44 protein-coding genes (1 of these 44 cut by a window edge) are annotated in these 43,791 nt (G+C 38.2%); 6 read left to right on the forward strand and 38 right to left on the reverse strand.

The annotated features are described in order from the left end of the window. The 6 genes from ACWODM_RS07840 to ACWODM_RS07865 all read right to left on the reverse strand — a co-directional run. On the reverse strand, window positions 1–168 hold the 5' portion of the coding sequence (locus ACWODM_RS07840; protein WP_455320823.1) for a flotillin family protein. 1,248 nt of this gene lie to the left of the window's left edge; the window shows 168 of its 1,416 coding nt (coding positions 1–168); its start codon is at window positions 166–168; its stop codon lies off the left edge, out of view. Window positions 169–185: 17 nt separating this feature from the next. After that, complete coding sequence (locus ACWODM_RS07845; protein ID WP_455320824.1) at window positions 186–602, reverse strand: hypothetical protein; 417 nt, start codon at window positions 600–602, stop codon at window positions 186–188. A gap of 157 nt (window positions 603–759) precedes the next feature. Then, complete coding sequence (trmFO, locus tag ACWODM_RS07850; RefSeq protein ID WP_455320825.1) at window positions 760–2,064, reverse strand: FADH(2)-oxidizing methylenetetrahydrofolate--tRNA-(uracil(54)-C(5))-methyltransferase TrmFO; 1,305 nt, start codon at window positions 2,062–2,064, stop codon at window positions 760–762. Window positions 2,065–2,108: 44 nt separating this feature from the next. Continuing rightward, the gene (topA, locus tag ACWODM_RS07855) at window positions 2,109–4,187 is read right to left on the reverse strand and encodes a type I DNA topoisomerase (protein ID WP_455320826.1); all 2,079 of its coding nucleotides are present in this window, start codon (window positions 4,185–4,187) and stop codon (window positions 2,109–2,111) included. A 278-nt stretch (window positions 4,188–4,465) separates the two neighbouring features. After that, entirely contained in the window at window positions 4,466–5,344 is an 879-nt protein-coding gene (gene dprA / locus ACWODM_RS07860) for a DNA-processing protein DprA (RefSeq protein ID WP_455320827.1), read from the reverse strand. A 265-nt stretch (window positions 5,345–5,609) separates the two neighbouring features. Beyond that, window positions 5,610–6,866, reverse strand: coding sequence for an IS110 family transposase (locus tag ACWODM_RS07865; RefSeq protein ID WP_455320828.1), 1,257 nt, complete (start codon window positions 6,864–6,866; stop codon window positions 5,610–5,612). A gap of 402 nt (window positions 6,867–7,268) precedes the next feature. Between ACWODM_RS07865 and ylqF the strand changes: the two genes are divergently transcribed. Beyond that, window positions 7,269–8,132 carry a ribosome biogenesis GTPase YlqF gene (ylqF, locus tag ACWODM_RS07870; RefSeq protein ID WP_455320829.1) on the forward strand — a complete coding sequence of 288 codons (864 nt, stop codon included), beginning with the start codon at window positions 7,269–7,271 and terminating at the stop codon, window positions 8,130–8,132. Continuing rightward, window positions 8,122–8,889: a ribonuclease HII gene (locus ACWODM_RS07875; RefSeq protein WP_455320830.1), complete on the forward strand. Its 768-nt coding sequence runs from the start codon at window positions 8,122–8,124 to the stop codon at window positions 8,887–8,889. The genes ylqF and ACWODM_RS07875 overlap by 11 nt, the downstream gene beginning before the upstream one ends. Before the next feature lie 41 nt (window positions 8,890–8,930). Here the strand turns inward: ACWODM_RS07875 and ACWODM_RS07880 are convergent, their stop codons facing one another. The 8 genes from ACWODM_RS07880 to ACWODM_RS07915 form a co-directional block, all read right to left on the reverse strand. Further along, window positions 8,931–10,514 (reverse strand): alpha-amylase family glycosyl hydrolase, encoded by a 1,584-nt coding sequence (locus ACWODM_RS07880; RefSeq protein ID WP_455320831.1) that lies wholly within the window; start codon window positions 10,512–10,514, stop codon window positions 8,931–8,933. A gap of 125 nt (window positions 10,515–10,639) precedes the next feature. Then, window positions 10,640–11,200, reverse strand: a complete 561-nt coding sequence (gene lepB, locus ACWODM_RS07885) for a signal peptidase I (RefSeq protein ID WP_455320832.1) — start codon at window positions 11,198–11,200, stop codon at window positions 10,640–10,642. Beyond that, window positions 11,200–12,624, reverse strand: coding sequence for a S41 family peptidase (locus ACWODM_RS07890; protein WP_455320833.1), 1,425 nt, complete (start codon window positions 12,622–12,624; stop codon window positions 11,200–11,202). The genes lepB and ACWODM_RS07890 overlap by 1 nt, the downstream gene beginning before the upstream one ends. Before the next feature lie 118 nt (window positions 12,625–12,742). Beyond that, window positions 12,743–12,964, reverse strand: coding sequence for a YozE family protein (locus ACWODM_RS07895; protein ID WP_455320834.1), 222 nt, complete (start codon window positions 12,962–12,964; stop codon window positions 12,743–12,745). 7 nt (window positions 12,965–12,971) lie between these two features. Then, entirely contained in the window at window positions 12,972–13,478 is a 507-nt protein-coding gene (msrA, locus tag ACWODM_RS07900; RefSeq protein ID WP_455320868.1) for a peptide-methionine (S)-S-oxide reductase MsrA, read from the reverse strand. Between the two features lie 7 nt (window positions 13,479–13,485). Beyond that, window positions 13,486–14,127, reverse strand: a complete 642-nt coding sequence (locus ACWODM_RS07905) for a YpmS family protein (RefSeq protein WP_455320835.1) — start codon at window positions 14,125–14,127, stop codon at window positions 13,486–13,488. A 1-nt stretch (window position 14,128) separates the two neighbouring features. Then, window positions 14,129–15,019 (reverse strand): SGNH/GDSL hydrolase family protein, encoded by an 891-nt coding sequence (locus ACWODM_RS07910; protein ID WP_455320836.1) that lies wholly within the window; start codon window positions 15,017–15,019, stop codon window positions 14,129–14,131. A gap of 337 nt (window positions 15,020–15,356) precedes the next feature. Then, entirely contained in the window at window positions 15,357–16,199 is an 843-nt protein-coding gene (locus ACWODM_RS07915) for a DegV family protein (protein ID WP_455320837.1), read from the reverse strand. A gap of 130 nt (window positions 16,200–16,329) precedes the next feature. Between ACWODM_RS07915 and trhA the strand changes: the two genes are divergently transcribed. After that, window positions 16,330–16,983, forward strand: coding sequence for a PAQR family membrane homeostasis protein TrhA (trhA, locus tag ACWODM_RS07920; protein ID WP_455320838.1), 654 nt, complete (start codon window positions 16,330–16,332; stop codon window positions 16,981–16,983). A gap of 87 nt (window positions 16,984–17,070) precedes the next feature. Here trhA and ACWODM_RS07925 read toward each other — a convergent pair whose 3' ends face one another. From ACWODM_RS07925 to ACWODM_RS07990, 14 genes are all read right to left on the reverse strand, one after another. Next, on the reverse strand, window positions 17,071–17,559 hold the full coding sequence (locus tag ACWODM_RS07925; protein WP_455320839.1) for a dihydrofolate reductase: 489 nt from the start codon (window positions 17,557–17,559) through the stop codon (window positions 17,071–17,073). 14 nt (window positions 17,560–17,573) lie between these two features. Next, on the reverse strand, window positions 17,574–18,521 hold the full coding sequence (locus tag ACWODM_RS07930) for a thymidylate synthase (RefSeq protein ID WP_455320840.1): 948 nt from the start codon (window positions 18,519–18,521) through the stop codon (window positions 17,574–17,576). A 15-nt stretch (window positions 18,522–18,536) separates the two neighbouring features. Next, complete coding sequence (locus ACWODM_RS07935) at window positions 18,537–20,417, reverse strand: ABC-F family ATP-binding cassette domain-containing protein (RefSeq protein ID WP_455320841.1); 1,881 nt, start codon at window positions 20,415–20,417, stop codon at window positions 18,537–18,539. An 87-nt stretch (window positions 20,418–20,504) separates the two neighbouring features. Continuing rightward, complete coding sequence (locus ACWODM_RS07940; RefSeq protein WP_455320842.1) at window positions 20,505–22,634, reverse strand: peptidoglycan D,D-transpeptidase FtsI family protein; 2,130 nt, start codon at window positions 22,632–22,634, stop codon at window positions 20,505–20,507. Window positions 22,635–23,007: 373 nt separating this feature from the next. Continuing rightward, window positions 23,008–24,060, reverse strand: coding sequence for an LCP family glycopolymer transferase (locus ACWODM_RS07945; RefSeq protein WP_455320843.1), 1,053 nt, complete (start codon window positions 24,058–24,060; stop codon window positions 23,008–23,010). 141 nt (window positions 24,061–24,201) lie between these two features. Further along, entirely contained in the window at window positions 24,202–25,011 is an 810-nt protein-coding gene (locus ACWODM_RS07950; protein ID WP_455320844.1) for an ABC transporter permease, read from the reverse strand. 39 nt (window positions 25,012–25,050) lie between these two features. Further along, window positions 25,051–26,100, reverse strand: a complete 1,050-nt coding sequence (locus tag ACWODM_RS07955; protein WP_455320845.1) for an ABC transporter ATP-binding protein — start codon at window positions 26,098–26,100, stop codon at window positions 25,051–25,053. 132 nt (window positions 26,101–26,232) lie between these two features. Then, on the reverse strand, window positions 26,233–26,637 hold the full coding sequence (gene tagD / locus ACWODM_RS07960; protein ID WP_455320846.1) for a glycerol-3-phosphate cytidylyltransferase: 405 nt from the start codon (window positions 26,635–26,637) through the stop codon (window positions 26,233–26,235). Between the two features lie 199 nt (window positions 26,638–26,836). Further along, window positions 26,837–27,343 carry a glycerophosphodiester phosphodiesterase gene (locus tag ACWODM_RS07965; RefSeq protein ID WP_455320847.1) on the reverse strand — a complete coding sequence of 169 codons (507 nt, stop codon included), beginning with the start codon at window positions 27,341–27,343 and terminating at the stop codon, window positions 26,837–26,839. Next, window positions 27,344–27,640, reverse strand: coding sequence for a glycerophosphodiester phosphodiesterase family protein (locus ACWODM_RS07970; protein WP_455320848.1), 297 nt, complete (start codon window positions 27,638–27,640; stop codon window positions 27,344–27,346). It abuts the gene before it with no gap. An 89-nt stretch (window positions 27,641–27,729) separates the two neighbouring features. Further along, window positions 27,730–27,930, reverse strand: coding sequence for a cold-shock protein (locus ACWODM_RS07975; RefSeq protein ID WP_455320849.1), 201 nt, complete (start codon window positions 27,928–27,930; stop codon window positions 27,730–27,732). A 75-nt stretch (window positions 27,931–28,005) separates the two neighbouring features. Further along, window positions 28,006–28,494: a GNAT family N-acetyltransferase gene (locus ACWODM_RS07980; RefSeq protein WP_455320850.1), complete on the reverse strand. Its 489-nt coding sequence runs from the start codon at window positions 28,492–28,494 to the stop codon at window positions 28,006–28,008. A gap of 99 nt (window positions 28,495–28,593) precedes the next feature. Further along, window positions 28,594–29,202 (reverse strand): superoxide dismutase, encoded by a 609-nt coding sequence (locus ACWODM_RS07985; protein WP_455320851.1) that lies wholly within the window; start codon window positions 29,200–29,202, stop codon window positions 28,594–28,596. Between the two features lie 80 nt (window positions 29,203–29,282). Then, window positions 29,283–29,723 (reverse strand): GtrA family protein, encoded by a 441-nt coding sequence (locus ACWODM_RS07990; RefSeq protein WP_455320852.1) that lies wholly within the window; start codon window positions 29,721–29,723, stop codon window positions 29,283–29,285. Window positions 29,724–29,837: 114 nt separating this feature from the next. On the opposite strand from ACWODM_RS07990, the gene ACWODM_RS07995 reads away from it, so the two are divergent. After that, window positions 29,838–30,638, forward strand: coding sequence for a DUF1189 domain-containing protein (locus ACWODM_RS07995; protein ID WP_455320853.1), 801 nt, complete (start codon window positions 29,838–29,840; stop codon window positions 30,636–30,638). Window positions 30,639–30,707: 69 nt separating this feature from the next. Next, entirely contained in the window at window positions 30,708–31,661 is a 954-nt protein-coding gene (locus ACWODM_RS08000) for a phosphoglycerate dehydrogenase (RefSeq protein WP_455320854.1), read from the forward strand. Window positions 31,662–31,707: 46 nt separating this feature from the next. Here ACWODM_RS08000 and ACWODM_RS08005 read toward each other — a convergent pair whose 3' ends face one another. The 9 genes from ACWODM_RS08005 to ACWODM_RS08045 form a co-directional block, all read right to left on the reverse strand. Beyond that, window positions 31,708–32,652 carry a glycosyltransferase family 2 protein gene (locus ACWODM_RS08005; RefSeq protein ID WP_455320855.1) on the reverse strand — a complete coding sequence of 315 codons (945 nt, stop codon included), beginning with the start codon at window positions 32,650–32,652 and terminating at the stop codon, window positions 31,708–31,710. 221 nt (window positions 32,653–32,873) lie between these two features. Next, a complete protein-coding gene (locus ACWODM_RS08010; protein WP_455320856.1) occupies window positions 32,874–33,170 on the reverse strand; it encodes a HesB/YadR/YfhF family protein in 297 nt (98 codons plus the stop codon). Between the two features lie 11 nt (window positions 33,171–33,181). Beyond that, a complete protein-coding gene (locus ACWODM_RS08015) occupies window positions 33,182–33,847 on the reverse strand; it encodes a potassium channel family protein (RefSeq protein WP_455320857.1) in 666 nt (221 codons plus the stop codon). A gap of 23 nt (window positions 33,848–33,870) precedes the next feature. Further along, window positions 33,871–34,500, reverse strand: a complete 630-nt coding sequence (locus ACWODM_RS08020; protein WP_455320858.1) for a response regulator — start codon at window positions 34,498–34,500, stop codon at window positions 33,871–33,873. Beyond that, entirely contained in the window at window positions 34,497–35,579 is a 1,083-nt protein-coding gene (locus ACWODM_RS08025; RefSeq protein ID WP_455320859.1) for a sensor histidine kinase, read from the reverse strand. The genes ACWODM_RS08020 and ACWODM_RS08025 overlap by 4 nt, the downstream gene beginning before the upstream one ends. After that, window positions 35,576–36,307, reverse strand: coding sequence for a cell wall-active antibiotics response protein LiaF (gene liaF, locus ACWODM_RS08030; protein WP_455320860.1), 732 nt, complete (start codon window positions 36,305–36,307; stop codon window positions 35,576–35,578). The genes ACWODM_RS08025 and liaF overlap by 4 nt, the downstream gene beginning before the upstream one ends. A gap of 133 nt (window positions 36,308–36,440) precedes the next feature. Continuing rightward, complete coding sequence (gene greA, locus ACWODM_RS08035; protein WP_455320861.1) at window positions 36,441–36,914, reverse strand: transcription elongation factor GreA; 474 nt, start codon at window positions 36,912–36,914, stop codon at window positions 36,441–36,443. A gap of 135 nt (window positions 36,915–37,049) precedes the next feature. Continuing rightward, window positions 37,050–38,192, reverse strand: a complete 1,143-nt coding sequence (mltG, locus tag ACWODM_RS08040) for an endolytic transglycosylase MltG (protein WP_455320862.1) — start codon at window positions 38,190–38,192, stop codon at window positions 37,050–37,052. Between the two features lie 213 nt (window positions 38,193–38,405). Next, window positions 38,406–40,700, reverse strand: a complete 2,295-nt coding sequence (locus ACWODM_RS08045; protein ID WP_455320863.1) for a CDP-glycerol glycerophosphotransferase family protein — start codon at window positions 40,698–40,700, stop codon at window positions 38,406–38,408. A gap of 226 nt (window positions 40,701–40,926) precedes the next feature. Between ACWODM_RS08045 and ACWODM_RS08050 the strand changes: the two genes are divergently transcribed. Then, a complete protein-coding gene (locus ACWODM_RS08050) occupies window positions 40,927–42,882 on the forward strand; it encodes a CDP-glycerol glycerophosphotransferase family protein (RefSeq protein WP_455320864.1) in 1,956 nt (651 codons plus the stop codon). 24 nt (window positions 42,883–42,906) lie between these two features. On the opposite strand, the gene ACWODM_RS08055 is transcribed toward ACWODM_RS08050, so the two are convergent. Further along, on the reverse strand, window positions 42,907–43,755 hold the full coding sequence (locus ACWODM_RS08055; RefSeq protein ID WP_455320865.1) for an acyltransferase family protein: 849 nt from the start codon (window positions 43,753–43,755) through the stop codon (window positions 42,907–42,909). Between the last annotated feature and the right edge of the window lie 36 nt (window positions 43,756–43,791).

A 43,791-nucleotide genomic window follows, 5' to 3' on the forward strand; every position in this document is an offset into this window, starting at 1 on the left:
AGTTCCACTATTTTTAAGAATTTTAATGCCTTCTTTTCCTAAAAACGAACCTGTAACAATCAATGCTTCATCGGGTTTTCCAATTCGGTATCTTACCATTAAGAAAATAAGAATTGCTATAAAAGCAACAATTCCCCAAAAAATCGGACTACCTAAAAATTCTAACACATCTACCACTCCTATTCTTAAAAATTATTGCTTTTGACAACTAAAGCAACACCTTGCGGATCGAAATCAATAATCAATACTCTTGTACCTGCCGGAAGCACCAAATCACTTTTTCGATCTTCCTCACGATAAAATTTTGCTGGATAAACAGAGATCGCTGTGCCGCTGCCAATCTCAATAACTTCTCCAACGAAGTCACCGCGAAGCCTTGTTGTCAGTTCTCCAAGTAAATAATCTTCTTTTCCCAATACATTGCTTTCATTTTTATCGGTCAATTGATTGTAAAGAAACATCAATGGAAAAAAAAGAGCCGCACTTAACAGATACAAAGCAAAAATAACCAACAGGAAGAAAATGATCCAAACAATCGCTTTGATGTACAGTGGCTGTGTCAAAATCAATCCATTTAAAAAATCGATGGTAGAAGTGATCATTGGCTTTTCTCCTCTCTTTGTTATCTTATAGTATAATGATATCGCATCAATTGTATGCCTTCAAGAAAAAATAAAAAGATACTACTTAAGACCTAGAAAACTATCGTTATCAAAAAATGACTGGATAGCTCAACTGCCCAGTCATTTCATTATACGCTTAATTCAATTCTGTTTTTTTATTTTCCAAGCTTTCCAAAGCACGATTGGCAATTGCTTCATAACGTGATTTCTTGTCTCTGATTCGTTCTGGTAATTCAGGGAACAAACCGAAATTCGCATTCATTGGCTGAAAATGTTTGCCTGACGCATGGGTAATATAATACGCCATACCTCCAATAGCCGTTTCTTGTGGGAAGGTGATAGGTTCTTTTTCTTTTGCCAGTCTAGCAGCATTGATTCCAGCTATTAATCCGCTAGCAGCACTTTCAACATAACCTTCAACTCCAGTCATTTGTCCTGCAAAGAACAAATCATCTCTTAAACGTGACTGATATGTTTGCTGAAGTAATTCCGGAGAGTTCATAAAGCTATTGCGGTGCATCACACCATAACGAACGATTTCAGCATTCTCCAAGCCTGGAATCATGCGGAAGACACGCTTTTGTTCGCCCCACTTCAAGTGTGTTTGGAAACCAACGATATTGTATAAGGTTGCCACAGCATTATCTTGGCGCAGCTGGATCACGGCATAAGGTCGTTTACCGGTTTTAGGATCTTCCAAGCCCACTGGTTTCATTGGACCAAACAGCATCGTTTTACGTCCACGGTTTGCCATAACTTCGATCGGCATACAGCCTTCAAAAAAGATTTCTTTTTCGAATTCTTTCAACTCAGCAACCTCAGCTGCCACCAATTCATCGTAAAAGGCATTGAATTCCTCTTCGGTCATCGGACAATTCAAATAGGCTGCTTCCCCTTTGTCATAACGAGATTTCAAATAGACCTTGTCCATATCGATCGTTGATTTATCAATGATCGGCGCTGCTGCATCATAAAAATAAAAACCGTCAGAACCATTGAAATCTTTGATTGCTTGCGCTAAAGGAGCTGTAGTCAGCGGTCCTGTCGCAATGATTGTGATCCCTTCTGGAATCTCTGTTACTTCTTCTGCGACCACTGTTACTAGCGGATGCTCCTTGACACGTTTAGTGATCAACTCAGAGAACGCATCTCTGTCTACAGCCAAAGCACCACCTGCCGGTACAGCCGTTTGATCGGCGGAAGTAATCACCACAGAATCCAAACGGCGCATTTCTTCTTTTAACACGCCCACAGCATTGGTCAGGTTGTTTCCTCTCAATGAGTTAGAACAAACCAATTCTGCAAAATTGCTTGTATGATGTGCTTCCGTTGATTTAACAGGGCGCATTTCATATAGATTGACCGGCACACCAGCCTGAGCAACCTGCCAAGCAGCCTCGCTTCCAGCTAAACCCGCACCAATGACATTTACTGATTTCATAACATTCTCCTTTAGAATCAAAAAGGACAGAAAGCTGTCCTTTTTTATTTTTGTACATTTTCCTCATAATCACCTTCTGGACAGATGACCTGTTTACCGCCTTTAACTTTCTTTTCAACCAGATAATGATCACATTTCGGACAATTACGTCCTACTGGTTTGTCCCATGAAGTAAATTCACATTCGGGGTAGCGGTCACAGCCATAGAAGAGACGATTCTTTTTCGATTTGCGTTCAACGACTTGTCCTTTATGACACACTGGACATTCCACACCGATTTCTTTTACGATCGGTTTGGTGTTGCGACACTCTGGAAAATTACTACACGCATAAAACTTACCATATCTACCCAGCTTGATCACCATTGGATGACCACAAAGTTCACAATCAAATCCCGCTGGTTCATCTTTAATCTGAATTTTTTCGATCTTTTCTTCCGCGTTTTCTAACTCTTTTTCAAACGGACGGTAGAAACGATCCACAACCTTGATCCAGTCTTCTTTCCCTTCTTCAACCTCATCCAGATTGTTTTCCATTTCAGCAGTGAAATGGACATCCACAATTTGTGAGAAGAAATCCTCAATCAATGTATTGACGATCTCACCTAATTCTGTTGGTTCAAAACGTTTCTGAGCCAATTTTACGTAGTAACGTCTTTGGATAGTCTCCAAAGTTGGGGCATAGGTAGACGGACGTCCCACACCATTTTCCTCCAGTGTACGGATCAGTGTTGCTTCACTAAAACGTGCTGGCGGTTGTGTAAAATGTTGTTTTGGTTCGATATCCACTGATTGGACGATCTCACCGACTTCTAATTCAGGAAGGATATTTTCTTTGTCTTCTTTGCCGTCATCACGACCTTCGACATAGACTTGCATAAATCCTTTGAACTTGATCTTAGAACCATTGGCAATAAACTGTACACCATTTTGGTCCAGCGTGACTTTCATGGTGTCTAAAACAGCTGGTGTCATTTGACTAGCAACAAAGCGAGACCAGATCAAACGGTACAACTTCAGCTGGTCTTTATCCAGAAATTTTTCCATTTCTTCCGGTGTACGCAAAGCACTGGTAGGTCGGATCGCCTCATGGGCATCCTGCGCGCCCTGTACATTTTTTAATTTTTTGCCACCATGTGCAGCAAATTCTTTGCCGTAAGTTGTTTCGATGAATTCTGTCACTTCTGTTTTAGCTGAATCTGAGATTCGTTTGGAGTCGGTACGCATGTAGGTGATCAAACCAACTGTTCCTTGACGACCAAGTGAGATCCCTTCATAAAGCTGTTGTGCGACCATCATCGTTTTGCGTGTACGGAAGTTCAGCTTACGAGCCGCTTCCTGTTGCAAACTACTGGTAGTAAATGGCGCTGCTGGATTGCGTTTGCGTTCTTTTTTCTCAACTTTTTTGACTTCAAACTCTTTGCCATCAATTCGCTGAGTGACTTCTTTGATACTTTCAGCATTTGGCAGTTTCTTTTTCTTGCCATCCAAACCCCAAAAAGCAGCTTTGAATTTTTTGCGGGCTTTTTTGAAGTTTCCATCGATACTCCAATATTCCTCTGGTTTAAAATCACGAATTTCTTTCTCACGATCAATAATGATCTTCAACGCGACTGATTGTACGCGACCTGCACTCAACCCTTTTTTAACTTTACGCCACAGAATTGGGCTAATCGAATATCCTACCAAGCGATCAAGTATCCGGCGGGCCTGTTGCGCATCCACAAGATCTAGGTCGATCGTACGAGGTTCTTTAAAGGCTGCTTTGACAGCATCCTTTGTAATTTCATTGAAGACCACTCGATTTTTTTCATTTAAGTCTAAACCTAACAAAAAGGCTAAATGCCAAGCGATTGCTTCCCCTTCTCTATCCGGGTCACTTGCGAGATAAACTTTTTCGGCTTTTTTAGCGGCTGAACGCAATCCTTTGATGACGTCTCCTTTACCGCGAATCGAGATGTAGTGAGGCTCATAATTGTTTTCTACGTCGATGCCCATTTTACTTTTAGGTAAATCGCGAATATGTCCAACACTGGCTACAACTTTGTAATTTCGCCCAAGATATTTCTCGATCGTTTTTGCTTTCGCTGGTGATTCCACAATCACCAAATACTTATAGGCCATACATGAATGGCTCCTTCCTAAAAATTTCCTACTATATAATATCTGAATATTGTCAGTAACAACAAATCGTAGCCTATCATATCTATTAGAAAATCTTTTGTCAAGAACAGTGGTTGAATCTATTTGAAAAAAAGTTAGAAATCTTCACATTTTATAGCTACTTTTACTTAGCTCTGTCCTGCAACGAGTAAACTGTAGTAAAGCTTCATTTGAAGCCTATTTGAAGCTTAAGATGACCGGATCCACTTGACTTCATCGCAGTTGAAAAGCAACCGCGATTAGAAAGAAGGTAATTCTTCAAGAATATCTTCCACCACACAAACACATTTGGCCCCGTCTTGAATCAATCGGTGACATCCATTAGACTGACCGCTGACAATTCCTCCAGGAATAGCAAATACTTCCTTGCCGTATTCCATCGCCAGTTGCGCTGTAATCAAAGAACCGCTTCTTTCTTTGGCTTCTATGACACAAGTTCCCTGACTCAATCCAGCAATGATCCGGTTTCTCATCGGAAAATGATGACGCTGAACCCTCGTTCCTTTCGGGTATTCGCTTAAAACTAAATGTTTTTTCTTCATTTCCTCAAATAAGGGTAGCACTTCCTGAGGATAACAAATATCCAAGCCACATCCTATGACTCCGATCGTAGAACCTCCTGAATAAATCGCTACCTCATGACTGCAGCGATCCACACCTTTTGCCAGTCCACTAACAATCACAAAATTTTTTTCAACGATCTTAGGTATAAACTGATGAAGGACTTTTGTAGCATAGGGAGTAGACTGCCTTGCTCCCACAAAAGAAAGCTGTGGATACTGAAGTAGATCCAGTTGACCACTGTAAAATAAAAACAATGGATAATGAATAAAATGCTTTAGCTGAGACGGATACTCTACTGACAACCAACTGACAAATTTTTGGTTAGCTGCTTGTTCAGCCAGCCACTGGTCGTCAATCTCCGACCAGCTTTTTTTAAAAGCTGCTTGGAATTGCCGAATCCCTGCAACTTTAATCAGTGTCTCTAAAGAAAAGCTTGTTGTTTGCAGCTGTTCAGCCAATAACCGAACTTTCCATTTTCCAGCAATACCGATTCCTTTACAGTAGGTCAGCTTAAAGATCAAACGTTCTATGTCACTTAATTTCCAAAAATCCAACGACATCTCCCCCTTATATCTTAATTTACGCAAAAAACGTTCTTTCTTTTCTTTACAAAAAACTTGAGTCCCTACTGGAAAACAGCTATGATTAAACATGCGTAGAAACGTTCATACTAGTTGAAGATGAGTCTAGTGGTAATAAGTCAAGATAAAATTTCAAAAGATTTTTCCTGATGATTTAGTTTTGAAGCGCACTGAACTAAACCCGACCAAAATTAATTTTTTTTCGGGTCGTTTCAAGGATTGCGTCAATAACGAAATGTTATTTATCTATCACGCTCCTTGGTGGCGTGTAGAGTTGGTGGTTGCGTAGTAGTACATCCACCAGACGCGTAAATTTTCTTGCAGTTAAGACGAGGGCTCGTTTGTGTTGATGTTTCGGTGTTTCTTTATATTTTTTCAAGTAAAATTCTTGAAATTCCGGTAAATAGCGTTTCACTGAGTTGGCAGCTTCAACTAAGTAGTAACGGAAATACCGATTCCCTTGTTTCGTTAAAGGGGTATTCTCCGATTGATAATTCCCAGATTGTTTGACTTTCCAGCTTAATCCAGCATATTTCGCAAGTTTGGTTTGGTCTTCAAATCTTTCGATTTGACCGATTTCAGCAATCATGCCCGCGGCATAAACTTTTCCAACACCAGGGATACTGGTTAAACATTGATACTCTGGAAGGACAACGACCAGTTGTTCAATCGCTTTATCCAAGTCTTTAATACTTGATTCTAGTGCACGTATTTCACGAACTAAGACACTCAGGACAATATCAATCGATTCTTGAGCAATATCTCCTAAGCGATAAGACATGGTAATGGCTCGTTGGATTGCTTTGGCTAATGCCTCTGGATTTTTAAACCGCCCCTTGCCTTTTTCTTGAAGTAAAGTGACGAAATCCTGTAAAGGCATTTCAGCTAGTTCGTCCAAGCTGTAGTCATCAGTCATTAAAGACATGACGGATGAGCTAAAAACAGACGTCGTCCCATCCAGTTCTTTTAATTCTCGTGTTAAGGTATTACATTTATACGCGAGATTTTCAAGAAAGTGTTGTTTTGTGCGGACGAGTTGTTTCACTAACTGATAACGAGTGCGCGTCAAACGTTGAAGAGCCATATACTTTTCTTCTTTGATTGGTGAAGTAGTAAACCGTTGGATTCTTAAGAAATCTGCGATTCTAAAGGCATCGTTACGATCGGTTTTATCTTCATCAAACATACGACTGAATTGCTTAATCCGAAAAGGATTTTCAATGGTTACTAACGTATTCATCGTTTGTAATTCTTTGTCTTGATTGAAAAACATAGCTGGATGGAAACTATACATGGAGGTTGACTCCATACCAATAATTACTTGATGAAAGTCGTAGGTTTCTTGAAAATCAATCACTTTTTCTTTGATAGCAGTCGCACCATTCATATCGTTGCCCAAAGTGATTTCTTCAAGAATAGTCAAATGATCATCATCTGATAAAAAACAAACATCTAATTTCTCAGAACTAACGTCTAAACCAACATAGAGATTCATGGAAGGACCTCCTTTCATTTTGTATTTGGAAAATTGCTTCGATACTGTGGGATTTCCCAGAAGCTCATTGTGTAACCACAACCTCGCCTAAGAGAATACAATGATTGCTTTCTGGAAGCTGCCTTCTGGTCTACTATCCAGAAGTCCAAAATACAATCGAAACAGCTAGTGTGTTGGTAGTGATAACAATGGCTCGGGCAACAGACTTATCGACGTAGACCAAGCTACAGGAGTGAGTAGCAAATTCCCGATGGATCCTTTCCATACATCCATTGTATCTGAGAAATTCAACAATATCGAAACATATTCCGCAAGGAATGTTGTTATATTTAAAATTTAAATGAAACACTTAGAAAGAAACAATTTATCTTTCTAAAATATATTTTACGAGGAGTGATAAGTATGGCAATTCAATGGTTTCCCGGCCATATGGCGAAAGCACGAAGAGAAGTAAGCGAAAAATTAAAATATGTCGACATCGTTTTTGAATTGGTCGATGGGCGTTTGCCTTTGTCTTCTCGGAATCCCATGTTGGATCAGATCCTGCAGCAAAAACCACGCTTAGTCTTGATCAATAAAGCGGATCTGGCTGATCCAATCCAAACAAAACAATGGGAAAAATATTTTACTGACAAAGGATTTCATGTCTTGGCTATCAATGCGCAAGACAATAAAGGGGTTAAAAATATCGTACCTAAAGCCAAAGAGGCATTGAAAGAAAAAATCGAACGCGACCGTAGAAGAGGATTAAAACCTCGCGCAATCCGCGCAATGGTCATCGGTATCCCCAATGTAGGAAAATCAACCTTGCTCAATCGTTTAGCTGGCAAAAAAATTGCTCAGACTGGAAACAAACCAGGGGTAACCAAAGGACAGCAATGGCTGCGGTATGGAACAGAACTAGAATTATTAGATACACCAGGAATTTTATGGCCTAAATTTGAAGATCAGGAGATTGGTAAAAAACTTGCATTGACAGGTGCGATCAAAGACCAGCTGTTGCATCTGGATGATATTGCAATCTTTGGGTTAGATTATTTTGCCCGCTACTATCCATCACAATTAAGCAAGCGTTATGGACTGAATGAACAAGAAATAGCATTCTTAGCTCCTGAAATGCTGATGAAAATCACTGAAAAACAAGGATTTCGAGATGATTATGCTCGAGGAAGTGAACGAGTGATCCATGATATTCGTCAAGGAAAACTAGGTCGTTATACTTTGGACCGCTATGAAGAAATTGGAGTGGTGTCAGATGAAACCTGAATCGATTGCTGTGATTAAAGACAAGCTGTTAAATGTTTCTTCCCTGAAAGATATCTATGTTATTTCATTACGCGAAGACAGCCGTCAAGGTGTCCAAAAACTTTTGATCCAGCTTGAAAAACGTTTGGAGAAAGAACGAAAAATCAAAGAAAAATATCAACAAATGCAAGAATTTGAACGTCACTGTCATGCTCAGGGTCGCTATCTGATCGCAGGTATTGATGAAGTTGGCCGTGGCCCTCTTGCTGGTCCTGTTGTCGCTGCTGCTGTTATTTTACCTAAAGATCATGAGATTCTTGGTCTAAATGACTCCAAACAATTATCCGACAAGAAACGCGTTGAACTAGCACGAGAAATCAAGATCCATGCTCTTTCGATCGGTATTGGCATCATATCTCCAGAAGAAATCGATCGAATCAATATTTATCAGGCGAGCAAACAGGCAATGATCCAGGCTGTCAATCAACTTTCTCCTCGACCAGAGCACTTATTGATTGATGCGATGCATCTGGACATAGATATCCCACAGGAAAAAATCATTAAAGGAGATGCCCGTTCAATCTCAATTGCAGCTGCCAGCATTATTGCAAAAGTCTATCGAGATCAAATGATGAAAGACTACCATAAAAGCTATCCGTATTATGGTTTTGATAAAAATGCGGGGTACGGAACAAAAGTGCATCTGGAGGGGTTGGCTGCACACGGCATCACGCCTATTCATCGTAAAACATTTGCGCCTATCAAAAATTATATTTAAAAACGCGCTGAAAGCAAAAAATGGCTTTCAGCGCGTTTTTTTCATTCTGATATAATTAGCGTAGTCATACCTGGAATCTTAACTGATTGTTTCTTTAATTTACCTTTTTCTCCTAAAACAGACAGTTGTTCAACGATAGTAAACTGCTTGTATTCATCCGGTAACTCTAGTTTGATTTCTTCTTCCGCCAAATTGTGCAGGACCAACACTTCCTGATCGTCATCCTTGTAGCTGAACAAAGCAATGCTGCGTTCAGCTGATGGAAGTAAAGTCACTTCACCACGTCCGATAACTGGATAATTGTTTTTCACTCTCAATATTTGCTGATACCAACGCAGAAGCGACTGTTCATCTTGTAATTGTTCTTCTACCGTTCCACCATCTGTTTCACTCATGACTGTAGCATTTTCAGGAGGATCTGGTTGTCCTTCTTCAGAAATAGTGAACATCATTGGCAACCGTTTATTTTCATCGATCCCACTTCCTGTCATGCCGATTTCCTCACCATAATAGATAAATGGATTGCCAGGTAATAACAAGTACGCATTTGCAGCCATTTTTTTCTGTTCCAACGTATCAAACATTTCCGCAGAGCGGTTATTGTCATGATTTGACAAAAACACCGCATCGATCGCTTCTGCATTTTTAACTTTTATTTTTTCGTCCCACATTGTGGCACGAACACCTAGAAGTTTGCCGTTTTGCCCTTTCACTGCTTCTGTAATCACTCCAGTACCGCTTCCCTGAGAGAAAGGAAAATCAAAGAAACTATCCAATCCACTGCCATAAAATTCTTCAATGATTGTTCCATCTTCCCACGCTTCCCCTACAAGATATGCGTCTTCTTTATACTCTTTAACCATATTTGTAAACCAGTGTAAAAATTCAACATTTTTCTGTACATCATTTTCAAAAAAATGACTAGTTGCATCTAAACGAAATCCAGCTATACCTTTATCTAGCCAAAAGTGGCTCATTTTTTCGATTTCATTGCGAACATCTGGATTATCTAGATTTAAGTCAGGCATCCCTGACCAAAACTGGCTTTCATAATACCAGCCATTACCTAATTTCGTATAGCCTGCTTGCGATACTTCAGAAAAATGATAATACTCCCGATAGTTTTGCTGTTCCTCAGTTGCATCTTCTCCAAAACTGGCTAATGCTGCTTGGAACCAAGGGTGTTCACTGGATGTATGATTGATCACCAAATCGATAATAACACCAATACCTCTTTGATCTGCTTCTTCGATCAATTGTTCAAAATCAGACATTGTTCCAAATACTGGATCAATATCATAGTAATCGACCACATCGTATTTATGATAACTGGGCGAAGGCATTACAGGTGTCAGCCAAATACCATTGACTTTCAAATCATCTGTAGAATCTGCCTTTCCTGTATTCAAATAATCCAGCTTCTCAGTGATTCCAGCTAAATCACCACTACCGTCACCATCACTATCATAAAAACTTCCCACAAAAATTTGATAAAAGTTGCGATACAGATCTGTATCTACTTGAGAAGTTTCACTATTTGCTGACGATGTATCTTTTGTATTCAACTGACATCCTGTCAAAGTCCATAAACTTAAAACAAGAAAACTATACAAACATTTTTTCACACGATCCCTCTTTTCTTTTTACTCAGAATAACATAAAGTGGAGCCCAGCGAAACCGGTTGCATAAAAATTGCATGCTTTTTCTATTGTTGCATGAAAAAATCTCCAGCCATAAAGCTGGAGATCTCTAAATAAGTTTGATATGAGAAAAAGGATAATAGACGACACATGCTTTCCCTAGGATGTCTTCTTTTGAAATGGCGCCGAATGAACGGCTGTCTTTAGACAATCTTCGGTTATCTCCCATCACAAAATAACTATCTTTTCCTAATTTTTCTACCCCCATTAATTCCTCAAAGGTAAAATCATAAGTAAATGGAATCATTGTATCCTCTTGTCCAGTGGCGAGAAAAGGTTCGTCAATTTTTTCACCGTTGACATACAATTGATCATCCTCATAATATAACGTATCACCAGGCAATCCAATCACGCGTTTGATGTAATTTGTTCCATCTGCCAATTGAAAAACGATAACATCAAAACGGTCAATCTCAGAAATTTTTTCTACTAAAACCATATCTCCCTGCTGCAAAGTTTCCTCCATCGAGTTTCCTTCCACGGGGACAGGGATCAGTAAAAACCCTCTAATCAATAATGCTATTCCACCTGCTAAAAAAGTATATTTGAGAATCATCCAAAAATATTCGATCAAGCTGTTTTTTTTGTCTTTTAGTTCATCTAGTTTCATCATTGATACTCTTTCATTAATGTTTCGACTGCTTTTTGATACATTTGATCGGTTTGACGAAGTTCCTCAGTGATTTTTATTTCGATCAAAGTTGCTGTTTCGTCATTTACTTGCCCAGTTACTTCTACTTCTTCTTTTGCCTGTAAATCTTTGACAGCTTCTTCTGTTATTTCATCAAAATGCTCACCTTCTGTATCATAACCTAATGCCTGAAGAAAAGCATTGAGATTTTTAACAGACGTTGATGCATCCCCACGTTTTAAAGTAATACCTCTTGGAAGCGGAGGCAGATACGCATACTCAGGAAAATCAACCGCTACAGTTGGTTCAAGACCTTTTTCATTGATCCAGTCACCATTGGGTGTCAACCATTTCTGAACAGTCATTTTCAACTCGCTTTGATCGCCAAAACCACTCACTGATTGAACCGTCCCCTTTCCAAAAGTCTGTGTTCCTATAATTGGAACATCAGCAGAATCTTTCAATGCGGCTGCAAAAATTTCAGAAGCAGAGGCACTGCCACCATCTACTAACACAACGACAGGCTCGGTCACTTTAAAACCACCGTCTAGTTCTTTAGAAGCTTTACTTTCTCCCGTGATCTGATCATTGGTTGAAAATTGAACAATCGTCTGACCATCTTCTAAAAACATGCTTGCCATGACTTCTACCTGATTCAGATAACCACCTGGATTTTGTCTGAGATCGATCACAAAGGAAGAGGCGCCGTCCTCTCTTAATTTTTCGATCGCTTCTCGCAATTCCTTGGCTGTGCTTTCGTTAAAGCTTGAGATTTGAATCTTTCCGACTTCCTGATTCTCATCCATCTCCGCATGCAAAGAAGCAATTGGGATTGTTCCTCGAGTGATTGCTATATCAAAGGTTTCTTCAGCCCTTTTGATCGTCAAGTTGACAACAGTTCCCTTCTCTCCACGAATCGTCTGTACGATCTCGGTCAATTCTCTTCCAAAGGTTTCATCTCCATCGACCTTTAAGATCTGATCGTGCAATCTCAAACCAGCTTTCTCAGCTGGACTGTCCTTCACTGGTGCCTGTGCAACTTCGGGCAGGCCATCGATCATTGTCAAGGTCGCTCCGATGCCTTCAAAGCTATCTGAAAGGGAACCAGAAAGTTCTTCTGCTTCCTCCTTACCTAAATAGGTCGTATAGGGATCATCCAAAGCCTCCGTCATTCCTTTGAGGGCCCCTTCGATCAAGGCGTCTTTATCTACATCTTCATAATAACTCTCTTGAAGTGTCTGATATAGTGCATGGACTTTGTCTAACTCATCATTGCCTGTCCCTTGTGATTCAGAAGCCAATCTAGGATTGCTTTGGCTAATATGGACTGCTCCACCAGAAATAATAGCGACACAAATCAATGAAACAATATATCTATGGAAAGGCACTTGTTTTTTCTCCATTGTTTCCCTCCAAACTAAATACTAGCCATTTTTCTTCTTTCTAGCATCATACCACAATCAAAAAGAAGATAGTGCAAAAGTCTGCTGAGACCTCTATCCTATCTTCCGGCTAGACTTTTTAACGATTGTTGTCTTGATATTTCTCCCAAATTCGATCAAAAAGATCCATGTTCTCTAAATAATCAACGTTCAACTCCAGATAACTGGAGACCTCTTCGTAATCATCTGTATGCTTCGGAAACTGGATATCATGGCTCGCATGAGTGGCAAATATCTGCTCCTCATCGATATGACTAGGTCCTTTAAGTGTCATCAAATAATGATAAAAACTTCTTCTCATTTTCAACTCACCAATTTTCTTTTAAGAACGCTGCTCTTCTAGCATGATTGCGCTCAAAGTTCGCAGGGTTCTTTTTGTAGTAGTCTTGATGATAACGCTCAGCAAGATAAAAGGTTTCTGCCGGTTCAATCGTCGTAACGATTGGTTTGTCAAAACGGCCTGATTCCTGAAGCGCTTGTTTGCTCTCTTCAGCGATTCTCTTTTGTTCCTCGCTAAAGTAATAAATCACTGGACGGTAGTTGTCACCACGGTCTTCAAACTGCCCAAATGCATCTGTGGGATCTGTTTGCTGCCAGTAGAGCTCTACTAAATCCTTGTATGAAATCAATTCTGGATCAAAAATTATTTCTATTGCTTCTGTATGACCGGTCGTATGGCTGCTAACCTGTTCATAAGTTGGATTCTCCACGTGTCCTCCCGTATAGCCGGACATTACAGAATGGATCCCCGGTAACTCATCAAAGGGTTGAATCATACACCAAAAACAACCTCCAGCAAAAATCGCTCGTTCCATCATTTTCTCACTCCTTCTCGGATTCAGGCAAATACAAGCTCACTTGAATCTCGTCATCGATCAAATTAATTTTATCGGCTTTGATAAATAAACCATTTTGCATGCGAAACTGATCTAAACGAATCATGACAGTTTCCTCCTTTGGATCGATCTCGATCCATTCTGGCAATGACTGATTGCGTTGAATCATTTTCATCACTTCATTGATCGGAACACCCAGCGTTCCAATCGATAAGCTCGTTGCTTTTAGTTGTACATTCCCATTATCCATCACATAAGGATCAAAATAAAGATAAAATGTCACTGGAAACCCTAAAATCTTAAATTCACCTGTTAAAAGTGCTTCATTCTCCAAAACAAAGTCATATTGAACATCCGAATCCTTCTGGTATTCATCCAAATAAAAAGCAATCAAGGCATTGATTTGTTCCTTATTACTGCGAATATTCAGGACAGGACTTCCTTCACGGTTTACTAGTGCTGGAATTTCAGCTTGGACCAGCTCTCTTTTTTCTGTGATTCGAGTGAATAAGAAAATACCACTACCAATCACAATTGCAATCAGGGCAAAAAAAGCAACTTTCCATTTATTCAGTTGGGCAAAGGAAAAGCGTTTGGACGCTTTTTTTGTCGTCTCTTTTTCTTCCATTCTATTCATTCTCCTTTGGCAACCATTCTTTTTGTGTACGAGCAATGGTCGTTTTCACTTCATTGGCCATCAGTTGATACCCAATAGTGTTTGGATGAAATTTATCCTTGTCGTAAAGTAGGTTGTTTTTCACTATATTTAGATCATTACTTTCCTCATTAGAAGATGTCGTCTCTTCTTCTGAAGCAACAATCGCTGGTTGACCCAGTCCTCTTGAGATTACTTCATTGATTGGAACAAAGTAGATGTGCTCCATTTGGTCAATGACTTCTTTAGTGCCATCATTCCAGTTATCAACGATTGTTTCCATATCGGTGATCTCCGGAAAGTTCACATAAAAAGGATTATACACTCCAAGTACATAAATCGGTGCTTTGGGATTCAAGTCTTGAATGTCTGTCAAAATCTCGGTCAGGTTTTTCTGATATTTTTTCAAAGGTTTTTTAAAAGACTCTACAGATAAACCAAACAAATTGCTACGAATCACTTTCATCAAGTCGTTTCCGCCCACTGTCAAGGTAATGATATCGGCTTTTTGCATATTGTTTTGGATTTCATTTCCTTCTTCCAACCTTTTTAAAATCTGGTCACTTCTTTCTCCAGCAACACCGTAATTTTCTACCTCTACACTCGTTAGAGAAAATTCTTCCTGCAGGGAATTGGAAACTAGCGAGACAAATCCTCCTCGATTCGTTGCGTCCCCAACACCTTCTGTCAAGGAATCACCCAGAGCGGCATAACGGATAGATTCTTTGTTTTTGTTTGTGCTTGTTTCTGAAACAATCTCTAAACGAGGGGATGCTTTTGGAAAACTTTGATGAAGAATCAAAAAAGTCAAGAAAGCGAGCAAGGCAATACCAAACAAAGTGCCTAGTATTTTTTCAAGCTTCATATTACTTCCCCCTCCTAATTTTTCGTTTACATGCTATTCTATCAGAAAAAAGAAAAAAAACATACTGAGCTTTCCTGAAACTTATTTTTTACTTAAGCTAGTTTTTATGTGGTTCAGTAAAAAAAATAAAAGCAACGAAATTTCTATCTTTTTGTTCGAAAATCTGCCTGAGCCAAAAGATCTCTTTAAAGACTTTTTGGAAAGCTCCTGGCTGTTCGGTAACACGAGAAGGATTCCTAAAGAGACCAACTGTGAGTTTCACTCCTACAAATTCCATTAGGCAGTTCAAACAAAAACTGGATGCTTGAAGAAATCCTCAACATCCAGTCCTATTAGCTTATTCTGAATAGTACATGATCGCAAAAGCACCTTCACCAGTGTGTGTAGCAATGATCGGTGTCGTATGGAGCACACAAATTTCCATCTTAGGAAAGATCTCCTGTAACTCTGCCTTGAACTTCTCCGACTGTTCTATACCGCCTGCATAGGAAATACCTATTTTTTGGATCGTCGGATTATTTTTCAATTCTGTTTTTAACTCTTGGAACCATTTATTAAAAGTCTTTGGCCCCCGTCCTTTGACCACTGGCAACAGTTCTGCATTTTTCAGCTCCATGATTACACGCATGTTGAGAATGCTGGATAGCATTCCCTTTGCTCGACTGATCCGTCCACCCTTCACCAAGTTTTCCAAGGTAGAAAGACCAATGAACAGCTTCGTATTTTTTAAAAGATTTTCTACTACTGGCAGAACCTCGTCCAAACTTTTGCCTTCCCGTGCTAGTTCTGCTGCTCGAATCACAGCAAAGGACAACGCCTGGTCTGTCATATCTGAATCGATCACAGTCACACTACTTTTAGAAAGGTTACTCGCTTGTCTAGCAGCCTCGACTGTCCCGCTCAATGCCTTTGTCATATGAATAGATAAAATCTCACTGCCATCTTTTCCAAGTTCATCATAAAGTGCGGCAAATTCACCAATTGGTGGCTGACTGGTCTTTGGTAGTTCCTTTGATTCAGCCATCATTTCCATAAATTTTTCACCAGTCAGATCATCCGTATCTGGATAAACCATACCGTCGATCATTACAGACAATGGAACGACATGTATATTCAAGCGATCTCTCACACTTTTTTTCATTGTACAAGATGAATCAGTAACTATCTTAAGATTTCCCATTCTTCTATCACTCTCTCTTTAACACTGGTCCTATTTCGTGTTAGAATAACACTGAACCATTTCTTATATTTAAGTATAACAGAGAGAAATTGATTTTTCATCTATTTCCAAACGAAAAGAGGAGCACTTAATGGAAACTTCCAAATTTACTAGAAAATATCTAATTGTCAATGAGGTACTAAATGCTGTGACCCATGGGCTCGGCTGCGGATTGAGTATTGCAGGGCTAGTGATTTTGTTGGTCAAGGGCGCTCGTCTTGGCTCAGCCATGCATGTCGTTTCATACGCTATCTACGGTTCAACAATGATTTTACTTTTTTTATTTTCTACCTTGTTCCATAGCCTGATTTTCACTCGGGCAAAAAAGGTTTTCCAAGTGTTTGACCATGCCTCGATCTTTCTACTGATTGCCGGAAGTTACACCCCTTTTTGTTTACTTAGCATTCGAGGCTGGATGGGATGGACTCTCTTTGTAAGTATCTGGTTGCTTGCCATCAGTGGTGTCATTTATAAATCAGTGACCCTCCATCGAAAAGAAACGGTATCAAAAATCTCCACCCTTATTTATATCGTCATGGGTTGGTTATGCGTATTAGCTTTCAAGCCTTTGATAGATTCTCTCGGTGTTTGGGGAACAGGGCTTTTAGCAGGCGGCGGTGTTTCCTATACAGTAGGAGCCTTGTTCTACGGATTGAAAGACGTTCGCTTCATGCATGTCGTCTGGCATCTATTCGTAATGTTAGGTGCAGGTCTGATGTACTTCTCCGTCTTGCTCTATACGTGAGCACCTGTAGCAAAATCAAATAAAAACAAAGATCCAAACGATCACAATAGCTCACTTGCGAGCCTTTGTGATTGTTTGGATCTTTCTCTATTTACGAAGATAGTTTTCAAAACGGTAAGGATGGCGATTTTTTTCATCAATGATTCCTTCATCAGTCTCTGAAAGCATCCATTGCTCCCAATCAACTTCTGGGAAATAGGTATCTCCTTCAAAGGACTCCTCGATCACTGTTCGATACAACTGCTGACAATAAGGCAAAAAATCCTGATAGATCATCGCTCCTCCAGTAATAAATACTGGTGTCGCTTGTTGTTCGGCATAAGCCAGCACGTCTTCTATCGTATGCAAAACTAAGATACCTTCGCTTTGGTAAGCCTTGTCTCGAGTCAATACGATCGTCTGACGGTTAGGAAGCGGTCTTTTTCCCATACCTTCAAAGGTCTTTCTTCCCATCACGATTGTCTGTCCGACTGTCGTCTCTTTGAAGAATTTTAGATCTGCTGGTAGGTACCATGGCAGACGTCCGTCTTTACCGATCAAACCTGTTTTGTCTTGCGCCCAAATGGCTGTCAACATTTCGTTTTCCTCCTCTATACTGCGATCGGTGCTTTGATTGTTGGATGAGGATCATACCCCTCCAAGCCGATATCTTCCATTTCAAAATCAAAAATCGATTGCTTCTCATGATTTAAGACCAATTTTGGTGCTGGTCGAACGTCACGGGACAACTGTTCCTCCATTTGCTCAAAATGGTTGTTGTATAAGTGAGCATCCCCCAAAGTATGGACAAAATCGCCTACCTGTAAACCAGTTTCATGAGCAATCAAATGCGTCAGCAACGCATAACTAGCAATATTAAATGGAACCCCCAAAAAAACATCCGCGCTTCTCTGATAAAGCTGACAGCTCAACTTGCCGTCATTTACATAAAATTGAAACATTGTATGACAAGGAGGCAAGGCCATGGTCGGCACGTCTTCAGGATTCCAAGCTGAAACAATCAATCGACGAGAATCAGGTGTTGTTTTGATCATCTCGATGATTTCCTGAATCTGATCAATAAAACCACCTTTTGCTTTTTCCCAGTGACGCCATTGATACCCATACACTTTACCAAGATCACCGTGTTGCTCTGCAAAAGCTTCGTCTTCAACGATCTGCTGGCAGAATTTGTTAAGCTCTTCTTGATACACCTCATTGAAGTCTGAATCTACCAGACAACGACGGCCAAAATCTGTCATGTCCGGTCCTTGGTAATCCTCACTTTGGACATAGCGTTCAAACGCCCATTCATCCCAAATATGATTCTTATGTTGGAGTAAGTAACGAATATTGGTGTCCCCTTTTAAAAACCACAACAATTCACTTTTGATCAATCCAAAAGGAACTCTTTTTGTCGTTAATAACGGAAATCCCTGACTTAAATCAAAACGCATTTGATGTCCAAAGATACTCTTAGTTCCGGTTCCAGTACGGTCCCCTTTCTGATTTCCTTCTTCCAAAATCAGTCTTCCTAAATCAAGGTACGCTTGTTCCATTTATTCGTTTCCTCCTTAACCTTCTGCAAATTCACTCAAGTATTCCCAACGCTCAAGCTTTTCATCTAATGCTTCTTCGGCTTGGCTGACTTCTTTTTGCAATTCTTGTAATTTTGTAAAGTTGTCTCCCTGATGATTCATTTCTTCAGTAAGAACGGTGATTTTTTCTTCCAGTTCAGCGATCTCCTCTTCAATCGTTTCCCACTCTTTTTTCTCCATGTAACTTAGCTTTTTCTTTTCTTTCTTTTCCGGTTGCTTTTCTGTCACTTTTTCTTTGATCACTGTTGGCTCTTTTGACTGCTGTGACAGATAATCATTGATCGAACCAAAGTAACTGTCAATGCTTCCTTGACCTTTAAAGATCAACAGCTTTTCAGCAGCTTTGTCCAAGAAATAGCGGTCATGGGAAACCGTAATAACTGCTCCCGGAAAAGAATGCAGATAATCTTCCAAAACAGTCAGTGTATCAATATCTAGATCGTTGGTCGGTTCATCTAACAATAAAACATTGGGTTGCCCGATTAACAGCTTCAACAAAAACAGCCGACGTTTCTCACCACCAGAAAGTTTACCGATCTTTGTTCCATGCATAAAACGTGGAAATAAGAAACGTTCCAGCATCTCAGCTACACTAATCTGAGAACCATCACTGCGACGAACTTCTTCAGCAGCCTCTTGTAAATAGGCGATCATTCGCTGCTCAGGATCCATCTCTTCATTCTGCTGTGTATAATAGGCCAAGCGGACAGTTTCCCCAGTGATCAATTCGCCACTCTCCAATTCCAAACGACCAGACAGCAGATTAAGCAAGGTCGATTTTCCAGCACCATTTTCTCCAGTGATCCCCAACCGTTCTCGTGATTGAATCAGAAGATCAAAGTGATCCAAAATGCACTGACCCTCAATGAAATAGACACCTTCTTTTATTTCAAGGACTTTTTTTCCTAAGCGCTTGGTCGCAATATCGATCTCTACTTCTCCACTACTTTGCACTTGGTGAAGATTTTCTTTCAAATCTTCAAAACGACCAATTCTGGCTTGTTGTTTAGTCGTTCTTGCTTTTACACCCGCACGCATCCATTCTAGTTCCTGCTTATAAAGTTGTTTGCGTTTTTGTTCCTGCTCATTTTCGACACGTTCTCTTTCTGCACGTTGCAAAACATAAGCTTCGTAATTCCCTTGATATTCGTGGAGCTTTCCAAAGGACAATTCAAAAATGCGATTGGTGACACGATCCAGAAAATATCGGTCATGGGTAACCATAAGAAGGGCGCCACGATAGTGCTTGAGATATCCTTCCAGCCACTGGATTGCTTGATAGTCCAAGTGGTTGGTCGGTTCATCTAAAAGCAGTAGATCCGGTTCGTCGATCAGTATTTGTGCAAGTCCTACTCTTTTTTGCTGCCCGCCCGATAACTCAGCCATCGGTTTGTCCAGCTGATCGATCCCCAGCTTCTGCAAAATGATTTTGGCATTCGTGTCGGTCAGCCAGGCATCTTTTTCATTCATTGCTTCTTCTGCCAATGTATATTCTTTTTGTACAGATGGATCTTCTCCATTTATTTCTAATTGAAACAACGCTTGTTCATAGCGTTTGACTGTTCTCAGCTGCTCGCTTTCTCCTTGAAAGACGGTTTCTAGAACGGTTTGCTGCGGATCGAAATTTGCTGCTTGAGACAAATAACCAATCCGATAATCACTCGGATAAAAAACTGTCTGCTTGTCTCCATCTCCGCCTTCGTTCCCAGACAGGATCGACAGTAAACTCGTTTTTCCCGTACCATTGACACCGATCAATCCGATACGGTCTCGTTCGTGAATCAAAAAGGAAATCTGATCAAAAAGCGTCTTCTCTCCATAGGTTTTTGTCAGCTCGCTTATCTTTAATTCCTTCACAGGATCTCCTCCATTTCCTTTCGCTATTGTAACACAAAAATACCGTTGCCAACATCTTCTTTCAAGTTGGTCAACGGTATTTATTTTTTAACGATCTGCCATAAAAGTATCATAGTAGGCGTTCATGATTTGACGTGTCAACTCGGTGTTTGGCGACACGCGATGCCCTGTAGAGATTTGAGGAACTACCACAGCCAAAGCAATCTCCGGATCTGAATAAGGACCATAGGAAACCAAATTACGACTGTCTACGTCGATCGCCTTGCCGTCGTCATAGACTACCCCTTCAGCGGTACCCGTTTTTGCAGCCAAGTCGATTTTGGTATTTTGTAAAGCCCGTCCAGTAGTGAAGGCGTCACTACCATGAACAACATCATAGAATCCCTGTTGAATAATATTCATATTTTCTTCAGAAATATTGACTTCATTCAATACATTTGGACCGAATTCTTCCTTCAATTCACCAAGATTTCCATGATCATCATTGCCATAGATCCCTTCAACCAGGTGAGGCTGAACTCGCTTTCCATCATTAGCGATCGTCGCCACATATTGAGCTAGCTGCATCGCTGTATACGTATCAAACTGCCCAAAAGTCAAATCGAGGATCTTGGCAGCATCAAAGTTTTCATCGGACAACTCAGAAACATCCGGTCGTAATCCGGTCGCTTCATCCGGCAAATCAATGCCGGTTTTTACTCCCATACCGTAAGAGGCATAGGCATCGCGAATTTGTTGATAAACCTCTGCTTGTCTCGTTACACTTGGCATATTCAACGCCTTGCCATCATAATCGATGCCTAACATTTTCAATCCAACTTGAATCATGTAGGAGTTGGAAGAGATTTCCAAAGATTTGGTTGCTGTTAGATTGCGATTATTATAGCCTTGTCTATTGAAAATCGAAGCTTTCGGATTTGACCCCTGCAAGTAGATTGGTTGATCATACAACTCTTGATTTCCTTGAAGGACGCCACTCTCCCAGCCAGCTGTTAAGGTTCCAGCCTTCATCACTGAGCCCGGCTCAAAAGCATGTTGATACGTACCGATAACATTATCTGAAAGCTCATTAGTCTCAATGTCATGATAGTAGCCTGACATGGCGATAATGGCACCAGTCTTGGGATTCATCGCTACGACATATACTCCCGGAGAATATTCGGCTGCTCCGACATCAATCAAGTTTTGATAAACGTTTTTGACGATATCATCAACTTTTTGTTGAAACTCCGAATCGATCGTCAAGACTAGATTGTCGCCCTTTTCACCAGAAAAGACCTCTTTTTGGCTTTCGATGTTTCCGTTTTGATTGACGGTGATCTCTTGCTCTGATTTAACTCCTTGCAAGATCTCCTCGTACTGTTTCTCTAAAAAACTTGTTCCGATACGGTCATTGTAAGCATAGCCCTTATCCAAATATTCTTGCGCATTATCAGCTTGGAGACCATCTTTAGATACTCGACCAATCAATGTTTGGATAGCATTTACATCTGTTACGACGTTTCTGTCCCAGTCCATGCCTGTGGATATGCCTGGAAGCTCCTTGCCTCGCTCTGATACGACAGCTAATTCTCGGTCCGTTACCCCTTCGTTTTTAACGAAGACGGTCGTCAGCTGCTGCGCACTATTCAATCGTTTGAATAAAGTAGCAGCCTTCAAATCTTCTTGATCAAAAGCAATCTGTTCATCTGTCACTTTTTCAACTAAATACGCATACTCCTGAGAGCTGCCTGCCTGTTTTTCTTCATCTGTCAGCAATTCTTGCGCTGCTGCTAAATGGTCTGGGTCAGCTAACCAATAATCTTTCAAATCTCGTTCAGTCAATTTTTCATCAACTTCAATCTCGATCAAATCATTCAGTCGTTGCGCTGTTTGTAAAAGATCTTTGGCAGCCATCTGATATCCACGCGTAAAGGTGATCGCAGCATTAGAAACATTTTCCACTAGTGGCTCACCGTTTGTGTCGTAAATCTGTCCACGGGGAGTACTTCCTTGGATCTTGAATACAGAGGCTGCTTTTAATTGCTGCTCGAATTGTTGGTTGTCGATGATCTGCAACGAACCTAATTGAGCGATCAGTGTTACAAACAAACCAAAGATGACAAAAAATAAAAGATTCAATCGAAAAGGGACATGAGATTTTCGGTTATGTTTATCTGTTGGAGCCGTTGGTTCGGCTTGATTTTTTTTAGGGAGAAACTTTTTGAGTTTTTGCATGTTGACATTCCTTCCATATACTAGAACTACTGTCTTATTTTACCAAAAAAATCAAATTAAAACAGGAAAAAAGACGAAATAAAGAAATCCTTATAAAACCTCTTGTTGCAATTGACCCTTAGCTTTACATAGTACCACTTCACATTCGAGAAAATTTCCTGCGAAACATTGAAGGTATTTTATTACTAGTCCTCTTGAACAATGCTCATCTCTTAAAATACGCAATTGTTTCACATTTATTTTTTACATCTTTACAAAAAATACACAAAACATGATTTAACAACATTTACAAAAGGAACTTTCTTACATCTCTCGTGAAACATTTTTTTTGACATTTTTTTGTGGAAAACTAAAAAACGATCCGAAGATCGTTTTAATAGTCGTCATCCGGATCAGTATCCCCGGAAACATATACTTCTTGTGTATTCGAATCATCATAAAATTGATTACCTATGAATCCATTGTATGAATATTCGTATTGTGGATCAATTTCAAGTGTTTCACTCGTCGGCATTTCCAGTTGTTCCTTTAACAAATTCTGAACATCCAACAGTTCGTTGATACCTAAAATCTGATAATAGATTTCATTGATCAATTGGCCATTTCCTTCCAACTGTTCCTGTTCGATATTATTAAAGGCTGGATAATAATTGGTTGCGATATCCAACATTTGATCCCAGGTCAAATCCGTCTTAGAATTTTTTTCAACTGCTTTCAGGATGTTTTGATAATTGCTGACACCGTCAACACTCAATACTTTTTCGATCACTTTTGTGACGACTTCACGTTGGCGTCTTTGACGACCAATATCTCCGTCGGGATCATCTTTTCTCATTCTAGCATAAGCTAGACCGGTCTTACCATCTAAAGTAATTTGTCCGAAGGGAACGTGGACACCTTCCAAAGTGAAATCGATCTGATTGTCTACATCAATGCCGTCCACGGCATCAATCAGGTCACTTAGTCCCTGCATGTTCAAGATAACGTAGTGATCGATCGGTATGTCCAGTAGCTTCTCGACAGCATCCATTGACAGCTCCACACCACCAAAGGCATAGGCATGGTTCAACTTGTCGAATGTTCCGCCATCCAGCATATCTGCCATGATGTCGCGATCCAAACTAACGATGGTTGACTGTTGCTTCTTAGGATTGACTGTTACAACCATCATACTGTCAGAACGACCTTGACCGGTTCTTCCAAGTGCTCCTACATCTGTACCTAATAATAAAATGGAGAAAGGTTCGCGGTCTTCAATACTCACAGCAACCTCTCTTTTTTTCGTTTCTCTATTTGCCAATTGATTGATATTGTTTACTACATCATTGACTTCATCTAAAGCTTTCATTCCGTAAAAGGTCAAACCGATTACGGCAACTGCAGCCAAACTCAATATACCGATGATGATTTTTTGGTATAAACGCATTTTGCACCTCATCCTATCTTATCCTAAGAGTAATCGTTTAAATTTTGCCACAACTTTGTATCTGTATCAACATCACGAAGGCTTTATTACAGAAACTTAACACTACTGAAATCTAAATGAAAAGAGATGGTTGCCCATCTCTTAAATGTAATCTACAAATTTTGCTCTAAATTTCATGTGAAGGTGACTTCCCAAAATCAACAGGATTAGCACAATTCCCCAAAAAATCAGACCATATGTCGTCTTTTCCCAAAACCATGCTCGATTTAAGAAAGAATCACGGAAACCTTCGATAATATAATACACAGGATTCAGTTGCAATATTTTAACCAGCCACACCGGCAAACTACGATTTTGAATGTCCCAGATTGGACCAGAAACATAGAACAACAGTCGCAAAACGGACTGTAAAAAAATGTGATAGTCCCGAATCAAGACAGTGATCGTTGCATTCAATAAACCGAAAGCAAATAAAAAGGCGATCATACAGATAAAATAATAAATATATTGTAGCCAATACAATGTAGGGGTAACACCGAAAGCTAAGACCGTTCCGATAACGATGGCTACCATTGGAAAATATGAAGACAGATTACTAACGATATTGATCGTTGGCAATACACTAACAGGAAACTTCATTTTAGCAACCATGCCTACTTGGCGATGGATACTGTTAGAAGCACCTAAAATAGAGGAGTTGATATAAAACCAGGCAGTGATACCGATCAACATCCATACGATAAATGGGACACCAGAGATCTCTCTGCCTTGATTGACACCAATCCCAAATACTAAATAATAGATCCCTATTTGAATAGCAGGATTCAAGATCTGCCAAGCTAATCCTAAGTAATGACTTTGATAAGTAGCTTTGTCTTCATAACTAGACATGCGGAAGATCATTCCGACATGCTGGAACTGTTCTTTAATCACAGCAACAATTTCTTTCACAAAACTCTTCCTTTTCTATCTGAATTGATAAATCAATTCTTATTTAAACACTTGAGTAATCACTTCTACAGGATTCTGAATAGCATAAGTGATTGAACGCCCACTAAAAGAGACCAACGAACAAAACATCGTAGCCACGACAGCTCCTGTCAATAGAAGTTTTGTCGGTACGGTCATTTTTTCTCCAAGAGGTGTACGGTTCAGATTTTTGGCAACTTCCTTCTCAGAAAGGTTTTGAGCCTGCAGCTCTGAATCTGCAGCAACTTCATTTCCTAAGTTTTCCAAAGAAAATGATTTTTGTGCTTCTTTTTGGTCATCTTGGTATCTTTTTTGGTCTTTTTTAGATTGCTTTTTAAACCAGCTGATAAAGTCACGGTATTCTTTCATGACTTCAGCGGTTGGACCAAACATTCTCAAACTACCATAATGCATCCAAATCGTTTTGTCACAGAGCTTCTCCACTTGACCCAAGGCATGACTAACAAAGAAAATCGTCTTGCCTTGTTTTTTAAATTCAAGAATCTTGTCCACACATTTTTGGTAGAAGGTCTCATCTCCCACGGACAAGGCTTCATCGATAACTAAAATATCTGGATTGTTATGAACGGCAATCGCAAAACCCAAACGAGAACGCATCCCGCTAGAATAACTTTTTACTGGCTGATTGATAAAATCTCCCAAATCAGCAAAGGCAATGATCTCATCCAGTTTTTCATCGATTTCTTTATTGGTCATACCAGACATCAGAGCTTTCAATCGAATATTTTCTAACCCAGTAAGCTGAAACTTCAAACCAGCACCGATCGAGATAATAGACGTTTCACCATTGACATCCATTGTACCAGAGGTCGGCGGAATGATACCGCTGATCACATTTGACAAGGTAGATTTCCCTGAACCATTGATTCCAATGATCCCAATCGATTCGCCAGCTTTTACTTCAAAGCTAACACCCTTCAAAGCCCAGAAATGTGGTACATTGCGCTGATAAAATTTAAATAGCGCTTTTACTTTGTCTGATTTCTTTTTATAAAGATCATACTCTTTAGTCACCAAAGTACTTCTTACTTTCACTTGATTGTTTTCCAAATTTATTCATCCATTCTTAAAACGCTTTTCAATTACAAAAAATCATAGTTATAATACCATATTTTTTTGTAGGAAACATTCCTATTAGAAAAATTTAAACGAAACACTAAAAAAGTCGAGTAGCTCCTCGACTTATTCTTCGTTCAATTGTAAATCTTTTTTGATTTGTGTGGTAGAAATTTCCGGCGTACGGGATAGATAGACGACTTCCGCATCTGTTTCTTCTTGAACAAAATCAAATTTACCTGTCCAGTCATCTCCCATAACAAAGGTGTCGATATGATATTCTTTGACGTCAGAAACTTTTTGATCCCAGCCATTTTCAGGAATGACTAGATCTACATAACGAATCGCTTCCAGCAAATGTTTGCGTTTTTCATAAGAGAAATAGCATTTCTTTTGCTTCTCATTCCAGTTAAACTCATCTGTTGACAAAGCAACGATCAAATAATCGCCCTGTTCCTTTGCCCGACGCAATAAGTTGATATGTCCGTAATGTAGTAAATCGAAAGTTCCATAGGTAATTACTCGTTTCATACTATAACCTCATTCGTTTTTTAATATATTGAAGATAACAAAAAAAGAAAAAAATAGCAACAAAAGAAAGAGTTTTCTGCACTAGGCACTCTTTTAAACGTCAGTATTATAGTCGATTTTAATAGCTTTACTCAGAATTTAAGTACGCTTATATCGAGTTCCGATAATAGATGGATACTCGAAAAAAGGAACTATGTGCTTACCGATTTTCTTTTTCCAATATAAATGCCTTAGCTGTATAATCTGTAAAATAACTATCTACACCCAAATGAATCGCTTCTTTTATTTCGTCAGTGCTATTTAACGTCCATACATTGAATTTTTTATGTTGTTCCTGAACTTTTTTTACATTTTCTTTATTCATCAATTTCTTATTCACCGAAACAATATCTACTTCATCATAATCAATACTTTTGTCTAGTTCATCTTGTTCTTTTACTAATAATAGTTTGGGCATCTGAGGAAATATTTCTTCTAATTCCTTTAACGTTTGAATATCCGAAGCCTGTACAATCGTACTTTCATCCAAATTGTTTTCTATAATAATTTTTTCAAACAACTCAGTTTGAAGTGAATTTTCTTTTAGCTCAATAACATAGGTGACTGATTTGTCATACTTATCGAAGACTTCTTGTAATCCAAGTATCGGACTACCATCTTCTGTTTTTAAATTTCGGATCTCATCATCTGACATCTCTGAAAACAATCAGTCCACACCTGTTATTTTTTTTGCAGACAAATCATGAGATACAAACAACGTCCCCTCTTTTGAAGTAACAAGATCTTGTTCTATATATTTTGATCCATATAGAATTGCCAAATCATAAGCTGCAAATGTATGTTCTATTTCTTCACCAGAAGCACCACGATGGGAAAATACATGCTTACTCAAGGGATGCGAATGACTATAGAATCTAGTTATTGTAAAAAAAGAAAGCATCGCTACCACTAGAAACATGCTTATCCATACAAATTTTCTTCTTTTCCTTTTTCGATAATGCATAAATCTCTCCATCCTAACTTCATTCATCAAAAAAGACTTGAATCTACTCCAAGTCTTCTTCCTACTGAAATTTTTTTCAATCGATCGAACTACAGTTTCGTTACTTCTGCAGCTTGTGGACCACGAGCGCCTTCAACGATTGTGAATTCTACTTCTTGTCCTTCTTCTAAAGATTTAAAACCGTCGCCTTGGATCGCTGAAAAGTGAACAAATACATCGTCGCCACCTTCAACTGTCAGAAAGCCAAAGCCTTTTTCATTGTTGAACCATTTCACTGTACCTTTTTCCATATAGATAAAGCCTCCAAAATATTAAAATAACGAATTTTTTCCGTTGATACTATTATAACAAAATAGAAAACGTTATCAACTGTTTTTTTCAAATATATAATCGACCATCTGATAGCCTTCACCGATATCGGCAATATCTTCTCGCATCAATTTAAACCCGCGTTTTTGATAGACATCAATCGCCTGCTTATTTCCCTGATTGACTCTTAAATACTGTTTTAAAGCCAAATTCTTACTCAATTGATCGTACCAGTCAAAAACTTCTCGCATCAAGCCTTTTCCACGATAGCTTTCGGAGATATAAATTTTGCTCAGATACAGATGATCCTTTTTCACTTCATAGGCTGTATATCCGACGAGCTCTTCTTGATAATACAATGAATAATAACAGGTACCTTGCTCGATTTCCTGACGAATATTCTCTTTTCCTTGATAATTTTCTAGCATATAGGCTACTTGCTGTTCACCGATAATTGGTGTAAAAACCTCTTGCCAAATCTTTACGACTACTTCATGCAGTGCATCGATTTCTTCCTCACTTGTCACATTTTTTCTCTCCAACATCTCTACCACTCCTTGTATCACTAAGTATAGAAGTCCTTTTTCAAATTGTCACGAAAAAAAAGCCAGATAGATCGACTATCTGACTTTCAAAAAATCAACTTATTTTGCTGCGTTGTACCATTCGTTTGCTTTTTCCCAGTTGACTAATTTCCAGAATGCATCGATATAGTCTGGACGAACGTTTTTGTAGTTCAAGTAGTAAGCGTGCTCCCAAACGTCTAAACCAACGATCGGAGTACGACCATCCATTAATGGTGAATCTTGGTTAGGAGTAGAAGTTACTTCTAAAATCCCATTATTCAAAGCTAACCAAGCCCAACCAGAACCAAAACGTCCAGTTGCTGCTGTTTTGAATTCTGCTTTAAATTCTTCAAAGCTACCGAATTTTTCATCGATCGCTGCTTTTAATTCTCCAACAGGTTCGCCGCCAGCATTAGGAGCCATGATTTCCCAGAATAAAGTATGGTTTGCATGTCCACCACCATTATTACGTACTGCTGTACGAATGTCTTCAGGAACCGCTGCTAAATCAGAAATTAATTCTTCTACAGATTTACTTGCTAGTTCAGGATGCTTGTCAACTGCTGCATTCAAGTTTGTCACATACGTGTTATGATGTTTGTCATGATGTAAGTGCATTGTCTCAGTGTCAATGTGTGGTTCTAATGCATCATAAGCATATGGTAATTCTGGTAATTGGTAAGTCATAAAAAGATTCCTCCTAAATGTTATTTATATTGTAAGAGTATCAGAGAAAACGATTTTCTTCAAAAAATTTGCTTCGTTTTTTATTTATTTTTATTTCCTTTGGTAAAAATCAAGAATTTACTGAACACATAATTGGCGACCACAACTAGAATCTGTGTAAGAACTTTCGCTACCATGCCATCGATTTTCAATAGATCGATCATCAAAAACATGCTTCCCATATCCAAAACCAAGGAAACCAGACGATAAAAAATAAATCTCAAAAATTCTGTCCACCATTCAGAAGCTGTACTAGAGCTGGAATGAAAGACCCATTTTTTATTCGTGACAAAAGCAAACAATACAGCTCCCAACCAGGAAATCACTGTCGCTACCATGTAATGAAAGTTCAAAATATCCAGACAAATCAAATGAATAACAATATTAACGATCGTTGTACACACGCCAAAAAACAGGTAAGTAAACACTTCCCATAGCTTTCTTTTTTCGAGTTCGTTTCGAAATTTCTGTAATAAATTCATGCTTTTACTCCTTTAGAATTCAAATCTAGCGCTTTTCTTATTTTGTTTCTAATTGTCTTCTGCTACAATAGGACTTAGCATTAAAATTTATTTACAATATGAAGGGATTTTATCATGTCATTGATGCAATTAGCAAAATATTCTTTTTTTAATTTTAGTCAATTAAAAGAAGCAAGAAAAGTCGGGCTGGGAAAAATCATCGGCTATTTGATCTTATTGAGCTTTCTTTCAACCATTCCCCTTGTCACACACGTTTTTCAAGGTATGCAAGAGATTCGGACCGATGGCCAAACGATCGCAGAAAAAATTCCTCCTTTCAGCATTCAAAACGGGAGACTGACAACTGAATCTCCAGGAGAAGGCTTTATCTATCAAACAGACTCTATTATTTTTACATTTGATCCAGAAGGTCATCGAACTGCTGAAGATATTTCCAATGATTTGGTGGGAAATTTATTCAGTATCGGACTGCTCCCTGAATCCATTGTCCTTGCTCTACCAGCAAATGAGTTGACTACTTCACTGTTAGGCAGCAGTCAATTAGAATTCTCTTATCAGGAAAACGGATTGGATCAGTTAGATGACAGTGTAGTACGGGAAATGCTTTCTTACAACCAGATGCCTTGGTGGATTTATTTAATTGTTTTTATCGTTGCACTGTATCCCTCTTTTATCAGTGTGATTTTTACACTGTTAATCGGTTCTCTTTTCGCTAATATCTATTGTCGCTTCTTAAGGATCCACTATTCCTTTTTGGACAACTTAAAAATTCTTGCATTATGTATTACCCTACCTGTTTGCATGACTACACTGATTCAGTTCTTTACTTTTTCATTTGATGCAAGCACCTTCATCTTAATGGCGAGCATTTTTATTTTTCCTCAAACAGTAAAAAAAGATCAAATGAAGGAATGACATTTCCGTAATTGGGAATGTCTTTTTTTTGAAAAATTTGCTAGACTAAAGGAAAAGGGGGTTCAATCTATGACAAAATATATCTTAGCAACGAGACCTTTTCGAGCAGAATTTATTCAGCAAATGAAAGAGATCTCTCCCAACCATCACTTTGTTACTGCTGATGAGATCGACAGTAATTTTGACTGGAACAAAGTTGAAATCACGATCGGTTGGTCCAACGATTGGGAAAAGAAGCTGCTGATCGCCGGCTCTTCTTTAAAATGGGTTCAATCGATTTCAGCAGGAGTCGACACCCTACCATTGGAAAAATTTGAAACCTACGGCGTTCGTTTGTCCAATGCAAGAGGAATTCACGCCCAATCGATCACAGATCATTTGCTAGCCATCTTATTTATGAAAAGTCGTGGAATCTTTGAGGCCATGCAAAATCAGCAAGAAGCACTGTGGCAGCCGGATGTAGCAATCAATAATTTACAAGATCTGCGCATTCTTATTGTGGGAACTGGAAAAATTGGTCAATGCTTAGCCAAATCTCTTGATTTTTTCCAATGCTCCTCGATTGGGATTAATACTAACGGTCGGAAAATCGACTATTTCTCCGAAACCTATGCTTTGGTAGAGTTGGCACATCAAGCACAAAAAGCTGATGTAGTCATCAATATACTGCCACTGACAGAGGATACTTATCATCTCTACAATAAAAATTTATTTGATGTGATGAAAAAATCTGCCACCTTCATCAATGTTGGTCGTGGGGCCAGTGTCGATACCGAAGCACTCTACCAGTCACTGGTCGATGAAAAACTAGGCTTTGCTGCACTAGATGTTTTCGAAGATGAGCCGCTTCCAAAGGATTATCCATTATGGACATTGAAAAATGTACTGATCACGCCACATCTTTCGGGCTATACGCCCCATTTCCAAAAAGCATTTATGCAGATTTTCATAGACAACTTTGAAGCATTTGCTGAAAAAGGATCATTGACAAAAAACATCGTCAATATCAAATCAGGTTACTAAAAAATGCCTAAAGAAAGCTGATTTATCGGCTTTCTTTAGGTCTTTTTTATAATTTTTTATCTAATAAATCTTTTTCAGTTTCTTTTATGATATAGATCGGTCGATTTTTTGTCTCCAAGAAAATCTTGCCAATGTACTTTCCGATGATCCCTAGACACAAAAGCTGCAAACCACCTACAAATAGAATAACTGAGACCAGTGAAGGCCAGCCACTCGTTGGATCTCCAAAAATCAGTGCCCTCAAGACAATGAAAATCAAAGCAATTCCAGCTCCAACACAAGAAAAAGCACCTACAAAAGAGGCAATCGTCAATGGTGCATCTGAAAAGTTGATCAACCCATCGATTGAATACTTAAACAGGCTCCAAAAAGACCAAGTCGTTTCTCCAGCTACCCGTTCTCGATTTTCATAAGATAGATACTCTGTCTTAAAACCAACCCAACTAAAAATTCCTTTAGAAAAGCGATTGTACTCAGTTACATCCAAAATTGCATCAACCATTTGACGAGTCATTAGTCGAAAATCTCGGGCGCCATCAATCATTTCTGTATCCCCATACTTATTGATCACCTTATAAAAAAGACGAGCAAAAAAACTACGTACTGGCGGCTCACCTTGTCTATCGGATCTTCTAGTACCTACACAGTCAATATCTGAGTTCTCAATCATCTGGATCATTTTGGGCAGTAATTCTGGAGGATCTTGAAGGTCAGCATCCATCACCGTCACAAGATCTCCTTTTGCTGCCTGAAGCCCTGCATAAAGTGCAGCTTCTTTGCCAAAATTTCTTGAAAATGAAATAAATCTCACCTTTTTTGGTAATTGATGATGAAACTCTTTCAGCACAGTCAACGTAGCATCAGTGGAACCATCGTTGACAAAAATATATTCAATCGAGTGTGTAATTTCTCGAGATCTTTGCTCAACCGCCTTTAAGAAAAAAGGGAGTGATTCCTCTTCATTATAGCAAGGCACAACAATTGATAACATCTTCAATTCTCCCTTCTGATGCTCCTCTTCATAACAAAAGTTGACTTCTCTCCATATAGAAACAAATGACTTCTTTCATGATGAGTCAAATCAATATGAAGTAACTTTTTTCAATATTCACTATGAATGATAACCTTCTGATTCTTAAAATTATAGCATAAAAATGAAACTGAAAAAGCAAAAAAGCTAAATTGCAGGAACGCAATCAGCTTTCTAAATGTTTATTTAACTTCGGAGAACAAGTATTTTGGTTCGTTCAATTTTTCATCGTAATCAACAACCATTTCCAGTCCCTTGAAAAACCAATCGTCACTCTCTTCAGCAAAAAATAAAATTCCGTCGATTTCTTCTTTGAATAGTGGATTTTCTGGTCGATCAACAGACATGCCTACAGAAAACCCATCATGTACTTGTGTATTTCCATAAATTTTTCCAAAAAAGCGAATGCCCATTTCTGGTTGAATCTTTACTTCTTGCTTAAACCAGTCCAATGCTTTTGCCGTAACCGTCACTTTCATCCTATACACCTCTAGTCGTTTAGTTTTTCATCAAGCATATCTACTTCGTCGGTATTCCCAATCACCAGTAGATTATCATTTTCTCTAACTATTTCGCTTGCCGACGGTGAAACTACGACTTTTCCTTCTCCACGACGGATCGCTACTACAGTTAGACCAAACTTCTGACGAAAATTCAATTCAAGCAATGACTTGTTGAAAAAACGCGGATTGTTTACTCGAATCTCAGCCAAAGAAAACTCATCTGACAGTTCAATAAAGTCCAAGATATTCTTAGAAACAAGATTATGAGCAATTCTGACACCCATATCCCGTTCAGGATGGACCACACGATCCGCACCGATTTTTTCTAAGACACGAGCATGGTATTCGTTTTGAGCTTTCGCTAAAACTTTAGGTACCCCCATTTCTTTTACCATCAAGGTAACCAAAATACTTGCCTGAATGTCTTCACCTATCGCCACGATCACATGGTCAAAATTTCGAATTCCTAATGATCTTAACATCATCTCATCTTGGGCATTCCCCACAACTGCATGCGTTGCGATATTCATGTATTCATTCACACGGTCTTCATTGTTATCAATTGCTAGAACCTCTTGACCTGATTCTATCAAAGTTCGGCAAATACTCCCACCAAAACGACCTAATCCAATGATTGCATAATTTTGTCTCATGTTCTTTTTCTCCTTTAAGGAACCTACTTCACTAATTTATGCTTGAAGGCATAAATCGCTGCTTGTGTTCGATCGTCCACTTCCAACTTCGATAAGATATTAGACACATGTGTTTTTACTGTTTTCAAAGTAATAAAGAGCTCGTCAGCAATTTCTTGATTGCTTTTTCCCTGTGAAATCAGCATCAATACCTCACGTTCACGATTCGTTAGATCTTCGTGTAATTCGATGGTTTTATTGGTCATGCGATTGACCATTTTTGTTGTCACTTCCGGTTCAAGCACACGTTCTCCCCTTTGCGTTGCCCGAATCGCATCCGCAATTTCATGCGCAGTTGAAGTTTTTAACAAATAACCAGCTGCACCTGCCTCAATCGCCGGATATACTTTTTCATCATCAATAAAGCTTGTAACAATAATAATTTTAGCTTCTGGCCAATCGTTCAAGATCGCCTTCGTTGATTCGATCCCGTCCATCTCATCCATTACCAAGTCCATTAAGATCACGTCAGGACGCAGCTCCAAGGCCTTTTCATAGCCAATACGACCATTTTCTGCCTCGCCAACCACTTCGATATCCTCTTGAATAAACAGATAAGAAGAAACACCTAATCGAACCATCTCATGATCATCTACCAACAATACTTTTATCATTTAACGGGAACCTCCTTTATTAACGGAATTTTGATTTCTATACTTGTTCCTTGATTTTTAAAGCTAATGATTTTCAGGGTACCACCCACGCCAGTTACCCGCTCACGAATATTCATCAAGCCGTAACTTCCGGCTTTTTTCTGTTGTATCTCATGATCGAAGCCAACACCGTCGTCGATGACTCTCAACAAAATATTTTGATCGATCAAATTGAGATAGACCTCTAACTCGGACGCTTTTGCATGACGCAAAGTGTTTGAAAGCAACTCCTGAATCACACGAAACAATTGATCTTCAATACTGTTAGGAATACTTAAATCCTCAATATCCCATTTTAATGCAATATTGATTTTAGTTCGTAGCTCTCTCAAGAGCTGTTCGATCCCCTGCTTCAAGCTTTTTCCTTCCAAAGTTACTGGGCGCAAATGCAACAACAACGCTCGCATCTCTGACTGAGAAGCATTGATGATATCGGACACCATTGATAGTTGCTTGCGTTGCATCTCAGGCACTTGCGTTTTCTTGGCTTGCTCGTTCAACGCGGACATCATCATCATTGCCGCAAAAAGCTGTTGTGAAACAGAATCATGCAGTTCTCTTGCTAGACGCTGACGCTCATTTTCTAGAATCTCTTCCTTTGTCTGTCCATCTACTACTTGCGGACGAGCATTCAGAATCTGTAATTCATTCGACATTTCTCTCAGCTTATCTTTGATCTGATGAATATCATTGTCCATATCAAACAATTCTTTATTAGAAGCAGACAAGGGCATGTTTTCATTCAAGACCGGGCTTTCTAAATTGCCACTAGCTAGCAGTCGCATTTTTTCCTCAATCGGTGTCAGCAACTTTTTCTGTGAAAAAGCAATGAATAAAAAGACCGAAAATCCCACGGCAACAGAAATCGTTAAAAGATAAAAAATCAATGGGATGAATAAGACTTTCACTTGAAATAATTGTAGCCACCAATGTGTTTGCCCTATCGCAAAAAGATAGGTAAACAGAACCAGGATCAAGATCAAAAAGGTCGCAAAGGTACTGTACAGTGCCACCATGCCTCTAGAGGTTTTTCCTATCATACACGAATCACCTCTAAATCACCTAGTAAGGTATTAGAGACGATCTTCAACCTTCTTGGACTATCGCTATAGTCATTACTGAAAACAGTCAGAACTTCATTACGTAGCTCCGTTTCTTTTGACTCGAAAATCACTGAGCCAGCAAATGCTGCATGCTCCAGCTGCACACCGATGCCTGTAGGAATCAAAATACGCGTCCGACCAAACCCTTTTCTTACTAATACAATATTATCATTTTTAGGTAAAATTGTATTCCCTAAATCAATGATTGTATCTCCAGACAAAATACTCAAGTTGATATCGTCCCACTCATAGACAGTGTTACCGATTCGCTCATTTCCAAACCATTGCTGTTTTTTCTTTTTGCCACCGTGGTCCTGTGGTTCTGTGGTTTCAACCATGATTATTTGTTTTTTCTGCCAAAAAGAGCGTTTGGAAAAATCAATACCTGACAATTCAACACCCTTCAATCCTATAAAAAGTACCGCAAAGACCAGCATCAACCACAAGGCAACACTATTCAATAAACTGATTAGGATCATTAAACAGCCCACAATCAGCTGAAAATTTTTAGTTTTACTTTGTTTCTTTCTGTTCGCAGCAATATAAACATTCAATAATCCTATGCCTAAAAGAATCAGCAACGGCGCATTATTAATGATCTGCCAAACAGCCAGTAGAAACAATAAAGCCTCTACAACGATAAAAAACCGCCATGGACTATTCATAGAAATTCCTCCTACTTCTTTTTCTCTCCCCATCATACTAAAATCCAGCTGTCTATTCATCAGTCGTGGGGCTGAAAAACAGAAAGAAAAAGGAATAAACCCCTACGGTCTATTCCTATTGGTTCTCTCTGATTTATTTTACTGCAACTATTTTCACTAGCATTTCGCCACCAGGTGTAGAGATCGTTACTTCATCGTCGATTTTCTTACCAATCAAAGCTTGTGCGATAGGAGAATCATTCGAGATTTTTCCTGAGAAGGGATCTGCTTCTGCACTGCCTACGATCGTGTATTCTTCTTCTTCTTCATCGGGTAATTCTTTGAAGACAACTGTTTTCCCAAGAGAAACTTCGTCTTGGTCCACATTGTTGTTATCGATGATTTGAGCAAATCGAATCATATTTTCCAATGTTGTGATACGACCTTCAACAAATGCTTGCTCATCTTTCGCTGATTCATACTCTGAATTCTCGGAAAGATCGCCAAAACTTCTAGCAACTTTGATACGCTCGATGATCTCACCGCGTTTAACGGTTTTTAATTCCTCTAGTTCTTGTTCTAGTTTTTCTTTTCCTTCTACTGTCATTGGATAAACTTTTTCTACCATAAATATATCTCCTTTTACTTCTACACACTATTTCTTTTATTTTAGATTGAAATAAATGGTAATCCCTTGTTAGAATCCACAAAAGATTACCACGCTTTTCTATTTTTGTAAACTGATTAAAGAAAGAAATTTACTTTAGTTACGATTATTTACATATTTTTCAACAAGTTCATTGTGATCGTCAAGGTTTTCTGCATAGTACACATCTCCAGTATCCAGATCAGCAACAAAATAATAGTTGTCATTAGGGATTGGATCTAATACTGCTTGGACTGCTTGCTCACTCGGATTATCAAATGGTCCGGGACCAAAGCCAGTATTCTTATACAGATTGTAAGGTGAATCAACTTCCAAATCTTCATAAAGAACTAATTCTTTATGTTCTCCCAAAGCATATAGGATAGAAATATCTGATTGCAGTGGCATGTCGATATCTAAACGATTGAAAAATACTTGGGCAATCTTTTTGCGGTCTTCTTCTGTCGTTCCTTCTTTTTCCACCAATGATGCTAGAGTAAGTGTCTCATGAATATTTAGATCAGATTCTTCGATCTGGTCATAATAATTAGACAATACTTCATTAGTTTTTGTGACCATTTCACTGATCAACGTTTCTGGCGTCATTCCCTCGTAATAATCATAAGTTGCCGGGAATAGATAACCTTCCAAGCGATAATTGACACCTCTTGCCTTGCTCGTATCAGTCAGCAGTGTTGGGTAACGCTCCATCAGCTTCTCGAAAAATAATTCATCTTGTAATGTTGTTAGAAACTCCTCTTTACTAATACTGGTTTCTTCCTCAACAATATCTCCGATTTGATCGACATCCAAACCTTCTCTGACGGTAATTCTAGCATCCGCCTGATCAGCAGCTAGTCCACCATTTTGTAATCTTTCCCCAATCTCATCTAGCGTCATATCAGGAGAAAATTGATATTTTCCCGCTTGAAAACCTGATAGATTATTGAATTTCGTGTAGTAATTAAAGACCATCCCACTTTTAATGATCTCACTATCTTCCAAGATCTCACCAATCGTTTTGTTCGACGAGCCTGTTGGTATGCTGACCAAGGCGATCTCTGAATCGTCAGGATCCAACGGTTTCAAACTCGTTGTTATATAACGATAGGTAGAGAAGGCAAATACACCTCCTACTACAAGCAATGTGAGACCAATAATCAATGCAATCCGGCTGACAATTTTGTCTTCTTTTTTTCGTTGTGCTCTACGCGAACTTCTATTTTTTTGAACCACTGTGTCATCCTTCTCCTTTTTCACAGTTGAAAATGAACTTTCTCAACCTATTTGTATCCATCGTTTACTGAAAAATAAAGATTGGATTTTAAGAATTACGCACGGATGTGTCTTGAGGTAAAACACTCCTGCTTACGTTCGTATTTCTAACTTGTATCATTATACACGAAAGTACGCAAGAGGGAAACGGTTTTAGGGAAATTAGAAAAATGACTTAAAAGAAACTACAAAACTTTCTTAAAAAAGTTTTTCCCATGCCGTAATTGATTGCTGTGTCTGACTGTCAAAATCAAACAAGCTGGTCGTACGTGGTGCTTCCATCAAAAAAACTTTCATCCCTTCTAGAATCCCATTGGTAGAATTTTCAACAACGATCGCTTTGTTTCTATCCCCCAGAACTTCCAAAGTCTCAGGAATCTCTGTCATTATAACAGGTGTCTCTACAGCAAGTGCTTCAAAGACAACCATCCCTAATCCTTCATACCGACTGCTAAAGACAAAGGCGTCGGCCGCTTTGACTAGATTGTAGGGTTTGACTAGATTGTCTAGCAGATAAATACGATTCTTTACAGAGCTTTCCTGTATTTGATTGATGATTGCTTCCCTTTCAGGACCGTACGAGCAAATCAAAAGCAGTCGTGTATCTTTACGATCAAGCTTTTCAAAGGCTTGGATCAAACGGTCATAGCCCTTTTGCTTAGAAAAACGTCCCACACTAACAAACACTTGGGTGTTCTCATTTTCTAAGTCCTTTAAAAGTGTGTATGGAAGGTCCTTGGGCAATGGTTTTGCTGCAATTTCACGAATGTTCTCCGCATTGATCAAAACTTCCATCACTTTTGTATTGGCTTCAGGAGCGAGCTCCTGAATTTTATCCTCGATCGGTTTGGATACACAAATAACATTGTCTGCTTTTTGATAGGCTTCAAAAAGAATCTTTGGTTTTAAAGAAGGATTTATTTTAAATTCCTGAGCCATATCTGTATGAACAAAGATGTCGGTCTTGATCCCATTCTTTTTTAAAGCCCATGTCCAAACCGCATAAGAACGGTCATAACCTGGATAATGAATAAAATGATTCACCTCCAGATGTGGAAATACACGGTCAAAGTCTCGGCGATACATCTCAGCAACTACTTCTTTCGCACATGGCAGTTGATTCATATATAGCATTGTCTGAGTCATTTCATTAATTGTTGACTGAACTTTTCCAGTCTGGATAAAGGTATAGATTTGTTCAGGCAGTTCTTGGATTTTATATTCCAAATGCTTAGGAATCATGCCCTCTTGCCAAATAAAGATATAGTTTCTCTTTGTTAAATCCACAGTAGACATCAAATTCAACAAAGAGGAAGTGATCCCGTTGTCATCTAACCGATAGACATAAATCAGCACATTGTCCTTGCCATTCCAATTATCATATTCAGTGACAGCAGTAGTTGCTTTTGCTTTCAATAAATACTCAAGAACAATCGTTGTCCCGTCAATACAATCAAATCGATTATACCTATGTTGAATTTCCTGATAGTCATCCTGCTTTGTTTTTCTCAATTCTTTCATTAGATTTTCCGCTTTTTTTACTTTTCTAAAAGGCAATTCAGACAGATTGAGATACATTCCGCGATCTTTTAAATACTGTTCCTCATCAAAAGTAAACAAGATCACTGAACGATTGGTAACAGCGAAATCGAACATGATAGAAGAGTAATCCGTCACTAATTTTTCAACAGTCTGTAAAAAATGATACAGCTCTTCATTCTCAGGATACTGCTTCAAATGTTTGTAGTTTTTTTCAGAAAAATTCAGCAGCTCAGCTTCATAGGGATGCAGTTTCACATACATTTCCTCCCCTTCAGTTAGCAAAGTATCCAATATTTCCAGTTCTGCCAGCATTTGATTAGATAGCTCGATATTTGCAACTTCCACCCCTCGCCAGGTAGGCATATACAGGTAGCGACCGCTGACAACCTTCTCTTCAAATAAGTGACTATTTCGTGGAGATGGAGCCACAACGATTTGATTGTGAACGATATCTTTGATCCCAAAATCTTCGATGATTTTTTCTTTTGTAAATTCGTTACTGACAAAAATTTTGTCCGCTGCCGCTAAATTTCGTTGTACATTGCCATAGCCTTGAACCTGAGTCGATTTACCCAGAAACTTTAAAGGCGTTCCATGCCAAAAGATAAAATATTTTTGGTCGTCTCTTTTATGAAAAAAACTCCAAAAAGACGTATCATTGATTAGATACTCGCAAGTCGCCAGTAATCGCAAATACTCTTTGCTCATATGTTCGACGATATTTTCAGAAAAACGCGGATCCACACTCGTATTTTTTCTCTTCGCAATATAGATCGTATATTCCGGAAAGTCTTCCTTCAATTTTTCTGCCAAAGAAAAAATATGACCAGACACTTCTCTTCCGTGAGTGCTTTCTAAAAGAATCGTTTGTGATAGAATTGGTGCTTTCCTATATTTTAAATAGTACAACTCATTAGGAGACATGAGATTGTTTTTGATTTTGGAAAACAAATAATTATTCCCCCTTTAGAATAAATAAAGCCATACTTCTTGATATATTGTTTTCTACACTTTTGCAAGCCATTATTTTCAATTTTAACTGAATTACAAAAAAAAAGAAACAAACAATCAAATATACATAAAATGAGTAGTATCTTAATATAATAAACATTTACAGGTTAATTATTTTCTGATAGATTAAAGTTGTTTATAAATCAAATTATTAGGAGCTTTCTAGATGATAGATACTTTAAAGATTTTTACAAAAGACAATTATTTTTTTATTGAATCCGATTGTACTGATTTTACTAATTTAAGAATTACAAATAGCACAGGAACACACTCCTTCACTCATGCTGAAAAGACTCTGTGGTTCATTGATTCAAAAGAAATCGCTTCTTTACTAACTCCACATGTTGAAGACCGAATCAATATATACTATGGTGATCAGGATAATCAAATAGATACAAAAAACTTTAATATTCATTTTTCAGACTCGGTTTTTACGGAATATAATGAACAGATGATCTATCTTTATATCACTCTAGATCATAAATTACGTTTTATGTGGAACCAAAAACCTTCTTCTAAAAGCTTCTATGCAAATTCGAAGATCAAAAAGATTGATGTCCAGGATGAAAAAGTCAATTTAGAACTCGTTTTGTTCTCTAACTATGTTCCTCTAAAAAATATGAGCTTGATCATATCTAATCGACAAAATGGCGAGAAGTTCAAAATTGATAGTACGTCTTGTATCCATGAACAAACATCCATAAATGAATTTAAAAATTATGGCACTTTTTGTTTTACAATTCAAGAATCATTTTTATCCTTACTCAATGAATATAATTATAATGATTACGATTCTTCTATTTTTGATTTTTGGGTAAACTTTAGAATTTCCCCTTTCCCTGTTACAGAACCTTTATTACGTGTCCAGTATTCGAAGGAAATTGATCAGGAAGTATGGATTCCTTATTCAAAATCCAATATGTTTATGCTAAATCCGTATTCAACTGTTCATGATAACATTTCTGTAAGAACTGGTATTCTAAAAAAAGAGGCCTATGATTCGTATAAAAAAATGGTAAACGAACAAAAGCAACTACAAAGAAAAAAAATTGTTTTGATTACTGAATACCCTTATAAAGCTCAAGACAATGGGTATTTTTTCTTCAAGTATTTAATGCAAAATCAAAACAAATATACCGCATACTATATCATTACGCCAGACTCTCCAGATTTGGAAAATTTACAACCATTTATGAGTAATGTGGTGTTCTATAAGAGCAAACAACATATAGAATTGCTTTTTAAGTCCACTTATTTGGCGCATACACATACATCTAGTTATGCATTCCCTTTTATTTCTAAAGGATTCCTTGAACAAAAACAAATTTTAAAAAAGCTGTACCTCAAACATGGGATCACAGCTCTCAAAAATGTTTCCTTCGCTTACAGCAAACAAACTACACCTGATTTTACAAATAAAATTATTGCGTCATCTTCTAGAGAAAAGAAACAAATTCATGAACAATTAGGATACGACTTAGATGATATTGAAATCACTGGCTTAGCTAGATTTGATAGTTTATTATCTAATAATCACAAGTTCAAATCTTTTTTTAAAAGAAAAAAGATTATCATTATGCCTACTTGGAGAAACGAACTCAACAATCTCTCTGATGAAGAATTCAAAGATAGTCTATTTTATCAACGTTTCAATGATCTAATTAATGATGCTTCTTTCCAAGAGTTAGTTCGAAAAAAATGTTTAAAAGTCTCACTATATCTACACAGTAATTTTCAAAAGTATAATCATTTATTTAATTCTAAATTTGTCAAAACAATTCCTGCTGGCTCTATTTCAGTTCAGACATTGATGAAAGAAAGCGGAATTATGATTACTGACTATTCTAGTGTTGGATTGGATTTCGCTTTACAAAATAGAACTGTTTTATTTTATCAGTTTGACAATGACACGCAGGAAATGGCGGAAGGGGTAAAACAAAACGATGCAATCTTACCTGGACCCACATTTCAAACGAAAGAGGCTTTGATTATTATTTTAGAAAACAAAGTGAAGAATAATATTCTAGATAAGAAATATCAGGATATTGTAACTAAACAACTTTATACATTTCAAGATACAAATGCTTGTCAAAGGATATTTGACGTTTTAGACAAAATGTAACTAAATAGCAAACCACAAAGCTTTTTATTTGATAAAAAACTTTGTGGTTTTAGTCATTTCATGGAATTTATTAAAGATAATTACCCTTACTTTAGCTAGTAGTAAGCAAACAAAGAAGACAATCAATGGTTCTACGATCACTATCAATGGAAAATAATTTTTTGAAAAAGAATCTGGATTGTTAAAAATTGTTTGCCAAATTAGCGGTCTGATGATTCGATTGTCATGAATTAAGTAGACATCAAAAACTAGTGGTGCACTAGCAAAAATTAACGAAAATTTTGGTATTTTGATTTTTTGTACTATAACAAACAATGAACTACTAAATAGTAGTGCGTTAAAACTATTGATATCAATTAAAAATGATCTATCAAAATTAAAGGTATCTACACCATACTCTATAATAATTGGTCTCAAGAGAATCAAAGCCCAAGTAATAATAAATGAAATGATTACCAATTTAAAATATTTTTTAGTTAGTTTCTCATTGTATTCTTTGATCAAATGTCCTGCATAAGCAATCATGAAAAAAGAAAGTGTTTCATTTAAAACAAAGGCATTTTTGATATTTAAAACCAACCCGACTACATTAGGACTATAAAAAAGTAATGATAACAATACAAAATATTTCAATTTTTCTTGTTTTTTTTGATTAATAAAAAAATTTTTGAGTATAGGCTGTGTAATCATAAGAATCAGATATGCATTAGCAAACCAATATTGCTTAAAAACAACTGGGAAAATCGAATTAAAAATATTTTCATAACTTAGTTGCCCACCTATGAATATTGCGAACGAATAGAGCCACCTGTGCGGAAAAATGAGCCAGTGAATGCGGACAATAGCGCCACCGAATGCGGACAAGGGAACCACATAAATAATTTAGCTAACAATAGAGACCTTCTGTAT

The organism is Enterococcus olivae, from assembly GCF_053760925.1.

Excerpts from the sequence above, each read along its gene's own strand:
- ACWODM_RS07945 (WP_455320843.1), bottom strand. The coding sequence starts at position 24,060 with ATGCGTTTATACCAAAAAATCATCATCGGTATATTGAGTTTGGCTGCA.
- ACWODM_RS07940 (WP_455320842.1), bottom strand. The coding sequence starts at position 22,634 with ATGCAAAAACTCAAAAAGTTTCTCCCTAAAAAAAATCAAGCCGAACCA.
- trhA (WP_455320838.1), top strand. The coding sequence starts at position 16,330 with ATGGAAACTTCCAAATTTACTAGAAAATATCTAATTGTCAATGAGGTA.
- ACWODM_RS07930 (WP_455320840.1), bottom strand. The coding sequence starts at position 18,521 with ATGGAACAAGCGTACCTTGATTTAGGAAGACTGATTTTGGAAGAAGGA.
- trmFO (WP_455320825.1), bottom strand. The coding sequence starts at position 2,064 with ATGAAATCAGTAAATGTCATTGGTGCGGGTTTAGCTGGAAGCGAGGCT.
- ACWODM_RS07985 (WP_455320851.1), bottom strand. The coding sequence starts at position 29,202 with ATGACTTACCAATTACCAGAATTACCATATGCTTATGATGCATTAGAA.
- ACWODM_RS07995 (WP_455320853.1), top strand. The coding sequence starts at position 29,838 with ATGTCATTGATGCAATTAGCAAAATATTCTTTTTTTAATTTTAGTCAA.
- ACWODM_RS07890 (WP_455320833.1), bottom strand. The coding sequence starts at position 12,624 with ATGGAGAAAAAACAAGTGCCTTTCCATAGATATATTGTTTCATTGATT.
- ylqF (WP_455320829.1), top strand. The coding sequence starts at position 7,269 with ATGGCAATTCAATGGTTTCCCGGCCATATGGCGAAAGCACGAAGAGAA.
- lepB (WP_455320832.1), bottom strand. The coding sequence starts at position 11,200 with ATGAAACTAGATGAACTAAAAGACAAAAAAAACAGCTTGATCGAATAT.
- tagD (WP_455320846.1), bottom strand. The coding sequence starts at position 26,637 with ATGAAACGAGTAATTACCTATGGAACTTTCGATTTACTACATTACGGA.
- ACWODM_RS08050 (WP_455320864.1), top strand. The coding sequence starts at position 40,927 with ATGATAGATACTTTAAAGATTTTTACAAAAGACAATTATTTTTTTATT.
- ACWODM_RS07910 (WP_455320836.1), bottom strand. The coding sequence starts at position 15,019 with ATGAAGCTTGAAAAAATACTAGGCACTTTGTTTGGTATTGCCTTGCTC.
- ACWODM_RS07875 (WP_455320830.1), top strand. The coding sequence starts at position 8,122 with ATGAAACCTGAATCGATTGCTGTGATTAAAGACAAGCTGTTAAATGTT.
- ACWODM_RS07865 (WP_455320828.1), bottom strand. The coding sequence starts at position 6,866 with ATGAATCTCTATGTTGGTTTAGACGTTAGTTCTGAGAAATTAGATGTT.
- ACWODM_RS07980 (WP_455320850.1), bottom strand. The coding sequence starts at position 28,494 with ATGTTGGAGAGAAAAAATGTGACAAGTGAGGAAGAAATCGATGCACTG.
- ACWODM_RS07895 (WP_455320834.1), bottom strand. The coding sequence starts at position 12,964 with ATGAGAAGAAGTTTTTATCATTATTTGATGACACTTAAAGGACCTAGT.
- msrA (WP_455320868.1), bottom strand. The coding sequence starts at position 13,478 with ATGGAACGAGCGATTTTTGCTGGAGGTTGTTTTTGGTGTATGATTCAA.
- ACWODM_RS07970 (WP_455320848.1), bottom strand. The coding sequence starts at position 27,640 with ATGCATTATCGAAAAAGGAAAAGAAGAAAATTTGTATGGATAAGCATG.
- ACWODM_RS07975 (WP_455320849.1), bottom strand. The coding sequence starts at position 27,930 with ATGGAAAAAGGTACAGTGAAATGGTTCAACAATGAAAAAGGCTTTGGC.
- ACWODM_RS07925 (WP_455320839.1), bottom strand. The coding sequence starts at position 17,559 with ATGTTGACAGCCATTTGGGCGCAAGACAAAACAGGTTTGATCGGTAAA.
- ACWODM_RS08005 (WP_455320855.1), bottom strand. The coding sequence starts at position 32,652 with ATGTTATCAATTGTTGTGCCTTGCTATAATGAAGAGGAATCACTCCCT.
- ACWODM_RS07845 (WP_455320824.1), bottom strand. The coding sequence starts at position 602 with ATGATCACTTCTACCATCGATTTTTTAAATGGATTGATTTTGACACAG.
- ACWODM_RS08020 (WP_455320858.1), bottom strand. The coding sequence starts at position 34,500 with ATGATAAAAGTATTGTTGGTAGATGATCATGAGATGGTTCGATTAGGT.
- liaF (WP_455320860.1), bottom strand. The coding sequence starts at position 36,307 with ATGAATAGTCCATGGCGGTTTTTTATCGTTGTAGAGGCTTTATTGTTT.
- ACWODM_RS07990 (WP_455320852.1), bottom strand. The coding sequence starts at position 29,723 with ATGAATTTATTACAGAAATTTCGAAACGAACTCGAAAAAAGAAAGCTA.
- ACWODM_RS08010 (WP_455320856.1), bottom strand. The coding sequence starts at position 33,170 with ATGAAAGTGACGGTTACGGCAAAAGCATTGGACTGGTTTAAGCAAGAA.
- greA (WP_455320861.1), bottom strand. The coding sequence starts at position 36,914 with ATGGTAGAAAAAGTTTATCCAATGACAGTAGAAGGAAAAGAAAAACTA.
- ACWODM_RS07915 (WP_455320837.1), bottom strand. The coding sequence starts at position 16,199 with ATGGGAAATCTTAAGATAGTTACTGATTCATCTTGTACAATGAAAAAA.
- ACWODM_RS07905 (WP_455320835.1), bottom strand. The coding sequence starts at position 14,127 with ATGGAAGAAAAAGAGACGACAAAAAAAGCGTCCAAACGCTTTTCCTTT.
- ACWODM_RS08000 (WP_455320854.1), top strand. The coding sequence starts at position 30,708 with ATGACAAAATATATCTTAGCAACGAGACCTTTTCGAGCAGAATTTATT.
- ACWODM_RS08025 (WP_455320859.1), bottom strand. The coding sequence starts at position 35,579 with ATGATAGGAAAAACCTCTAGAGGCATGGTGGCACTGTACAGTACCTTT.
- ACWODM_RS08015 (WP_455320857.1), bottom strand. The coding sequence starts at position 33,847 with ATGAGACAAAATTATGCAATCATTGGATTAGGTCGTTTTGGTGGGAGT.
- topA (WP_455320826.1), bottom strand. The coding sequence starts at position 4,187 with ATGGCCTATAAGTATTTGGTGATTGTGGAATCACCAGCGAAAGCAAAA.